Raw genomic sequence first — 57671 nt, 5'->3', positions numbered from 1 at the left:
GCGCAGTTTGGAGCGCTGTAAGGCGTACATGAGAGAGAGCTTGCCTGCGGGCAGGCTCTTTATTTTTAATTTTTAGCTGAGTCGGATTGGGGTTAAGGCGAGATAAGACCCTCGCAGGGTCTTATTAGTAAATAGAGTGGCCATGTCCCAATCAATAAGACCCTGGTGGTGTCTTATTGGATGGGAGAGAAGTGAAATCTGACCACTTAAGAGTCAGAACAAATTCAACTACTCGTTTAGCCTTTGGAATATAGAGGCCTTGCATCCACAACTCGTGCATTGACGATCGGAGCATTGCATAGTACATTGGACTGAAACTAACCATTAGATAGTGCGAGAGATAGAGAGGAGAGGGCCATATTGTCGGCAACGGCTGTAAAAGAAATATCCCCGCTTGTAGCGGCGCTTGAACTGAAGCCTCATGTGGAGGGCGGCTGGTACAAGGAGATTTGGAAGGCGAATTTTGAAATTCCGCAGGCGGTACTCGGCGAGCCGTATTCCGGACCGCGCTTTGCGGCATCTTCGATTTATTTCCTGCTTCATCCGGAAGAGTTCTCGGACTGGCATACGGTTCATTCGGATGAGCTGTGGCTGTGGCATTCCGGCAGTCCGCTATTGCTGACTTTAGGCGGCACGGGTGAAAACCCAGAGGTGCGCAAAGAGATTATCGTTGGAGGCGACGTTGCGAATGGCCAGCATCCGCAGGCGCTTGTTCCCGCAACCGAATGGCAAATGGCGCGTCCGCTTGGCGACGAGCCGGTTCTTGTGTCCTGCATCGTAGCTCCGGGCTTCCATTACGATGACTTCAAGCTGATCGAACGTAAATTTTAATGCGACCGGCAGAAAAACTCTGGACGAAAAATTTCATTCTGCTGGCGTTCTCCAACTTATTCTTATTCTTCGGTCTTGAAATGCTGCTTCCTACCCTTCCGCTCTTCGCGGACGAGAAAGGGGGCAGCGGATCGCAGATCGGCATGATGCTGGGCATCTTCACGTTCTCGGCGGTTGTCTCGCGCCTGCTCATTGGCATCGGGCTGAAGCATTTCGGCAAGCGAAAATTGCTCCTGATCGGCGTAACGATCTGCCTTATAGGCATGGCGTGTTATTATGCGGCCAACTCGATCTCGGCTTTGCTTGCGCTTCGCGTCGTTCATGGCTTTGGCTTCGGTATTGCTACGGCCCTGTACGGTACGCTTGTATCCGATGCGATTCCTCCCGCTCGGCGGGGCGAGGGGATGGGCTACTTTGCGATGGGCAATGCCGTATCGTTCTCGATCGGGCCTATGCTTGGCTTATGGCTTCTGGATCAATACGATTACGCAGGCTTGTTCGGAGCCGGAGTGATCTTCCTCGCGATAACATTGGTGCTGACCTTGCTAGTCCGGCAAAATCGCGCACAATCGGCGGAGATTGCCGCGGCCGAAGCGGCTGCAGCCGCGGAGTTGCATGCGGCAGGGATGAAGCCTTCGCCATGGGCGGAGATTATCGAGCCTAAGGTGCTCGTGCCTTCCATCCTTGGTTCGCTTGTTGGCTTCGCCTTTGGCGGCATGCTCAGCTTCGTAACGCTGTTCAGCAAGGACATCGGCATTACGCAGACCGGCTACTTCTTCCTGGTTGTAGCGATCAGCGAGGTGCTGATCCGGTTCATAAGCGGTCCGTTGTTCGACCGGAAAGGACCGTTCTGGGTATTGTTCCCCACGGCGATCCTTTGTATGATCGGCTGCGTATTGCTCTATTACACCGATTCCATGGCGATGCTGCTGCTCGCCGGCGTATTCTACGGCGCGGGCTTTGGCGCGATGTTCCCCGCTTTGCAGGCATGGGTCATCAACCTGGTGCAGCCGGAGCGCCGCGGTGTCGCAACCGCAACGTATTACAACTTCTTCGATATCGGCATCGGGCTAGGCTCGATTCTGCTCGGCGTTGTTGTAACCGCAACAAGCTACACGACCATGTTCCTGCTGTCGGGTATCCTGTACGTTATTTATCTAGCTGTGTACTTCATCTATCTGAGCCGCCAGCGCGCGCGGGCTCAAGCTTAAGGAAAGAGCGGTGCCTTGTGGCATCGCTCTTTTGTTTGTGGTCTCACCTAGCCCACGACTTCGACCAACGCTGACTTACGTTGCACGAAATGCAGGCTATTGGCCGAGAATGGTGCGTGTTCGTCAGATATGCTGCACAAAATGCAGTATCTCGCGAAATCAGCCCGTAGTGGCTGCTTTTGCTCGAATATCCTGCATTCCGTGCAGGATATAACCCACGACTGACCTCAAATGTTCCATTATGCTGCATTTCGTGCAACGTAGGAGGACGGAGGGAGCTCGAGCTAGAGTGTGCAACGTAGGAGGGCGGCGGGAGTTCGAGCTAGAGTGTGCAACGTAGGAGGGTGGCGGTACTAGGAACTAGATCGTGGAACGTAGGCGGACGGCAAAACTTGAAGTAATACGTTCAACGTAGTGGGACGGCAATTCTAAAACTAACTAGTCAGTTGTCCTGTACGTTGGATTCTGTCCAACGAAAAAGTCCTAAAACATCCATTACAGCATGCTACGTTGGAGTTCCTCCATTATATTGCGGCGATATGAGCTCGTTTCAACCCAAATGAGCTGATTCCGTTGGATGGAATCCAATGTAGCTTTAGTTACTTGGCTGATGCGCACCATTTTACTGCATGAAATCCAACGTAGCAGAGGGAGTGAATGCGGGGCTAGCTCTCCGAGCTAGATACAAGACAAGGGCTGTTCCCGCGGGAACAGCCCTTGTGCTTCTGCCGCTTAAGCAGCAGGGAGTTTGATTTTTTGCCCAGGATAGATAAGGTTCGGGTTCTTGATGTGGTTCAGGTCCCGAAGCTTCTGCCAGGTAGTGTTATGCTTCTTGGCGATCGCCCAGAGCGTATCGCCTTGCTTCACAACGTAGATAGCTGGCTTTGCAGGCTCCGGCTTCGGTTCCGGCTTTGGTTCTGGCTTCGGCTCTGGTTTAGGCTCTGGTTTCGGTTCCGGTTTAGGCTGCGTAACAACCGGAGTTGCCGCCGCGGTAATGCGGCCTTCCACCTTCGGATTTGCGGTGCCAAGCTTGGTGATGTAAGCGATCAGCGCTTCATCCAGCGAACCGTACATGCCCGCTTGCGGGTACTTGCTGAACATCGTGTACTCATCGCCGCCAGCCGCCATAAAGTCGTTGGTTGCGAGCAGATAGTCTGCCTTTTCATTCAGCGCTTTGCCGCCGACGGTAACGGAGTGGACGCGTTGCCCTTTTGGCTTGGCGACATCGATCTTGAAGGTGATGCCCGATACTTGAGGGAAGCCGCCTTTGGAGTTCGGATAGTCGGATACGCCGTTCTCGAGAGCCGCTTTAATGTCGGCGCCTTTGACCTTCAGCGATACGATCTGATTGCCGAACGGTAGGACGGTAATGATCTCGCCTTTTGTAATGGTGCCTTCATCGATAGAGGCGCGGATGCCGCCGCCGTTGGTGATGGCAATATCGGCTCCGGCCGCGTTGCGAATGGCGTCGGCAATCAGGTTGCCGAGATTCGTCTCGCTCGTGCGGACCTGCTCGCGTTCGCCGTTCAGCTTCACGCTGGCCGTACCCACTTCTTCGGCAAGAATGGTTTCTTGGCTCTTCTGAATAGATGCAACCATATCCGCGATCTCGGCATTAGGCGCGATGCTCGCGGCCGTATCTTTATTCTCCAGCTTCGCTTCCTTCTTCACGACTTTGCCGCCGTCTACCCATAGATCCACGACGCCAAGGTACTTCGTGTACTCGCCGGCGCTTGCGATCAGCGTGTTATGACCGGCTGTCAGACCATGCTCCAGCACGGTGTGGCTATGCCCGTCGATAAAGACGTCGATGCCGTCTACGGCTTTGACGATCTTCAGGCTTGTATCGACGCTGGAAGCGTCTTGGCCGATGTGGCCTACCGCAACGATGACGTCGGTCTTATCTTTGAGTTCATCCACAACAGCCTGAGCTTCTTTGGTTGGATCGGCGAAGGTCAAGCCCTCTACATTTTTCGGATGCGTCTTATAGGCGGTCTCCGGCGTTGTCAGGCCAAAAATCCCAACCTTCACGCCATCCACTTCCTTAATAATATAAGGCTTGAATAAGGACGAATGATCTTTAGCGACCTTAACGTTAGCGCTGAGAACCGGGAACTTCATCATCTGCTCGAGCTCAAGCAGTCGTTCGTAGCCATAGTTGAAGTCATGGTTGCCGGGAACAAACGCGTCATAACCCATCTTGTTCATCACCTGCACGACACTCTCGCCGTTCACCAGCGTGGCGAAGGTAGTCCCATGCGTAGCGTCGCCCGCATCAAGCAGCAGGCTGTTCGGATTGGACTTTCGGTAGCTGTCGACAATGCCGGCAAGCTTGGCAAAGCCCATTTCTCCCGAGGTTCCCTCCACGGCGCGCGCGTGCATATCGTTCGTGTGCAGAAGCGTGATGTGCTTGGCGGTAGCGGGAACTGCCGTTTCGTCTGCTGCTGCCACGGTACCGACAGAAGCGGCAAAAAGCGATGCGGCGAGCAGCGCAGACGCTGCCCATTTCATTTTTCTAAGCCTGGGTAACATCGTATCCCTCCACTATTTTATTTTTCTTTTATCGACAGTACGTATTCGGTATGGGGGTTGGATTTCCTTTCAATTTCTTGTAAATTATCTGAAAATTTAGCAAATTGGTCCTGAAGTCCTTTTTTATTCGTCCATCTTTCCTAGCTTTCGACAGCGGCATTTCGCCTTTTGTGCACAATGGTTACACTAGTTCCTTGAACATATGTAAAAACCTGGCGTTAAATAGAGCCGACTGTTGCTCTGGCAGGTGGGGGCACGTATAATAGTCCTGAAATATTGTCATATTAATTCGAACATATTCTCATAACTTTTAGGCAACTCTGCGAGAGGGGAAGACGGATGGAGGAGCTAAGCGATAAGCGGCTAAAAATGATTGAAGCGGCCCGTATGTATTACGAGCTGGACTACAATCAACAGGAGATCGCGAAAAAGCTGGGTGTATCGCGCCCGACGGTCTCGCGTTTTCTGCAGCAGGCGAAGGAAGACGGCATCGTGCAGATTCGCATTATGGACCCGGCTTCCGATAACCAGGAACGCGCCCGCATGCTCAAGGAACGCTTTGGCTTGAAGGAAGCGATCGTAGCTTCCGTTCCGAAATACGAGGACGGCATGGTCAAAAAGGTCATTGGCGAGGCCGCGGCAACTTTTCTGAACGATACGGTACAAGATGGCGATACGATTGCCGTCACTTGGGGAACGACATTATATGAAGTGGCTACCCGTCTGCCGAACAAGCATACGAAGAAGGTAAAGGTTGTGCAGCTGAACGGCGGCGTAAGCCATTCCGAGACGAATACGTACGCGTACGAGATTGCGCAGCTGTTCGCGAAGGCGTATCAGACATCGCCATACTTGATTCCGCTGCCGGCGATTGTGGACCATGCGGTAGTAAAGCATGCGATCGAAGCGGACAGGCATATCCGCAAAATCCTCGATATGGGCAAGCAGGCCAATATCGCGGTTGTTACGGTAGGGGCGCCGACGGAAGATTCGGTTCTGATCCGCGCGAATTATTTCTCCGACGAGGATCTGGGCATTATTTTATCGCGCGGCGTTGGCGATATCTGTTCCCGGATTATCGATATTAACGGGCAGCTGTGCAGCGAGGAGCTGGACCACCGTACAATCGGAATTGACTTGAACGAGCTGAAAAAGAAAGAATGGTCCGTTCTTGTTGCCGGAGGTCCCAGCAAGGTCGAGGCGATATACGGCGCATTAAACGGCCAGTATACGAATACGCTAATAACCGACCAGATTACGGCGCAGCATTTGCTGGAGTTCAAAGGCTAATAGAGCAGATAAATATTGGAGGATGGGTATGAGTAATCTAAACAATCTGTCGGCAGGGGAAGTAGCTGCTTACATTGATCATACTGCACTAAAAGCGGAGACTACAAAACAAGAGATTATCAAGCTTTGCGAAGAAGCGAAGCAGTATCATTTTGCCACGGTATGCGTTAATCCGGGTTACGTCGCGCTTGCGGCGAAGGAGCTTGCGGGTTCCGGCGTTGGCATCACGACTGTTGTAGGCTTCCCTCTTGGAGCGACGACAACCTTTGCGAAGGCTGAAGAAGCGAAGGACGCGATTGCAAACGGCGCTACGGAAGTCGATATGGTGATCAACGTTGGCCTTGTCAAGTCCGGCGACTTCGAAGGCGTGAAGCTTGATGTGGAAGGCGTAGTTCAGGCATGCAAAGGAAAAGCCGTTCTTAAGGTTATCCTGGAGACGGGTCTGCTCACCGACGAAGAGAAGGTACGCGCCTGCGAGATCTGCAAGGAAGCGGGAGCGGATTTCGTGAAGACGTCGACGGGCTTTGGCAAAGGCGGAGCTACGGCGGAAGATATCGCGCTGATGCGCCGCATCGTTGGTCCGGATATGGGCGTAAAAGCTTCCGGCGGCGTTCGCGATCTAGAGACTGCGCTCAAGATGATTGAGGCGGGTGCAAGCCGGATCGGCGCAAGCTCGAGCGTAGCGATCGTAACCGGCGGAAAAGGCGAAGGATACTAAAAGACTTTTGCAGAAGGGGCGGCCGCTTGCGGTCGTCCCTTCATTTGGGATTGACCCTCTGCGGAAGAGCGGGGTATCATGAAGATAGTCGAAGGCCGGCTCGGTGAGCCGGTTTTTTGTTTGTTGCGAAGATGAGGTGCCGGACCGGGATGCCCGGTCGGACGTTATCATAGATTAGTTGAGGTGAACCATGAGTTTGAAGACTTCATGGCGGGAGCAGTGGACGAGTAACGCGAGAGTGAACATACTGGCCGGCATTACGGCAACGCTGGCGCTTGTGCCGGATTCTCTTGCTTTCTCGTTTATGGCTGGCGTCCCGCCGGTCGTAGGCATTTATGCTTCGATTTGTATTTTGCTTGTTATTACGTTTCTGGGCGGCAGACCGGGCATGATCTCGGCTGCAGCCGGCTCGATGGCCGTTCTTATGCTGACGCTGGTGAAAGATCATGGCATCGAGTATTTGTTCGCGGCAACCGTGCTGACGGGTGTCATTCAGTTCCTGATGGGCGTGTTTAAGCTTGGCAAGCTGATGCGGTTTGTCCCTTCGGGCGTGCTGACGGGGTTTATTAACGCGTTAGCAATTATGATTTTCCTGTCGCAGCTGCGGTATTTCAAAGGCGAGTCCTGGGCCATGTACGCGCTTGTTGCCGTAACGCTTGGCATTATCTATCTTGTTCCGCGGTTTTTTAAAGCTATTCCATCGCCGCTGATTGCGGTTGTGGTGCTGACGCTGGCCGTATGGGCGCTTGGCATGGGGGATGTTACGCGAATCGGCGATATCGCCGAGATTGACGCCTCGCTGCCGTCGTTCTTGCTGCCGGATATACCGCTGCGCCTGGATACGCTTTGGATTATTCTCCCGTACTCCTTGTCGCTTGCGGTGGTTGGTTATACGGAGACGATGCTTACGCATAACCTGCTGGATGAGATGACCGGGGAGAAGACGGATAAGAACCGGGAGATGAAAGGGCAGGGCCTTGCCAATATCGTTGCCGGATTTTTCGGCGGGATGGCGGGCTGCGCTTTGGTCGCGGAATCAGTGCTTAACGTGAAAATGGGCGGGAAAAACCGCCTGTCGACCCTCGTCGCGGCGTTGTTCCTTCTGCTGCTCGTCGTGCTGCTTGGCGACCTGCTGTCGCTTGTGCCGATGGCCGCGCTGGTGGGCATTATGCTGATGGTATGCATCGCGATCTTCGATTGGAGCTCCGTATTCCGCATGAACCGTCTGCCGCTTGGCGAGACTGTCGTTATGCTGGTGACGGTTGGCGCCGTACTGCTCACGCATGACTTGGCGATTGGCGTTGTCGCGGGCGTGTTCGTAAGCTTTATCGGGTTCGCGGTAAAAGCCTCCAAAGTCCACATTCACGACGAATGGAACGGAACAACCCGGACGTACCGCGTGCACGGTCAGCTGTTCTTCGCCTCTGCCTCCGAGCTGGAGGAGCGGATCGAGCATGACTGCGAAGCGGAGGAGGTCCATATCGACCTCTCCGGCACAAAGGTATGGGATCACACGGCGAATCTCGCCGTCCGCAAAACGGTTGACCGCTTGCAAAAGAACGGCAAGCAAGTAACGGTTGTTGGCGTTTAAAGCTTGTTGGAGGGCCGCCCATTGGGGCGGCTCTTTTTGTTGGGCTTTTGTTGTCCGTTCGTAGATCCTTTTCTCGCAGATCGCTCGTTATGCCTTCCTCGTTGAGCCTCCGTTGAACCTCCGTTGAACCTCCGTTGAGCCTTCGTTGAACCTCCGTTGAGCCTTCGTTGTACCTCCGTTGAACCTTCGTTGCACCTTCGTAGTACGTTGGATTTCCTCCAGTAAAATCAGGCATATAGCAGGTGCCCGGAAGCTACGTTGGATTCAATCCACTATAACGGCCAAGAATGGGGCCGCTATTGTCTAAATTGAGCTGATTATACTGGAGCCAGTCCAATGTAGCTCGAACAATTGCCCAATCTCATCCCATTTTGCTGTACCAAATCCAATGTAGCTCTACCATCCAAGCTCTACATCAACCTGCAGAGCTCCATCGTCCTCAATGGCGGTTAAGTGAACGCTCAAACGCTCAAACGAGCAAAGCTCTGGCACAGGGACGAAGCATTCCACTCTGTTGTCTGTTTAGTTGCCCGGCAGCAGAATATCGAGCGGTTGATAGTTAGGCAGCCATTTTGGCGGCACATGCTCCGGGTTCGGCGCGTAAACGGACTTTAGCAGCCGGGTAATGGAGCCTGCCTTCTCTTCCAGGAGGATCTCCTTGATCTCCGAAGGCTTGACGGGGACAGCGGGATCCGTTCTGCGGCCGAAGTCCGCAAGCGATACGAACATGGCCGGACTCTTCCGGTAGTAGCAGCTTTTCGGAAAACGGGGCGAGCTGCCCGAGTCGTATTTGGACAATCGGACAGATTCTTCGTGCGCGAGCAGCAGCGCAAAGGCATCCAGCTCCAACACGGCAAACGGCACGTCAGGTTCTCGCCGCATGTATGTGGTCAGCATCTTGAGGCAGTCCCTTCTGGTCGGCCAGAAGAAGACATGCTTGTCTATAAAAGCCCGGAACTCTTCAACCGAGCAGCCCGACTCCATCATGGCTTCGGGAATACGTAGATGCGAATTAACCGTAACCGAGGTCCCCTCGTACGATATTTCCTCTCTTGAAGTTCGTCGCTGGCCGGTTGATTCCGGGAGCAAATGCTGGCTGGACCAGATGGCGTCGAAATGTGCGATAGCCTGAAGATTGCTTGCTCTTGTAAAGTGGTAAGCCGATTTTCTGCCTGTTGATTTCGTGATGAGGGCAATGATGGGTTCGTTATTCGGCATAAAAAGCCCCTTGTCGTAAAGGATGGGACACTTACTTGTTAATAAACAGGGAACCGTCTTTTTTAATCTCGGCGTAAAAAACCTCGTGTACGTTTTCGATGCCGTGTTTCTTGAGTTCGTCCTGCAGCCATTGCTCGGTTAAGTTCAGCTCTTGCAAGTTTCTTTTGACGATCTTGCCGTCTGAAATGATTTCGGTTGGAAGGTATACAAAATCCGGAGTAGGTATATCCAGGTCTGCTCTCGTGACGGTTTGCTCGTATTCCTTTTTTAGCACGCTTATTTGTCCGTTGGGCTCTAGGATGGCATAATGAACCTCCTGAAAACTAAATACATTCTTCTCTCTCAGCAGCATGCTCAGATCATCGATATTCACGCGGGTTTTCCGAAGGGCGGATTTCAGAATTTGTCCTTCCTTCACCAGGATAGTGGGCTGTCCATCCAGAACAACTCTGGCCTTGCCCGATTTCAGGCTTATATATTCAATAACAATCGTTAGTACGGACCACCAGATTAAGCTGACGAGGCCGTTTAAGAAAAGGGTTCGGCTTTCACCGGCAATATTCGCTGCAAAGGAGCCGATCGTTATTCCCGTAATATAATTAAAAAAGGTAAGATGGCCGAGCTGCTTTTTTCCCAGTACCCGCGCCAATACCAATAAGATAAAGAAGGTAAGCGATGCTCTCAGCATCATTTTCCCGAATTCGACATGCATCAAGTCTTCCATCGCGTACACCCTGTCCGTAAGTTCTGTTCGTTTTCCAGTATGGGCATAACCCATATCACGGATACATGAAGCATCATTAAGGCGGGGGAGGACAGCAGCCGGTTCGCCTATAAAAAAAGAGGCCTTCCCGCATCGGCAGGAAAGCCTCCAAAAGTTTATCGCTCGCAGCTAATCGTCAGGTTCGCGTTCAGCGTCTCGCCGGATTCGAGCATCACGAGCTCCTCCTGGCGGTTCAGCTCGCCGGTCATCGCCATCCATGGCTCGACGCAGACGAACGGCTTGTCCTGCACGGACCAGACTTGGACGTATTTGAAAATATCGTCATACGTCATGCGCACCCGGGCGCCGCCGCTAACCGGGAATGCGATCTCGCGCTTCTTGGCGCCAAGCAGGGTAACGGATTCCACCATGCCATCCAGATCAAGCTCGCCGGTGTATGGCTTCTCCACCATATCGTTGTAGTCGAGGTAGGTGGTCGCATCGGTCTCGTACGGAAGCTTTTTCGAATCGGCATTGAAGTAAGGGTGGAAGCCGGCGTAGAACGGCATGGCTTCGCCTTCCGTCAGGTTGCGGTATTGCTGGCGGATATGAAGCTCCCCATTCAACAGCGCGTATGTGAAGCTTACCTCGAAATCAAACGGGTAGCTTTGCTTGGTCTCTTCGTTGCTCCGCAGCACAATGGTAATCGAAGCTTCGCCATCGGTATTCGTGCCGGCAACCTCCCAGGCGGAGGTGCGGGCTACGCCGTGGTTAGCCATCTCGTACGATTTGCCGTTCCACGTATAGGTCTTGTTCTCGAGCTGACCGCAGATCGGGAACAGGATCGGATTGCCGCCGCGGATATTCGCGGTCGGATGCTCGAACGTTGCTTTGTCCAGGTAGAATACTTCGAGTCCGTTCAGCTGGCAGCCAATAACGATGCCGCCGCGCTCCGGACATACCCGAATGCGGGACGATGTGCTCTCCTCGATTAGTTCGTAAATCTTAAATGTGTCGGTATAGCTGTTCACTTGAAACTGGCTCATATGGCCCTCCTAAGGATCTATTTTTCTAATCACATCATACCATAAATAAGCAAAAAGGCTGTCCTCAAGGGGACAGCCTTTCGAATTATTTCGTTGTGTTTGTAGAAGCGTTGCCAGCGCCTGCGCTTGCTTCAGGGCTTGCCGCCGCGCTTGCCGCAGGGGACTCTTTAGCCGCGGCAGGATCAAGCGTATTTGTAATTTTTGCTTTAGCTTTCAGGTCCGCCATCCAGTTCGAGGACAGCTCGCTTACTTTTTGCGTAACCAGCTGGTACTTGATATCTTCTTTCTTCTCTTCCAGCGTAGGAGTTACAGCCGGCTTCTCATCGGTTTTCTTGATGATGTGGTAGCCGTAGCTGGTTTGTACAACGCCGCTCAGCTCGCCTTTTTTCAGGGCGAACGCCGCGTCTTCGAATGCCGGCTCCATGGTGCCTTTAGCGAAGAAGTTCAGGTCGCCGCCGTTGTCTTTCGTGCCTGTGTCCGTCGATTTCTCTTTCGCCAGAGTAGCGAAGTCCGCTCCGCCTTTCAGCTGCTTCAAGATATCTTCCGCTTCTGCCTTCGTAGCTACGAGGATATGCGAAGCGCGAATTTGCTCAGGCGTCGACATGGACGCTTTGTTCTGGTCGTAGTAAGCTTTAATGTCTTCGTCCGTTACTTTAACTTGAGGCTCAAGAATTTTGCGGATTTTCACTTGAACTTCGGCATCTTGACGCAGGCTGTCAACGGTCATGCCGTATTGAGCAAGCGTTTGGTTGAACTCGTCTTCGGAACCGAACGATTTCTTCAGGTTCTCGATTTCTTTGTCTACGTCCGCTTCGGTAACCGTTACTTTCGCGTCATCCGCTGCTTGGTCGATCAGCTCTTGCGTGATCATGTTGTCCAGCGTTGATTTGCCGCCTTGCTCCACGAGGGAGTCATACAGCTTGTCCTTCGAAATTTTAACACCGTTAACCGTTGCAACCGCTTTGTCGCCTGCGCCAAACGGTGGTTTAATCAGAACGATAATAAGCACGATGGCCAAAATCGCGGAAACGGCAATCCAAGCTTTACCGCCGCTGCGGCCGCCTGCTGCTTGTGCAGGGGGTTCGGAAGCAGGAGCTTGCTTGCGCTCTTCTTCGTCAACCTCTTCTTCGTCTTTCTCCTCTTGAAGGGCATCTACGGCTTGATCGTCTTTGTTGTCATCCTCATAGACGTATTGTTGATTCTCTTGCTCCGCAGCCGTGTCGAGTTCTTCATTTTCTCTTTTGTGCTGCGAGTCTTTGTTTTCCATTGTCAATAAACTCCCTTCAACAAAAAGGCACTATTTTTTACAATCTTCACCTACTATAACAAAACAATCGTCAAAAAACCTTAATTCTAAATAAAAATATGTTGCATTCCGCCGCTTTTCGTATAATGGTATATGTATACATAAATATTGGACTTTAGTCACATCAGGCATGTCCGGAGAACTAGTGGCGGAAGGTGGGGGACGGTTGGTCACATTACACGGAGAGTATAACGGCTGGGTTATTCTTCTCTCATTCATCATCGCGTTATTCGTTTCGTACTCTGCCTTGAATCTGGTGTACAAAATCTCGCAGACCAAAGGAAAGGTGCAGCTGAGCTGGATGCTCGCAGGCGCCTTTGTTATGGGCAGCGGGGTGTGGACCATGCATTTTATCGGGATGATGGCGTTTCATATCGGTATTCCGATTGCCTATAACGTCCCCATTACCCTTTTGTCGATTATCGCAAGCATATGTGCTTCTTACGTCGCCTTCTATTTAACGCTGGCAAAAGAAATCAACCGCCTCAAACTCCTCGGGGGCGGCTTTATCATGGGTGCGGGAATCGTCGCCATGCATTATACCGGAATGGCTTCGATGCACTCTCCCACAATGTCTATACAATATAACCCAATTATAGTCATATTATCCGCTTTGATCGCAATCGCGGCATCATGCGCGGCGTTGTATTTCTTTATCAATTTCCGGGACGGCAGCAAGGCGGCTTGGTCCAAATGGGCTGCCGCTTCGCTGATGGGGCTGGCCGTCTGCGGGATGCACTATACCGGAATGGGGGCCGCATCCTTCTGGTGCGGCGAAGCAGCCGCTGCCTCATTAACGGAAGATATCCCGATTAATCTGTTTCTTCTAATAAGCGTCACTTTGGTTACTCTCCTGATTATGCTCGTTACCTGGATTGCCATTTATTTGGACCGTACCGTGCTTGAACGTATGGCCTACAGCGATCCGCTGACAGGCCTTGCGAACCGCCATGCGATGAACCGTTATTTCAATCAAAAGCTGGATAATGCCCGTTCGTACGGCTTGCTCTTCCTTGATCTCGATCAATTCAAAATCATTAATGACACGCTTGGCCATGACATCGGCGATTTGCTTGTGCAAGCCGTCGCGAAGCGGCTTCGTTCCCATGTGAGCGAAGGGGCGCAGACCTTCCGCCTTGGCGGGGATGAATTTCTGCTGGTGACGAGAGGGATGGAGCCGGATGAAGTGGAGCAGCTCGCCAACAGGATCTTGGAGGACATCCGCAAGCCTTATTTGCTGGAGGGCAATGAACTGTATATCACGGGGAGTATCGGCATCAGCTTGTCGCCGCAGCACGGGAACAAAAGATCGTCGCTCCTTATTGCGGCGGATACCGCGATGTACCAGGCGAAGCGCAGGGGCAAGAACCAATACTGCCTCTACGACGAGCAGATGGAGCGGGAGCTGCTGCGACGGATGCAGCTGGAGAAGGATCTTCGGCTTGCGCTGCCAGGAGAGCAGTTCGTTGTTCACTATCAGCCCAAATGGGATGCTTCCGTTAACCGGGCAATCGGCATAGAAGCGCTCCTGCGCTGGAATCATCCTACTCTGGGGCGCATTCCGCCGGAAGAATTTATTCCAATTGCGGAGGAGACGGGGCTTATCGTTCCGATCACCCGTTGGGTGCTTGGACAAGCCTGCCGGGACTGCTTTGAATGGAATGAAGGCAGAGCGGTGCCTCTAAGCGTCTCGGTTAACATGTCCGTCAGCGTGTTCGACAGCAAAAATCTCGAGGATATGGTCATCTCGGCGCTTCTGCATTCCAGTCTGGATGCCAAGCTTCTGGAGTTGGAGATTACCGAGACGATCGTGATGCATAACGTTGCGGATGTCATCGAGCAATTGAAGACCATCCGGGAGATGGGCGTCCAGATTTCGATGGATGACTTTGGGGCAGGTTATTCCGCGCTTGGCTCCATTGATCTGATCCCTTTCCAGACGTTAAAGATAGATAAGCTATATATGCAGCAGAGCGATTCTCCCTCTAAGCGTGCCATTATCCAGACGATTATTGTACTGGCCAAGCAGCTTAATCTAGAGGTTATCGCCGAAGGGGTCGAAACCGAGCAGCAAATCGCGTTTCTGCAATCCGCGGGCTGCAGCATGATGCAGGGCTATTATTTCAGCAAGCCGATGTCGCGCGCTGATCTTGATCTTTGGTTACAACAGTCGATGGTTATGGATAGAAATCAAACGTCGCAGAGCTTGATCGGATAACGTATGCCAAGGAGGGCGTCAGATTTGTTGAACAGTCAGGCAAAAATCTATCTGTATCTTCTTTTATCGCTCGCAGTCCCGCTCATTGCATTTACGGTCCTTCGTATGAATCCCGCTTGGGATTATCATCTGCATTCTCCTAACGGACATTTCTACGTGGTTACCATCGTGTCCGGCGCGGCCTTTGCGCTTGCCATAGCGGTCGGTGTAGCGGCGATCCGGCTCCGCAACCTGAAAATCACCTTTTTATCGTTGTCCTTCGTATCGTTAGCGGCGTTATTCCTTGTCCACGGATTATCAACTCCAAGGGAGGCCTATCACACTACTGCCTTGCCAAGCAACGCAGCTCAAATGAGCATATTGCTCGCGGTGATGTGGCTGTGGCTGTCATCGATGTCCTCGGACCGACGCATTATCAGCTGGCTGTCGGCACATCAACGTTGGCTCCTGCCGATCTGGACGGCGTCGATTGCGGTCATTTGCGCGCTGCTGTGGCTCTTCTCCGACCAGATGTCCTGGCTTCAAATGAAGCAGGGGCCCATCAAATGGACGGCAACCTTGCTTATTGTCGGATTAAACGGCTGGACGATGTACCGGTACCTGGAGACATATCTGTCTACAAGATTTCCGCTGCAGCTGGCGATTGTGTACAGCTCGGGGTGGATGATTGCCGCACAGATCATTAACGTAACGGGTACGATGTGGATGTTGAGCTGGTGGATCTACCACTTGCTGCTGCTGGCTTCCATCAGCGCCATGATTGTCGGCATTTATTATCAATATCGCAGCTCCGGCTCCTACACGAAGTCGCTGAAGCAGCTGTTCCAGAATGATCCCAAGGAATGGATTCACGCCTATATGTCCCCGGCGGTTCGTCAGCTTATTCGTACGACGGAAACGCGCGACGCTTATACGGCGGGCCATAATTACCGCGTTGCGTTGTACGCGATACAGCTCGGAGAAGAGCTGGGACTGAACCCCGACCAGCTTCGGGCTATCGCGCAAGGCGGCATCGTGCATGATATCGGGAAGCTGATTGTTCCTGACAACATTCTGAACAAGCCGGGAAAGCTGACGCCGGAAGAGCGGGAGGTTATCGAAAAGCATCCGGTTACCGGGTTTAATCTGTGCAGGCGGTTAGGCTTCATGCAGGAGGAGCTGGCGGTTATCCGCTCCCATCATGAGCGCTGGGACGGAAGCGGCTATCCGGATTCCCTGAGCGGAGAGAATATTCCGCTGCTTGCCCGCGTGACCGCGGTTGCGGATGTGTACGATGCTTTGACGTCATCCCGTTCTTACCGGGCAGCGTTGTCGCATGAGAAAGCGATGGCGATTATCCTGAAGGAGCGGGGGAAGCATTTTGACCCGTTATGCGTAGATGCGCTGGTGCGGATCGCGGGCGAGAAGGGCTGGGCCTTCAAGGCGTCGGCAAGCTGATTGTTTTTGCGGAAGGCTTAGGCTCATAGCCCGGGTTTATTTCCATAAGCCGCGGGTGTATGATAGAGGGGCATTACAGCATTACATAGAGAATTTTTTTAGGGATTTACTCACAGAAGGGATGGAAAAGAAGAAATGACATACGTGGCTGACAAATCTCGTTATGAAGACATGAAATACTTCCGCGTCGGCAAAAGCGGCCTTAGGCTGCCGGCCGTATCGCTTGGCTTATGGCATAACTTTGGCGGAAATGACCGTCTGGAGAACGGACGTGCCATGATCCACCGCGCCTTCGATCTGGGAATTACCCATTTCGACCTGGCGAACAACTACGGCCCGCCTCCGGGCTCCGCGGAAGAGACTTTCGGTAAAGTGCTGAAGCAGGACATGGCGGCTTACCGCGACCAAATGATCATCTCCACGAAAGCAGGCTATTATATGTGGGAAGGCCCTTACGGGGACTGGGGCTCCCGCAAATATCTGGTGTCGAGCCTGGACCAAAGCTTGAAACGGATGGACCTGGAGTATGTCGATATTTTCTACCATCACCGTCCGGATCCGGAGACTCCGCTTGAAGAGACTATGGCTGCGCTCGACCATATCGTACGTTCGGGTAAAGCGCTGTATGTCGGCCTGTCCAACTACAGTGCGGAGCAGACGGCTCAAGCTTCGGCCATCCTGAAGCAGCTGGGCACGCCATGCCTCATCCATCAGCCATCGTATTCGATGTTCAACCGCTGGATCGAGGACGGCTTGCAAGACGTGCTTGATCAAGAAGGCATCGGTTCGATCGTATTCTCGCCGCTTGCCGGCGGCTTGCTGACGAACCGTTACCTCGACGGTATTCCTTCCGATTCCCGCGCGGGCGGACCAAGCGTCTTCCTGAACTCGAACAGCATCACCGAAGAGAAGCTGGCTAAAGTTCGCGCCCTGAACGAAATCGCTCAAAGCCGCGGCCAATCGCTTGCGCAAATGGCTCTTGCTTGGGTGCTTCGCGGCGGCCGCGTAACTTCGGCCCTGATCGGGGCAAGCCGCGTCGAGCAAATCGACGACAACGTTGCCGCACTCAGCCGCCTCGATTTCTCCGAGGATGAGCTGCAGGCGATCGAGAGCATTTTGGCGTAATCGATGAATCGCCCTCTCGCTCTCATCGATATACTTTTGAACAGCAGAAGGCTGCCGATTAATCTCGGCAGCCTTTTTCTGAAGCGGGAAGTACTCGCTTGCGTAACGAATGCTGCTGCTCCTAAGGACGGCGTTTCGCTAACGAAACTGGGTATTCTTATTTCCCTCAAAATCGCATGTTTCAGAATCTAACGAAACCTGGTAACGTTATTTGGCCGATTCTGGGTTAAAAGAGGCGTTTAGATAGTAAATAACGATATGTAGTTTCGTTAGAATTTCTAAGAGTACAATTTTGGGCCAATAGCGTTACGTAGTTTCGTTAGCCCTGGTTTTAAATAGGAGGGGATAGGATGGAAGTAAGATTAAGTGATTACAAGAATGAATGGGTGCAGATGTTTCTGGAGGAAGCGGAGTATCTACGAGCTATATTTGAGGGAGTTGAGGTTCAATTCGAGCATTTCGGGAGCACGGCTGTTCCGGGGATGAAAGCAAAGCCCGTTATCGACATGATGGGGATCGTTGACGATATTAACAAGGTTGATTTGTTCAATGGCACATTGGCTTCCCTTGGTTATGATGTAGCAGGCGATTGGGGCATCCCCGGCAGAAGGCTGTTCCGTAAAGGCGGAGAACAGCGCACCCACCATATTCACTTCTACCAATCGGATAGCCTCCAAATCGGGCGGCACCTCATCTTCCGCGACTATTTGCGATCGCATCCGGAGGAAGCGGCCAGATACAGCCGCTTCAAAGAGCAGCTAGCCCAGCGATACGAACGAACCAACGAATACAGCCCCGCCAAAAAGGCATTCGTAAGCGAGATGGAACAACTCGCCCTCACCTGGCACTCACAAACAAGCGAATAGCCTTCTCCCTACCCTGCACTTGTACCTTGTAGGTTTTACGCTATATTTCCGCGTCAACGTACCTTCTCCCGGAATACGCTGCATGAAATACACGATATATGCCCCAAACTCCTTATTTCCCCCTAAATAATTAGAATATCCTGCATTCCATACACTCTCTCTGCTCCTCTCAAATCCTCAACAATCCTGCATAACGTACAACGTGCCGGGGAGGGGGAGGACAGGAGGGCGAGTGCGAACCGTGCTATGTATGCTGCACCCCAGAGACTAACTAGTATGCCCCCGAAACGCTGAGCTATGGAGGGCGAGCGCGATTCTGCCATGGATGCTGCACCCAGAGACTAACTAGTATGACCCCGAACCACTGCGCTATGGAGTGTGAGTGCGAACGGTGCTTTGTATGCTGAACACCGCTCAAAACGTTATGCCGCGGAGGCCCCGCGGGCTTTTTCTTTTTATTGTTTATGCTGCGTCGGGCAAGCAATATGCCCGACGCTAATGAAGCTCTTTCTTCGCCCTAGAGGCGAAGAAAAGAAATCGGGCCTGCCTCAGGCAGGCCAACCGCCAAGGAACGGAGGCGGTTGGCTTGCGCCCTCCCAAACGAATCGAAGACGAGTGGAGGGAGATGTTTCTCCTGGAGAGAGCGAAGCGCCTGCCTTTGTGTACACTTTGCGACCTCGACCAATTGTTCAGGCAAAGTGTGCACAACAGCAGCGTAAGGAGAAACATCTCCCGGAGTGAGCTCACGGTTCCCACGGTTCTCACGGTTCTCCCATCTCCATCACACTCCGTCCATCCGACAAATCGTCTATCGATTCCACCCCCTCCTGACGATATAATACATGTAGATTTACTTGGGAAGGGGACCGCGTGTCTTGAACAACCTATCATTGCGGACAAAAGGCCTGCTTATCATCGTCTTGATCACCTTCATCCCACTTGGCTTCGCGGGAGTGTTTAATTACTTGTCCGTTAAGCAGGAAATGATTAGTACCGCTTCTGAAAGGGTGGCTAGCCGGCTGAGCGTAAGCGCTAATTACCTGGCTTCCTGGCTGCAGATCAGGAAGGCCGAGGTGGTCGTGATGAGCCGCACGGATATTGTCCGTTACGGTACCGATGCGGAGAGGCTGAATTATTTCAGGCAGGAGCTGTACCGCTCGGATTATACCTATTATGCGATTGGGTATATTGATGCGAGCGGCCGGGCGATCCGTACGAACGGGGATCCGGTCAATATGAGCGGGCAAGCGTTTTTTCGAGAGGCGATGCAGGGCAAATCGGAAATCACGGATCTGTTCCTGCCTTCCTTCGATAAGCTTAGCCTGAAGCAATCCCTTATTGTAATTCCGGTCTATGATCAGAGGAACAAGATTAACGGTGTTTTGTACGCATCGATGCCGATGTCATCGATTTCGCCCTATTTCCTTGTGGATAAGGATCCAAGCTCGGAGTATTGGCTCTACAACGAGCGGGGAGTAGTCTTGTTCCATTCGTACTCTACCTCTGCAGGCGTGAAGCCGATTCAGGGACTGCTTAACGGGCAGCCGGGTCTAACTCTCGACAAGCTGCTTCATCCTTCCGGGCAAATCCATATCCAGCGCGGAAATATAGAACATATTCTTATTTATATGGACATAGACAGTACCGCACCTTGGCATGCCGCGCTCGAGATTCCGAAGGCAAGCCTCACTACAGGCATATCCAAAGTATTATGGTGGACCTTTGCCACAATCGCTTTGTCGGAAGTCGTGATCGTCATTCTCTTCTCGCTCTATTTCAATACGATCATTAACCGGCTGAAAGGCATTCTTTCCGTTACAAAGCAAGCTGCCGATGGCAAATTCGAAGTGGAGCATTTGTCACAGGAGCCGGGAGACGAGGTCGGCAAGCTGGCCGAATCGGTTAACGGGATGATGGAGCATCTGAAGGACATGTTTGGACGCCTCGAGGCGATAATCAATCAGAACGAATACTCCTTTATTTTGCTGGATGAGAATTACCGCGTCAGTTACATGAATCAGGCGGCGGAGAAGTTGATCGGCTATACGACGGACGAACTGAAGGGGCATGCGACGCCGCTTCTGTTCATGGATCCGGACGAAATTGAGCGGGAGGCGGAGATCCTGTCTCAGAAGCTTGGCGTACACGTCGAGCCGGGGCTCGAAGTATTCCGGATGCTGCGCCAGGTTGATTTCTCTTACGAGCGGCAATGGACCTATATCCATAAGGACGGGACCAAAATTCCGGTGCGCCACTTCTCGAACGGACTTCACGATCAACAGGGACGCCTGACCGGGGTTCTTGGTATGGCTTACGACATTTCCGAGCATGTAAGAGTGGAGAAATCCCGCAACCTTCTGCTCGATATTATCGGCTCGGCCAAAGACCTTATCGCATCCATCGATCATAACGGGAAGGTTGCCTACATTAACAAAGCGGGCAAACGGATGCTGGGCCTGCCGCTGGATTATAAGCCGAAGGACTATAAGAGCTACGTCGAACCGTCCATGTACCTGTATCTCATAAAAGGCTCCCGCATCGCCGAGAAACTTGGCTATTGGGAAGGGGAAGCCGAGCTTCTGACGCAAGCCGGAGACAAAGTGAATGTCTCCCTTGTTATCGTAGCCCATGCTTACAGAAATACCGGCGAGCTGTACTTCTCCTGTATCGCGCGCGATATTACCGAGCAGAAGCATATTCAGGAGGAACTGATTCAAGCGACGCAGGAAGCCGAACAAGCGAATGCGGCCAAAAGCCGCTTCCTGGCGATGGTCAGCCATGAGATCCGTACGCCTCTTAACGGGATTATCGGTCTGTCGCAGCTGATGCAACGCACCGGATTGTCCCCTTCTCAGAAGGATTATATGGACAAGCTTGGCAACTCCTCGGAATCTCTGCTGCGCATCATTAACGACCTGCTCGATTTCTCGAAGATCGAGGCCGGCAAGGTCGAGGTAGAGCGGGTTGCGTTCCACCCTCAGGAGATGCTCAGCCGGTTGACGGATCAGCTTAGCGTCTTTATGGGCGGCAAGGAGCAGTTCGAATTTATTTTGGAGGTTCCCGAGCAGCTGCCGACCACTCTTCTGGGCGATCAGATGCGCGTTGAGCAAATTTTGCTGAACCTGTGCATGAACGCCGTGAAGTTTACGGAACGGGGGCATGTGAAGCTGGCTCTTGAGGTGCTGGAGCAGTACTCTGACGGATTAAAGCTGCAATTCACCGTGGAAGATACCGGTATCGGCATGACGAAAAAACAAATCGACAGGCTGTTTACCCCGTTCACGCAAGCCGACGGCTCAACCACCCGCAAATATGGGGGCACCGGCTTAGGACTTGTTATTGCCAATGCTCTCGTCAAAATGATGGGCGGGAAAATCCAGGTGGACAGCGAGCCAGGCTTAGGCAGCCGGTTCAGCTTTGTCTTATCCTTCCCTGTCCTGTCTTCCGTGACGGAAGAGAGGCTGATTGTCGGCAAGGAGCTGGAGGATCAATGCATCTGGGTCGTGGAAGACAGCGACGAGATGCGTCGGCATTGGTGCGAGCTCGCCGAATCGTTCCGCCTGACTCCCGTGGCGTTCTCCTCCTGGGGAAGCGCAAGGGAGAAGCTGCGCCGGATGGGTGCGGGGGCGATGCCCAAGCTGATTATGCTGGACATGGAAATGCCGGATATGTACGGGGCGGAGACTTGGCTGGAGTTCCACAAGCAAGCTGCCGCGGCAGGGGTGAAGACGATCGCGCTAACGACCTCCTTCGGCAGGGATGAACTGATGCAGATGCCCGATTCCGGGCGGCCTGATACGATTCTGACCAAACCGGTAACCCGTCTGGCATTGTTCCATGCCTTGACGGGAACGCTGGAGCAAAGGCCGGTAGAGGTGAAGGAATGGACGATGGCTGCACAAGAAGCAGCCACTTCCGCGGAGCCTCAGGAAAAAATACGGGTTCTGCTTGCCGAAGACAATCATATTAACCAGCTGGTAGCGATCGAGCTGCTCAAGGAGCGGGGCTTCGAGGTTGGTCTTGCGGAGAACGGACGGGAGGTTCTGGAGAAGCTGGAACAGGGGAACTGGCATCTGGTCCTGATGGATATTCATATGCCAGAGATGGATGGAATGGAAGCAACAACGATGATCCGCAAAGATTCCCGTTACGAGCAGCTGCCGATTATTGCGGTAACGGCCAATTCCCTGCGCACGGATCATGAGCATTACCTGCAGCTTGGCATGAACGGAGTGGTGACGAAGCCTTTGGATCCGGATCGGCTCTACATGGTCATTATGAATCTGCTGAACAACAAGAAGTTTCCGGTGCTTGAGCAGCAATCATGGAGCGTTTCGGACCAGTCGGTGCCCAAGCTTGACGGCATTCAGGTTGAGACCGCACTAGCCAGGGTAAGCGGCAAAGTATCGATTTTGCGCCAGATGCTGGTTCATTTCCTGAAGGATTACGAGGGCTTCCCGGACAAGCTGATCGAGGAGCTGGCGAATGGCCGGATCGCCACCGCGAGACGGATGATCCATACGCTGATGGGGGCTGCGAGCCACTTGTCGGCGAATGACGTGGTGCAGGCGGCTGCAAGGCTGAACGAGATTTTGAAGAAAGAGGAGGGGGAAGAGGATTGGAAGGCGCCGGCCGAACAGCTGAAAAAAGAGCTTGATCGTGTCATAACCGGTCTGCAGCATAAATCGATTTCAACTTTCGACAGTTTCTCCTAACAATCTTCTAACATTTTATTGTTAACCCTTACATTCGTATTGTATATTAGAGATAGATTTATATTATTTGACAGAAATCTTCTTTCCCTAAGGGGTGGCGCCGGTGTATAAAGTTTTAGTAGTTGAAGATGACGTCATGATGAGGGATATGCTGTCGATGTACTTGTCGGAAGAAGGGTATTCGGTAAGACAGGCAGGAACGGGCGAAGATGGCCTGCGGGTCGTTCAGGAGTTTGAGCCTGATGTCGTCTTGCTTGACCTGATGCTGCCTGATATGGATGGTATGGGGGTTTGCGCCTCTATTCGCGAACGATCGCATGTTCCTATTATGATTTTGTCGATGAAAAGCGAAGTTTCCGAACGCGTCCAGGCCTTAAAGGCCGGGGCCGATGATTATATGTGCAAGCCATTCAGCATGCATGAAATGACGGCGAGGGTGGAGGCCCTAATTCGTCGTTCCCAATTCAGCGCTTCCGAAGCGGAGGCGGCAAGTGCCGCGGAAGCGGAAGAAGCCGATCTCGCGCCGATTCAGCTGGACTCCGAGCGCAGAATGCTCCTTGTCAGAGGCAAGCTGATTGAGACGACCTTTTCTGAATTCGAGATGATGAAACTGTTCTTATCCCACCCGGGCAAGGTATTCAGCAGGGAAGAACTGATCAATACGATTAGAGGATTTGATTCTTTTGTAACGGATAGGGCCATTGATGTACATATCGTTAATCTGCGCAAAAAAATCGAGCAAAACCCGAAAGAGCCCCGTTTAATTCGTACGGTATGGGGCTTTGGTTACAAATATACGACCGACCACAGTCAGGAACATGATTAAGGTAAGCGACCCAAAGATCACCTCCGCTGCAGGGTGATCTTTTTTATACCCCCTTGTCCTACAGCTGGCAAATGCCTAACATACTTCTAAAGAACAATCCGCAATTTTTCTAATACTTATATGGGACTATAGGATTAACAGTAATGACAAAAGGATGGTGTAGCAATCGTGCATGGGTTAGCCAGTTTACCTGAACGGCAGGAGGCTTATGCTCAGCTGGAGGTGGCTTTGAGCCGCGCGCGGGCATCGGGACAGCGGCTCGTTGTGGCGTTGATTCAGATCGATCGTTTCTATGGTGTGAATGAGGCCAAGGGCTTAGAGGCATGCAACCAGGTACTTGAAAGTATCGGAGGACGATTAAGTCAAGGGGCGGATACGGCCTTTGTTACCTTAATCAGCGGCGATACTTTTTTAATGGCTAGAGAAATCGGATACTCGCAGGCGGAATGTGCCAATGCGGTGGAAGAGATGAAATATGCAGCGCAATACCCGGTTTCCTATGAGGGAGCGGAATTGAATTTGACGGCAAGCATCGGCACCTGCCTGTTCCCGCAGAACGGACGGACAAGCGAGAGACTGCTCGGGCATGCCGAGACGGCTCTCTTCAAATCGCGGGAGCAGGGCGGCAACCGGATTACGTTTTACAACGAGGAAGAGACGGCCCAAATGAACCGCTGGCTGGAGGTTGGAGCGTTGCTGCGTCCGGCCCTTTATTTGCGTCAGTTCCATCTGAGCTATCAGCCGATCTTTCGCACGGATAACGGGCGTCTCCGCGGCTTTGAAGCGCTTCTGAGATGGAACCAGCCGGAGCTTGGGGCGATCTGGCCGGCGGAATTTATCCCGATAGCCGAGCAGAACGGCTTAATCGTACCTATCGGCGAATGGGCGCTGCGCGAGGCCTGCGGGATGCTGGCGGGCATGCAGGAATATGGCCTGAAGGAGCTTGTTATTGCGGTTAATATATCGCATGTACAACTGATGGATAACAGCTTCTGCAGCATGGTTGCCCATGTGCTGGGGGAGGCGGGAATCGAGCCTTCTTGTCTGGAGCTTGAGGTAAAGGAGGACGTTATTCTTCATTTCACCGACAAAACATTAGCCGTACTGAGTCAGCTGCGCGCATTAGGCGTCAGAATTACGCTGGATAACTTCGGAGAAGGTTATGCCTCGCTTGCGAACCTCAAGCAGCTGCCGGTCAACAGCGTAAAGATCAGTAAATCGTTCATCCGCCAGATCGATGTGCAGAGCGTAGAGCGTCATATCGTTGAAGCGATGATCGGGCTGCTGCACAAGCTGGAGATTGAGGTTATTGCGGGCGGCGTCGAATACGAGGAGCAATATAAATTGCTGAAGGAATGGAGCTGCGACTTTGTGCAGGGCTTCCTTCTGGGATCTCCGATGCAGCCGGATTTGCTCGACATGTCGATCATCCGAAAGTCGCCGCAAACGGCGTAAATAGTAAACAAGGTAAAATCTAAAAGCCCTGAAGGATTCGCGCTTGGCGGATCTTTCAGGGCTTTCGTATTTTGCGGGTCATTTGGTCTAGTTGTTATCCGTTAGCTTACTTCAAGATACAGTTTCGTCCCGTCGTTATATTGGAAAATGGCAACATCGCGGACAACCTCGACCTTCGAAATGCGTTTCCACTTTTTGCGGAAATCGAAGTTGTATTCCATCTCAAGCAATTTATGATGAAGTTGTTCAACGGAAGCCGCCTGCTCGTTAACGTAATAAACGGGAACCGAACGGTCTTTGAAGGTAATGATTTTCATCATACCATTCGCACCTCCACTCGTTTTTTTCCAGTTTACTAGAAACGTTTTAGCCGCTTATAAAAAGGTCATAAGGTTATTGTTTAGTTTGCTAACATTCTCCTAACAATTTCCTTAGCTGCTGTAGCTGCCGTATTTTTTCTTATAATGGCTATGACCGTATGGGGGTTGCTGCGGCGGATAATAGTTTCCTTTTTTGTAATCGCTGCTGCTGTGACTGTAATGACCGTAATGGCCGTGGTGTCCATGTTTGTTATAGTGTTTGCCGGTAACCGAGCCGAGGAGTCTTTGTAACATGTGTCTGATCATGAATTGACCTCCTAAAAAGAATTATCACCCAAACAGCCGGGAAAGGCTGTTCGTGATGATTCTTGCTTCGAAAGCATGGGCTTAAAGAATGATCACCCAAACAGCCCTGAAAGGCTGTTTGTGATGATTCTTGCTTCGTAAGCATGGGCTTACCTATAATTAAGTCTTTGTTAAGGAATTGAAACACCTTAGACTTACGAAATATTACGCAAGCCGCTTAACGCTGGTTTCATGGAAAACGCCTACTCCGCTCTGTACGAGGAAACCAAACTTGTTTCTATCCCGTATGCGTAGGGCAAGGAGGGATTCCTATCTGGTGGAAGCAATGGATCCATAATTGGGTGGACTACCCGCTGCGGCAGGGAATCGTATGGGCGGGAACCTACCGTATCGAGGAGTTTCTGGGGATGGGCAGTTACGGCCAAGCCTATCGCTGTACGGATCTGCGAAGCGGATCAACCGTTCTTCTGAAGCGCGCAAAGCCAAGCAAGCGGGATACCGGCCGGAGACTGCTGAAACGCGAAAACGATATCCTTCGGCAGCTCAGCCATCCGCAGCTGCCCAAGTGGCTGGACTGGACTGTTCACCGCCGTGAAGGCGCACTTGTGATGGAATATATAGAAGGCATAAACGTTGAGCAGGCGATTTTGCTGCAGGGAAGGACCTATACGCAGCTGGAGGCGCTACGTATGTTGTTGATGCTGTTCTCTCCGCTGGAGCACCTGCATCAGGCGGGTTATGTGCATCGCGATATACGGATTCCGAATGTGATACTGAGCGAAGATGAGGTTCATGTAATCGATCTGGGACTGGCCTGCCGGGTTGGAGAAAAGGATGCGGATGGACCGGAAGAAAGGCCTAGCGGATTTGCCGACAGCTGGGGACCGGTAAAGTACCGCATGCGCCAGCCGGAGCAGGCGAGCGACTTGTATGGGTTAGGTCATTTCTTCTTATTCCTGATGTATGCGGGCTATACGCCGGAGGAAGGACAGGAGGAGCAAAGCTGGGAGGAGGAGCTTGCGATTGATCTCGAGGTTAAGAGCTTTATCAAAGGGCTGCTGGAGAGCAGATGGGATACGGCATCGGAAGCCAGGAAAGTGCTGGAAGGAATCGTTAGACATTATTCCTCGGGAAATAACGAATAAAACGTTAAAATGTCGAATCCCATTTTAAAAAGGGCTGCAGCTGTTGTCGGGGAAAGCGGGAAATAGTTGACTTTTACGTTGAAAATCCGTATCCTAAATATTGTCTCGCTGATGTAGCTCAGGGGTAGAGCAACGCACTCGTAATGCGTAGGCCGGGGGTTCAATTCCCTTCATCAGCACCATTTTACGAAAAAGCCCGTTAAATCAACGTCTTGTCGACGTTGAATGTTACGGATGGACATACGAAAGGGCTGCGTTTTCCGAATGAAAAAGCGGATGAACGTAAGACCTAAATGAAGCCTTCTACGTCATAACGTAGGAGGTTTTTTTATGCCCATTGATCAAAATTTTCATTTTACAAAGAAAAATCCCCTTTCACTGCATGTAAAGAGGATTTTCGCTATCTATGCGATTTAGAGGGAGATTGAAACTATGAAATCCATCCTATCCTCTCATCTGAAACGTCTTCCATTAGATAATGATGCAATACCAATCTAACAGTACATTTTTAACCTTGGCTTTAATCTCTCTTTTGGTGAAACCTCCTGAGTATATACGGGTCGAAACCGAATCATACACAGCATCGATGTTGATACTGTCCATACTGGTTGCCGACACCCATAGACCAAATATCCTTGAGTTTGCATACGAGATATAAATAGCTCTGGATGTATTCGATTGCATCTCCAAAGTACGATCAGAATCAACGAATGCTGTAATAATGGGCATCATTTCAGACTTCACGCGCTCTATCACATCGTTTACATCATCTTGGTCCCTGTGGCTTTTGTTCTTTTTCTCATTCTTCAATTTCTTCATCTGGTCTCGGAAGTCTGCGAAATCATCTTCTTTACTCATTTCGTTGCACTCTCCTTTCGTAAATTCTCAATAAAAAGGGTACGGAATATTCCGTACCCTTTAAATAGGCACCCATAGAAAGGATTTAACTTAACAATTTCGATTTGCATGCAACGAGATTGCTTGAATGCTGCGAGGATTAATGAACAAGACTTCATTATCGACCAAGAACAGTACAGAATTCCCTTCGAATCCAAGGAATGTAGCATTGATCCCACGTGGACCTGTGTGGTCAAATACAACGTCTACACGTACCCCCGGGGAGAGACGGAACAGAATGCTTGGAGCTCCGCCAAAACCTCCATTAGCACCAACACCAAAACCGCAACTCATATTTTTATCCTCCTTCAATGATCCGCAGCCTCTATTTAGGCAATCGCAGAAAGGTACTTATTTTTTTCTTTAGCCATGCAACGAGATGGCTTGAATGCTGCGAGGATTAATATACAAGACTTCATTATTGACCAGGAACAGCGCAGAATTCCCTTCAAATCCAAGGAATGTAGCATTGATCCCACGTGGACCAGTGTGGTCGAATACAACGTCTACGCGTACACCTGGAGAGAGACGGAAGAGAATGCTTGGTGCTCCACCAAACCCTCCAGTAAAACCAGAACCGCAACTCATGTGTTTTTCCTCCCTTCAATGATTCTCATACAAAATATGAGAGTTTGTTAGCAAACGACAAGGCTAATCTACTAAGGAATTCATGGATTTTGTGAGATTAAAAGGTTACGGATTGTATTCCGCAGCCTCTATTTAGGCAATTGCATAAATTTAAGTTCTTCTCTGTGAGTACGAGGTGCATGCAAAGAGATGGCTTGGATGCTGCGAGGATTAATGAACAAGACTTCACCGTCGACCAAGAACAGTGCGGAATTTCTTTCAAATCCAAGGAATGTGGCTTGGAGCCCTCGCGGACCAGTGTGGTCAAACACAACGTCTACTTGCACCCCTGGAGAGAGACGGAAGAGTATGCTTGGAGCTCCATCAAATCCTCTATTAATCCCTCCATTAAAACCACCACAACCACAACTCATATAATTATCCTCCCTTCAATGACTCTCATACAAAATATGAGAATCTGCTTTTATACTATTCAGATTTGAAAGAGAGGTATGGACGGCTGACTGAGTCGAAACGCATATTTAATTGCCATATAGATTTATAGAGCAAAATATTTAGGAAACGAATGAATATTTATCCTTAACCTGGTAAAAGCTAACTTGGAAATTACGCTCCAAGGAGGATAACATGAACAAATCAATGATGCTGTGCTCGCTTGGCTTCCTCGTCGCAAGCTGCGGGTTTTCCAGTGCAGCAATGGCAAGCCAAGGAAATGGCCACCACACGCGCAGTCATGTGATGGAAGCAAAGGCCGCTTTTATCGATACGAAAGGCAATCAGATTGGGACTGTCGTATTGACGGAGGAAAAAGACGGCGTGCATCTGAAGCTGGAGGCCAAAGGCCTTCCGCCGGGCGTTCACGGCATTCACTTCCATAATGTCGGCAAATGCGAGGCTCCGTCCTTCGAATCAGCCGGCTCGCACCTGAATCCGAAGAACAAACAGCATGGCTTCGATAATCCGCAAGGCTTCCATGACGGCGATCTGCCGAATATTACGGTCGGCAATGACGGCACGGTAAAGGCGGAGATTATTTCGAAAAATGTAACGCTCGACACGGAAGCGCCAAACTCGCTGCTTCCAGCCGCCGGTACAGCGCTTGTTATTCATGAAAAAGCGGATGACTACAAGACGGATCCATCTGGCAATTCCGGCAGCCGCATTGCCTGCGGCGTTATTCAGCACTAACATACAAAAGGCACAGCCGTCCTCTTCGGACAGCTGTGCCTTTTTCTCATTTTCCTCTTTTTATAAACGTCTGCTTCACCAGCTGGCTCCCGTACACGGAAAAGGCTCCGCATAAAACACCCTGCAGTACGCTTTCCACATGAAAGCCTAAGATGAGACAGGCGCAGAGGACGGCTACCGCCGTAACCGCATACACAATGGTCCAATCCGGCACAATCGGCGTTTGTTTCAGCATATAGCCGATTACCCAGCAGGCTGCCACAACAATCATTAACCGGGGATCGATGAGATTCGAAATATTCTCCCACGACATACCGCCACTTCCTTCGTTCCACGCTTTATCATCGTACTTTATTTTATGAATCGATGGAGCCTCATGAAAGGGCCTTTCGCACATGGACAATAAATAAAGCGCGAAGCTCCGATAACCCGGAACCAGCGCCGTTGCTGGTTTTATAAGAATGTACACTTATTTATTCGCCTACGCATACGATATGTAAGATATCGCTCGATACAGGAGGCGAATGACAATGCCGATTATCCCTAACTTCCCGTTGGAATGGATGGAGGAGCATACGATCTGGCATCACCAGCATCATGTGACGCCGGGAACAATGCCGCCACCGGGGTTCGGTGAGGAGTTTTTACGGTTTCACCGATATTTTATCAATAAGGTGTATAACTGGTTCGACCGTATGGGCTACGACAAAAGGGTCATTGCCGGCTGGTCGGAAATGCCGGCTGGAATATTACAGTCGCCATGCATGAATCAGCAGGCTTTATACCGGATTCTTTACAATCCGCAATCGTTTCATTCGCTTGATGAGTTTGGCCGGTTTATAGAGTACACCGGTGTTCACGGTTGTATCCATGCCACCGCTGCACGTTTGTATAACAACCCGGAGATCGATAACTTTGACCTCTGCACAAGGCAGACCGAGTTCTACAACATTCACGGCATGGTCGATCAATGGTACCGGAACTGGGAAGCGGCCTGGGGAGCCCGGTCGGACAGCGGCGGCAAGCCGCAGCTTCCGAGCGGAGTGTCGATTACGTACAATCGCGCAAAGCCCTCATTATCGACGCGTAGTAGCTCGGCTCCCGAGGTACGAATTCAGCAGCTCGGACGGCTCGCGTCGCCTTGGATAGGCCACCATCGGCCGTCGACGCAACGCCCTCGCAAACCAGCTCCTGCAGTTCCCCGTCGAACAGCCGGATCATCAACTCGACGTCGGCCTCGAATACAGCCGCCACTTCTTCAGCTTGCAGCTTTAAATCGCCTAACGGAAATGGGCATACAAGCGCGAAAACGTCGCTGACTTCGCGATCGATAAAAGGCACGCCGTTTACTTCTCCGAACATTTCCTTGCGTGCCTCGCCAAGAGGAATCAGCTCTTCGAAGCGGGCAGCAACGCCAAGCTCCTCTTCGATCTCGCGGACCGCATCCTTCACGGTCTCGCCGGCCGAGAGGTGGCCAGCCGCGGTAATATCGTAACAGCCGGGATAGGTATCCTTCCCGGCTTGGCGCAGCTGGAACCGCACGAAGCGACGGTTCTCCTCGCGGCGCGTCAGCCAGCAATGGAAGGATCTGTGCCAATAGCCCAGCGCATGGGTCTCGGTGCGGCTTGCGGTGCCAAGCGGGTTAAGCTGTTCGTCGTAAATATCGAAGCGTTCTTCTGCCATCGGAACCTCCACCTTTTTATCCGGTTTCTTCTAGCCGCTGGCTGCCGTTCCTTCTTCAAGCACGGAGGTACAATGCTTGCAGCGCGTAGCCTTAACCGGAATTTGGGACAAGCAGTACGGACATTCTTTTTCCGTCGGCTCCGCCGGTGCGGCGGCTTCCTCCGGTTTAATGCGGCGCAGAATGTTGATCCCTTTCACCAGCAGGAAAATACATACGGCAACGATGAAGAAGTCGAGCAATACGTTAATAAATTGGCCGTACGCGATAACGGCTACCCCGTATTTGGTCGCATCGGCAAGGCTATGGATGTCGTGCATCGAAACGCCTGCCGGCAGCGGCTTGTCCGAGCCCAAGTTAATGAATAAGTCCTTGAAATCCGCGCCGCCGAGCATGCGCCCGATGGGAGGCATAATAATATCGTTGACGAGAGAGGTAACGATTTTGCCGAAGGCACCGCCGATAATAACACCGACTGCAAGGTCGATTACATTCCCTTTAATGGCGAATTCCTTGAACTCCTGAATGATTTTTTTCATCTTCAATTCCTCCTACATGGATCTACTCTACTATATTAGTCGATCTTCCTTCCGATAGAAAGTGCCATGGTCTTTGAAGGGCCATATTGGCGCCTAGAAAAATGCAACTTCCTCCGCCAATGAGCCGTAATAGGCTTAGGCAATCATTTAATTCGATGATAAGAGCGAAGGGATGGATGACATGTTTAATCGTTTATTGGCCAGTATTGGCATTGGTTCAGCCAAAATCGATACGCTTCTTGAAAAGTCGCAATACGTGCCTGGCGAAGAAGTCCGGGGCGTAGTCAATATTCGAGGGGGAAATGCTCCGCAAAACATAGATACCATTCAAATCTCAGTCATGACCGAATACATTCGCGAGAGCAACGACAATAAATTCAGGCAGCACGGGGAAATCGGGCGTTACCATGTGAGTGCGCCGTTTACCTTGGAAGCTGGCGAGACCAAGGAAGTGCCCTTTAGCTTCCGCTTGCCTTATCAAACGCCGCTTACGCTCGGCAGAGCGCCGGTATGGGTGAAGACCGAGTTGGAGGTACGCGGAGGCGTGGACCCGGGGGACAACGACCGGATCGATGTTCTGCCTACCGGCGCGATTAACACGGTGTTCCATGCTCTGGATCTTCTTGGCTTTCGGCTGCGCCAGGCGGAATGCGAATATTCTCCGCGGCATGGCGGCGGAATGCCTTTCGTTCAGGAGTTTGAATTTGTGCCGACCGGCCAGTTCCGGGGTCAGCTCGATGAGCTGGAGGTTATGTTCTATTCGTCCGACCGGGAACTGGAGCTGCTGCTTCAAGTGGATCGCCGTGCGCGGGGGTTAGGCGGCTTGTTTGCGGAGGCGCTTGACCTGGACGAGACGTTCGTGCGCTGCACATTTACCGAGGAACAGCTGCAGGCAGGACCGGCAGCTATTGCCCGTCAGCTGTCCGAGCTGATCGCCAGAACGATATAGCCGTTTGGGGGGCCGGGCGAGCGGTCAGTCGGGACGGGTCCGGGATGCTTTCATAAGGCGTCCCGGGCTTTTTTGTGTGAAACGGAAGAAGCCGCGCTGGCTGTCAATGGACAGCAAAGCCTTTTCGCCTTGGTTCAGCCTCCAATCCTTTGGTTAATAAGGGGGAAAACCTTGGTTATTTTAGCGTTTGTGGCATAATAAAGGGAAGACAAGGAAGGGCGAGTCTCGCTCATGAAGGAGAAATTGGTATGACGATTGGAGCGCGGGTGCTCAAGACAGGCATGGCAGTCGCACTTGCCATATACCTGAGCGGATTGTTTGGTTTTGCATCTCCGCTGATTACAACCGTCGCAGCGATTCTGACCATCCAGCCGTCTATTTACCGCTCTTGGCAGCAGGTGCTGGATCAGTTCCAGACGAATCTGCTCGGGGCGGCGATGGCGCTGGCTGCTATGAAGCTGTTTGGGCAAACGCCGATTGCGGTAGGACTTGTATGCATATTAGTTATTTTGGTTAGTATCCGTTTGAAAATGGAGACAACCATCGGCGTTACGCTGGTGACGGTTGTCGCGATTATGGAGGCGCATGGCCAGGAAATCACGGTGGCGCTTGAACGCTTTCTGATGGTATTGACAGGGATGGGAGCGGCGTTTACCGTTAATGTACTCGTATTCCCGCCGCGCCCGAGAAGGCAGTTCACCGAGCAGGTGCATCATGCTTTCTCCCAGATGTCGCTGCTCCTGCGGACCGCGATTTCGAATGAGATGAGGGAGCAGGTGTACCGCAAGGAGAAAGCGAAGCTGCACAAGACGCTGCGCAAGCTTGAGGACAGCTACAACCTGTTCGAGGAAGAGCGGAAGATACTGGCCCGCACAAAAATTAGCCACGCTCGTCAGCTGCTCGTATCCAAGCAGATGATCCGGGCGCTGCAGAAGGGATCGGATTTGCTCGAGGTTGTAGAGGAGCATTACTTCTCTGCGCCGAAGGCCGGCGACTGGGCCGCGCGCTTCGACCGTCAAATCGAGGATTTGACGAAGTACCATGAATCGATCGTGCTGAAGATCGAGAACAAAATGAAGCCCAACATGTCCATGGAGCCGGGCGAGGAGCGGGAGGCACGCCTCGTTGCCGAGCTCACCGACTACGTCCGAGAGGATCCGGACGAACATAAGCGATTGATCTTCGTCGCATCCGCGTTGTTCGAGTACGCCTACCATCTGCGCCGCCTGGAGAAGCTGGTCGACCACACCCAGCGCCCCCACGGCGAACCCGAAGAGCGCCGCGGCGCCGAAAAAGCCGACGCAGCGGCAGTTCGGGAGTAGCTCGTTCGCTAGCTGTCTTGGCCACGCCCGATACATACTTACGGAAAAACCGTGCTACAGCCGGTGAACGGATGAATCCGACTGGTGCGAGGGGCGGAATAACAGGAAAAAACCATGTTACAGAGGTGCGGACGCTCGAGTGCGGGGTTAAAGTAGCCCAATAAGACGGAAAAACCGTGCTACAGCCGGTGAACGGATGGTCTAACTGGTGCGAGGAGCCGAATAAGAGGAAAAAACCGTGTTACAGAGGTGTGGACGCTCGAGTGCGGGATTAAAGTAGCCCAATAAGATGGAAAAACCGTGCTACAGCCGGTGAACCGTATGGTCCGACTGGTGCGAGGAACCGAATAAGAGGAAAAACCATGTTACAGAGGTTCGGACGCTCGAGTGCGGGGTTAAAGTAGCTCAATAAGACTGAAAAACCGTGCTACAGCCGGTGAACCGATGATCTAACTGGTGCGAGGAGCCGAATAAGAGGAAAAAACCGTGTTACAGAGGTGCGGACGCTCGAGTGCGGGATTAAAGTAGCTCAATAAGACGGAAAAACCGTGCTACAGCCGGTGAACCGATGGTCTAACTGGTGCGAGGAGCCGAATAAGAGGAAAAAACCGTGTTACAGAGGTGCGGACGCTCGAGTGCGGGATTAAAGTAGCCCAATAAGACGGAAAAACCGTGCTACAGCCGGTATAAGAACGGTCGAATTGTTAGGTTGTGGCAGATAGTAACACGCATTCCTAGGCTTAACGATGTACGACATCGCCAAGCCTTTAAAAAGGCAGCTTAGCTGCCTCCTTAACGATGCACGACATCGTTAAGGATTGCAAAAATGGCCCGCGGAGGGCCAAAAGTGGAGTTTCGAGCTAGCTTAACGATGTGCGACATCGCCAAGCCTTTAAAAAGGCAGCTTAGCTGCCTCCTTAACGATGCACGACATCGTTAAGGATTGCAAAAATGGCCCGCGGAGGGCCAAAAGTGGAGTTTCGAGCTAGCTTAACGATGTGCCACATCGTCAAGCCTTCAAAAAAGCAGCTTAGCTGCCACCTTAACGATGCGCGACATCGTTAAGCGTTATCGCCGGCACTGGCCCGTGGCCTGTGGTCGGCGAATTGTGCAGCCGACCGAAAAGACCCCCTCATCCAATTGAGGGGGTCTTTTTTTGCTGTTTGCCCAGCTGCAGCGCAAGGCAAAGGGGAGAGGGAATGTGTCTCCTGAGGAGCGCAGTCGAAGGAGATGCATTCCCTCTCCCCCGATAACAAGCTACTCCCACCGCCCCTGCAACCTGCAAAAGCAACCTAAGAATCCGTCTTATTGCTCCCTTTGTGGCGCCGCGGATGCTGCATATGAGCTTCCGGATCATCATCGTCGTCTTTTGCAAGGAGACGCGGATCGGTACGGCCCTCGTGGTGATTATCGAAGTCGAGCTCGACAAGCTCCCATTCGGTATTGCCGTTCTGCGGATCGGCAGGGAATACATCGCCGCGTTCAAGCTTTTCTACGCGGCCGATTTCGTTTTTATAAACACCCGATACCTCGACATGCTCGCCTGACATCGGATCCATTTGATTATGCTGCTCGCTCATGGCCCACTCGTCCTTCCTTAGCTTATAATCCGTGCTTCGGTACCGCTGCCGCATCGGCTTCGGATTGCATCTTGCTAGCCTTTTGCTTGCCTTTGCCGGTACGGTCGGCTTCTGATTGCGCTTTGCTGGCTTCGACTTGTTTATGGGACGGCCATTCACCTGACATGCTGCCATCCTCCTTTCGGCAGATAATTCTTTAGAAGTGTGCCACTAAAGGAGGCTATGTATGAGCGGTCAGGGCCAAGAGGAACAAATTGCTGGTTAATTCACATGATAGCGGGACTCGATTTTTTTGCCGCCGAACCACATGACGATAATGACGGCACAGGTAACGAAGATGCGCCACGGCTCCTCGCGGAAGCTGCCGATGTTGAAGCTGATCAGCGAGATGCTTAGAATCATGACCCCTTTGCCGAGCACGGTTGCAAGAACAAAGGTGCGCAACGAGATTTTGCTGAAGCCCGATACAATATTAATGATTGACGACGGGGAGAACGGGAAGCAGGCCAGCAGAAAAAGCGGCGTAAAGCCTTTTTGGTCCACCCATTTGAAGAACCTTTCGGTTTTGGGGAACCGGCGTTCAATTTTGGACTTTACATTCTTCCCCAGCTTGCGGCTGATCAGAAATACGCAAATCGCTCCGATGGACACCCCGATCCAGGAGAGCAGAAAGCCCAGCCACAGGCCGAAAATATTCGCGTTAGCCGCTACAATCACGATCAAAGGAAGGAAAGGCAGGAACGATTCGAGAAGCGGCAGCAAAATGCCGGGCAAAATGCCAAACTGCGAGTAGCTCTCCAGCGTTCGCTGCAAATGCTCAAGGTCCAGATTTTTCATTTGGACGTACAAATTATTCACGCTCTCCATCACATGCATGGTTGTTACCTACCCCACTTAACCCCCAACCGGGAAAATATTTCGTTCTTCCTCATTTGCCGTTCATCTTAGTTGCCGGAATCAGCACATACAACAGGGCAATGAGTCCAAACAGCACGGCGCTTACCCAAATAACCGTGCGAGTTCCAAAGCTTGCGGCGAGAATTCCTCCGGCAAGAGGGCCGATCATGCCGCCCAGGCCTTCGACGGTCGACAGCATTCCCCAGCCCAGTCCTTCCTGCTTAGGAGGAACGTAAGCAGCAAGCAAAGCATTCCAGGCCGGCAGAATAGCTGCATAAGACAAACCTAGAATTACGACAATAACTAAACAATACCAAAACGGAAGCCGCCATGCCAACATATAGAGCCCGAAGGCGAAAACGGCAAAGCCAATAATTAAAAACCACTTCTTGCCGCCAAGCTTGTCCGATAAACGGCCCATCGGAATAAGACCGGCTGCAGCGCATACGCCTCCGGCAGACAGCAGAAGGGAATATTGCGCGCCTGCAAAGCCAAGCTCTTTTTCCGCGAAGTTTGGCAGCACGGGAACAAGCATGCTGGCGCCTGCCGTCTGCAGAATCATGCCCGGCAGAAGCATTCGCATAGCTTTTATACGTTCCATTAGGGCAACAAGTTGCCGTTTCAACGGAATGGCCTCGATCTGCTGTCCGCTGACCTTTGCGTTGTTCATGAAAAAAGCCAGAAAAGCTGCAATAATCGACAGAATCAGCAGCAAAAAATACGTGCCGTATACATAATAGTCGAGCAGAATATTGCACAAAATTGGACCGGCGCCTAGTCCCGTAAGCCAGACGGTGTACAGAAAGCCCATTTGGCTGGCCCGTTTATCGTCGGAGACCTTTGTCAGACAGACAATCCAGATGGGCGACATACCGATGCCGTACAGAGCAGCCGCCAGGATAAACAGCCAGGCTACATTGGCGAATTGAATCAGAAACACGCCCGCTAGCGAGATCAGCAGGCCTGTCCGCACGACAAACCGGATCGAGAACCGGTCGAGCAGATAGCCGATGACCATCTTAAGCAGCGTGTCGGTCAAATAATGCGCCGTAATCGCGATGCCGATAACATCCAGAGATAAACCCAGAACCTTCGTTCCATAAATGGGGAACAGGCTGATCAGCACCGCACCCCTTACAAATTCCACCAAAAACAAGATAACGGAGATGAGCCGCATCTCCGTTCCGAATCTCATCCCCGCATTTTTCACCGGCGGTCAGGCTCCTTTACGATTTCACCTTTAACTATAGCGTTGACCAAATTTTACATTCCAACCGCATTCCCGCAAAATATGATGAGCAATGCTGTCCGCTGCGGCATCCTCCGTCTGGAGGCGCTGTACCGCCATCCTGCTGCGCTGCAGCTGCTCGGGATTTCGGATCAGCTCCATAATATGGGCTGCCATTTCCTCGGGATCATGGCTGATCATGGCGGCCCCTTTGGATTGCAGGTAACGCGCGTTTTTTTTCTCTTGGCCGGGAACCGGCCTATAGAGGAAAAGCGGCAGTCCGGCCCATATCGCTTCGGCCAGCGTGACGCCGCCCGGTTTGGACACGAGGCAGGTTGCAAGAGACATCAGTTCATGAACCTGATCCACGAACCCAAATAGATGAAGGCGGTCCGCCGACGGGTGATATCTAAATTGGTCTGCCACAGAGGCTTTCAATACACTATTGCGTCCGCACACAAGCGCAATCTGCGCGTGCGGATGTCTTTCAAGCAAAAGGCGGCAAAGCTCATCGCAGTCCGGCATGACGCCTTGCGCGCCAGGCATAAGAAGGATGACGGGCTGCCCGGGGTGAAGGCCATATTTTTCGAATAGCTCAAAGGAAGGAGTGAGGCTGCTCCGAAAGCCGCGTCCAAGCGGTATGCCGGTAACGGATACGCGTCCGGGATGTATGCCAAGCGAGCCCAGCTCCTGCTTCAAATCGTCGGTAGCGACAAAATAACGGCCGATGCCGGGATGTACCCAGCGGCGGTGCAAATCAAAATCGGTAACAACCGTGTAGGTTGGAATGGAGGCTCCGGGGTGAATATTCTTGCTGAGCCGGCGGCGGTGAAGGGCAGGCAGCGCGAAGAAAGGAAAAGTATGTATCACCGCATCGGGTTGTTCTTTTTGCAGCAGCTTCTTAATCTTGTCGCGGCCAAAGGAGTGAAGGAATCCGCCGAACAGGGAGTTATGCTTCATGGGACGGGTAACATCGTAGACCCAGCCGTACAAATGGGGAATATGCGTATAGCTTTTCAAATACACGCGTCTTGTCATCTCGTTCAGCCAAGGGTGAGACTCGGCCATCAGGTCGACCATGACGGTACGGTTGTTGCCCGCCTCCTCCAGCGCGTCGCGAATCGCTTTGGCGGCTTGCAAGTGGCCGTCTCCATACGAAGCATATAAAATCAGCACCTTGGGCTGATAGCCGTTATTAGCGCGAACCATTTGATGCCACCTCCTGCCGCTAAGTATAGCGGAACAATGTCAACGCATTGTGATCATGTTGGTTCCCTCTTGTTAATTTTGTATAATGGGACATGTATCCAAAATTTATTCTGAGATTTTCCTTGGTTGCCGCATGCGCAGCAGGGAAAACTCACAAAGTGGGAGTGAATCGGGAGATGAAGTACACTTATTTGGGCCAGTCCGGCCTTCGTGTAAGCCGGCTTTGCTTGGGAACGATGAATTTTGGCGTTGATACGGACGAGAAGGAAGCTTTCCGCATTATGGATGCGGCGCTTGACGCAGGCATTAATTTTTTTGATACCGCAAATATTTACGGCTGGGGCGAGAATTCCGGCCGCACCGAAGAAATTATGGGACGCTGGTTCGCAAAAGGCGGCGGTCGCCGCGAGAAAACAGTGCTCGCTACCAAAGTATACGGCGACATGCATGATCCTTATGACGGTCCAAACCGTGAAGCAGGTCTTTCCGCCTATAAAATTCGCCGCCATCTGGAGGGCTCGCTGCGCCGTCTCCAGACGGATCATATCGAGCTGTACCAGATGCACCACGTCGACCGCAACGTGAACTGGAACGAGCTGTGGGGAGCTTTCGAAACGGCTGTTCACCAGGGCAAAATCGGCTACGTAGGGTCAAGTAACTTTGCGGGCTGGGATATCGCGGTGGCGCAAGGGGAAGCGAAGGCAAGAGGTGCGCTTGGTCTTGTCTCCGAACAGCATAAGTATAATTTGCTTTGCCGTCTGCCCGAGCTGGAAGTGCTTCCGGCTTCGAAGGCGCTTGGTCTTGGCGTTATTCCGTGGAGCCCGCTTGACGGAGGCCTGCTCTCCGGCAGTCACCGCCACGGCGGCGCGGGAAGAAGAAGCGGCGAGAGAAACGAGCGCTTTGCGCAAGTGAAGCCGCAGCTGGACGCGTACGGGGCGTTATGCGATGAGCTGGGAGCGCCGGAGGATCTGGTATCGCTGGCATGGCTGCTTGCGAACCCTGCCGTTACCGCACCGATTATCGGGGTGCGTACGCTGGAGCAATTCGAGCGCTCGCTGCGCGCGGTCGAGCTGACGCTTGACGAGTCGACGCTGAAGCGCATTGACGAGATTTTCCCTGGCCCAGGCGGAGACGCGCCGAAAGCCTACGCTTGGTAATTTCTACAAAAGCGGTAAGCTGTCGGCGCGCCGTATAAAGCCTATGATTAGATCAGGATATTAAAGAGGACAGGATCTTTGTTCAGTTCGACGAACTGGAAGCCTTTCTTCTGCATCCGCCCGATAAGCGCCGCGTAGTCCTCGCGCTGCTTGAGCTCAATGCCGACAAGGGCCGGTCCGTTGTCTTTATTATGCTTCTTCGTATATTCGAAGCGGGTAATGTCGTCATTCGGGCCTAGGACATCATCGAGAAATTCTCGGAGCGCTCCTGCTCGCTGTGGAAAGCTAAGCATGAAATAATGCTTCAGTCCTTCATAGATGAGCGAGCGCTCTTTGATTTCCTGCATCCGGTCGACATCGTTGTTGCCGCCGCTGATGACGCAGACTACCGTTTTGCCCGCGATTTCGTCGCGCAGCATGTCGAGTGCGGCAATTGGCAAAGCGCCCGCAGGCTCCGCGACAATCGCGTTCTCGTTGTACAGATCAAGCAGGGTGGTGCAGATCTTGCCTTCCGGTATGGTCCGCACATCGTCAAGCAGCTCGCGGCAGATCGAGAAGGTTAGATCGCCAATCCGTTTGACGGCGGCACCGTCCACGAATTTGTCGATATGCTCAAGCGGCGTCACTTCTCCGGCATCCAGAGAGACGCGAAGCGAAGGTGCGCCTTCCGGCTCGACGCCGATCACCTTCGTCTGCGGGGACACAGTCTTCACATAAGAAGCGATGCCTGCTACCAGGCCGCCTCCGCCAACGGATGCAAGCACATAGTCCGGCACCGTCTCCGCGGCTTCCATGAGCTCCTGGCCAACGGTTCCGTTGCCCGCGATGATCTTTGGATCGTCAAACGGATGGATGAAAGCCATTCCGCTGCGATCGGATTCGGCTACGGCTTCGGCATACGCATCGTCAAACGTATCGCCGGTCAAGATAACCTCGACAAACGCGCCGCCGAAGAAATTAACCTGATTCACCTTTTGACGCGGCGTCGTGCTTGGCATATAGATTTTGCCTTGTACGCCAAGCGCCTGACAGGAGTACGCTACCCCTTGGGCATGGTTGCCCGCGCTTGCGCAGACTACGCCCGCGGCAAGACGCTCAGGCGGCAGGGAACGCATGAGATGGTAAGCGCCGCGGATTTTGAACGAACGAACGATCTGAAGATCCTCGCGCTTCAAGTATACGTTGCAGCCGTAACGCTCGGAGAGAACGCGGTTGTACTGCAATGGCGTTCGGGTGATAACATCCTTAAGATGCATTTGAGCATGAACGATATCTTCAAGTCCGATCTTGGAGGAATAGGATGATTGAAATTCCATAATATAAAAGTCACCTCGTTAATAGTCGCGATTCGACAAACACTGATGATTCATTATAGCATTATCTTTGTTGTTATGTAGGCGAAAAGGAGGTAGACAAAATGTTCCGCTGGCTGAAATGGTTAACAATTATCGTGGTGCTGCTTGCTGCCATTGCCGCAGGCGGGGGATTATGGCTCAAATCCTATGTTGCTCCCGAGGAAAAGCTTGATTTAGCTTATGATCCGGTCTCCATTAAGGATAAAGCGGTTGAGATGGTTGCAAAGCTGAAGCCTGAGATCGTGTTGTCGGAAGCGGATGTGAACAATCTGATCAAAAGCCAGCTGCAAAGCAATCCCGCGTCGCTGCCCCCGGATATGACCCTGGACGGTGCGCGCTTTGAGGTGAACGGCGACAGGCTCATTGCCCATCTGAATATGACTTATCGCGATTTTTTGCCGGTAGGCATGCTTGCCACTTACAAGATGACCTGGCAGGCGCCGAATCTGACTTTCGAGCCCTTGTCTTTAACCGTGAAAAATTATGACCTGGGGAAGGACCGGCTTGACCGGATCGTTGTCCCGATTGAGCTCCCAAGCCTGATTTCGATCGGCAATATGGAGTTCCAGCAGGATCAGATTGTGATTAAGCTGCGGCTTCAGTTGTAAGATTGGCCTCTGTCCGTATGACAGAGGTCTTTCATTTTTCGTTAACCCGCGCTCAAAAGGCGTACGGCTATATTGAACTTGGTAGAATTTACTCATATAATGAGAAAAAACGTTACGGTAAGGGATCATATCGTGGACAAAAAAATAGTGGATGTTGCGAAGCGGGCAGGCGTATCCGCCGCTACGGTTTCGCGGGTGCTTAACGAGAGCAGTCTTGTGTCGGAGAAAACGAAAATAAAGGTGCTCAAAGCAATCGAAGAGATGGATTACCATCCGAATGCGGCAGCCAAGCATCTGCGTTCCCAGCGGACGATGACGCTTGGCATTATCGTACCGGATATCAACGTCTCTTATTTCTCCGAGATTATTAAAGGGATTGAGAATAAGGCGTACGCCCATAAATATAAAGTTCTCATTTGCGACTCGGATAACCAAATCGAGAAGGAAATGGAGTACCTGGGACTTTTGCCGGACAAGACGGTTGACGGCATGATTCTCGTTACGCCGCGCGTCAGCGACGACACCATTAACGAGTATGTGCAGAAGGGCTATGTCATTGGCGTGGTTGGACGGGCCGTCGCGCACGAGAATATACTGAGCTGCAAGACGGATAACGTAAAGTTCTCGAATGAGGCGGTGCGTCATCTGGTTGAGCAGGGTCACCAGCAAATTGCCTACATTGGCGGTTATTCCGATTCCCTCGAGAACTATGAGCGGATGGAAGGCTACATGAAGGCTCTCAAGGAAGGGAAGATTCCGTTCCTGCCCACTTTGATTGACAATGGCGACTTTGAAGAGACAGGCGGCTATCAGGCGTTCAACCGTCTGCTCGAGCGCAATCAATCGTTTACGGCGGTTTATTGCGCCAATGACGAAATGGCGCTTGGGGTGTACAGAGCCTGCCGGGAGAGGGGAATCCGCATTCCGGAGGATATGGCGGTCGTTGGCGTCGATAATAACCGGATCACGGAATATTTGCTGCCTGCCCTCAGCACGGTGGAGCAGCCGAAATACGAGATGGGAGCTCATCTCACCGAAAAGCTGATCGCCCAGATGAACGGAAACGAACAAAGCATGCAGAAAAAGTATGTGATAGAGTCCAAGCTGATCAAAAGGGAATCTTCCAGCTTTAAGCGCTAATAGTGGAATAGAGAAAGAGTTTTTGGCTGGCTTATCCAGCCAAACTCTTTCCCATCGAAGCTGCCATTTGGCGGCTTTTTTTGTTGTCTGGTCAGAGCTGTAACCTTGCGGGGACGCAGACGCCCCGTTAATGGTGGAGCACATTAACTAACGAGTTACTTGGTTCGTACGCGCACGGCCAGCATGCGCTGGACCGTTTATACGCTGCCCAAAAGTGCAGTGTATATGCCCATTTCGGGCAGCATGGGTGGAATATGCTGCTCAGAATGCAGGATAATGCGTCTAAATGGGCTCGTTGGAGCTGCTTTTCTCTTATATCCTGCATTCCATGCAGGATATATCGAGTTACCTGATCTAATCGCACCAATATGGTGCATTTCATGCAACGTAAGCGTGCGGCGGCACTTCAACTAAACTCTAGTTACTTGGCTAAATGGGGCATTAAATGCTGCCGAGCAGGCTAATTATGCTGGGCGCATGCATTTCAGCGTACTGCGTGCTGTATCAGGAGTGACATGCGCTAGAATGCGTTACGAAATGTAATCGAAACGCAAAAACCAGCGAAACTTAGGCTTATTTTCAGAAAACGAGCGGATTTTCTCTCTACTTTGTTATCGATTTCACAAAGATTTGATTTACGTCATCATCCACGAAAACAAGAGAAAGCCCATAACTACGCGGTTTCTGTGGGTTTTCGAAAAAAATCCGGACAAACTTTGAAAAATGTTATTGAAATCGATTTCAGCACGTGCTAATATCGGTGTATAAAAGTCAGGCAAAAAGAAAGTGATGCAATGAACGAGAGTAAGATCATTGACGTAGCGAATCGCGCTAAAGTGTCCGTAGCAACGGTTTCAAGAGTGCTGAATCGAAGCGAGCTAGTAAGCGAGAAGACGAAGAAGCGTGTGCTAGAGGCCATTCAGGAGATGAATTACACGCCGAATGCCATGGCCAAGAACCTGCGGTCAAGAAAGACAATGAAGATTGGCGTCGTTGTCGGGGACATCGAAGTTTCTTATTTCGCGGAGATCATTAAAGGCATCGAGAATATGGCGAACTCTCTCGACTACAACGTCATTATCTGCGATGCGCAGAACAAGAAGCAGAAGGAGCTCGAATACGTCTCCCTCCTGCAGAACAGAACCGTAGACGGCATGATCTTCGTTACCCCCGAAATGACCAACAAGGAGCTCATCGCTCTGGTGGAGGATGGCTACAGCGTTGGCGTAATCGGGAGAAATATCGACCATGAGCTAATTCCTTGCGCCTTCACGGATAACGTGAAGATCGCCAGGGACGTTGTGAATCATCTGATCAAGCAGGGGCATGAGAAGATCGCGTTCCTGAGCGGATACGCGGATGCCATCGACAGCTACGAACGCCTTGAAGGTTATATGAAAGCGCTTCGAGACGCTGGGATGCCCTTCATTCCGGATCTCATCGACAACGGAGATTTCAATGAAGACGGCGGCTACCTCAGCTTCATGAGGCTTCGCGAGAAGAACGATGACTTTACGGCGATTTTTACGGCTAACGACGAGATGGCCTTAGGCGTGTACAAAGCCTGCAAGCAATTATCGATACAGGTGCCGCAGCAGCTTGCGATTGTAGGCGTCGATAATATCAGGCTTACGAAGTACATTGTGCCTCGTCTCAGCACGGTTGATCAGCCCAAGTACACGATGGGGGCGCTGCTCACGGAGAAGCTGATTGACCAGATGAACAACAATGAATTCAAGGACAAACGGACCTTCAAGGTCGAGTCCAAGCTGCTGATCCGGGAATCTTCCATGTTCGACAGAAATCCCGTGAAGAGCAGGGAAGCATCGCAGTAAAGCCTCTTTTTTTGCAGAGGAAAGAAATCGATTACATTTTCAGCTTATTTTGAAGTCACGGAGGAATGCCGGTATGAAAGGTTTTTTCCAGGAGCTCGTACGGAATAGGATATTGTTCCTCATGATTGCGCCTGCCTTGTTATTCTTTATTGTCTTCGCCTACGTTCCGATGGTGGGGGTCTACTACGCGTTCACCCGGTTCAGCTTTGACGGCGGGTTGTTCGGGGGAGAGTTCATCGGATTTAAGAACTTCGAATTCCTGTTTAACTCGGGGGTGTTGTGGAACCTGACGAAAAATACGGTGCTCTACAACATCGCCTTCATTATTATCAGCAACGTCCTTCAGCTGGCGTGCGCGATCTTCCTGAGCGAGCTGCCGGGCAAATGGTTCAAGAAATCGACGCAGTCCATTATGTTCCTGCCGTTCTTCGTTTCGTTCGTCCTTGTAGGCGCTTTCGTATTTAACCTCTTCTCGAATGCGGGCGTTGTGAACACGATGCTGACGTCGCTGGGCCTGCAGCCTTACGACTTCTACCTGCATACGGCACCTTGGAAATACATCATCGTCTTCTTCCATGTATGGAAAGGGCTTGGCTACGGTACGGTTATCTACCTGGCGGCGATTATGAGTATCAGCGACGAATACCATGAAGCAGCCAAGATTGACGGAGCGAATATATTCAAGCGGGTTAGACATATTACGCTTCCGCTGCTTGTACCAACGTTTATCCTGCTTATCCTGCTCAGCCTTGGCGGCATTCTGAAAGGCCAGTTTGACCTGTTCTACCAAATCATCGGCAACAACGGCATGCTTTACAACTCGACGGACATTATCGATACGTACGTATACCGCTCGCTTGCGGTTAACTTCGATATCGGCATGGGTACGGCAGCCGGTCTGTATCAATCGCTCTTTGGCTTCGTGTTAATTATTTTGGTTAACTATATCATTCGGAAAGTGCAGAAGGACTACGCACTGTTCTAAGGAGGGAATCGACATGAAAATTAAAATGGAAAGAGCAACAATCGTCTTTAACATCATTGGTTACGTGTTGATCTCCATCCTGACCGTACTGTGCCTGCTGCCGTTCCTGCTCATCGTCTCCGGCTCGTTTACGCCGGAGATCCAGATTATATCGAAAGGCTTCAGCCTTATTCCGGAAACCTTCTCCCTGGATGCCTACAAAGCCGCATTCAGTAATCCGAAGCAGATTCTGGACGGATATAAAGTAACAATCTTCATTACGGTTGTCGGTACGGCAGTCGGCTTGTTCCTGACTTCCATGGCGGGCTTCGTTCTGTCCCGCAAAGATTTCAAATACCGCGATCAGCTGTCCTTCTTCATCTATTTCACGACGCTGTTCAGCGGCGGTCTGATTCCTTGGTACATCCTGATTACGAAGCACCTTGATTTGAAAGATACCTATATGGCGCTTATCGTGCCGTCGCTTCTGAGCGCATGGAACATCATCCTCATGAAAAACTTCATGAAGTCGATTCCGGATTCCATCGTGGAATCGGCCAAGATTGACGGCGCAGGCGAGTTCACGATCTACCTGAAGCTTATCCTGCCGCTTTCCGGCCCCGGTCTTGCTACCATCGGCTTGTTTATGGCGCTTGGCTACTGGAACGACTGGTTCATGGCGAATCTGTTCATTACAAGCGAATCCCATTATCCGCTGCAGTTCCTGCTGTACAAGATTCTCGCAAGCGCAGCCGTCCTGAAGACAAACGTGGCAGGCAACCTGTCTCCTACGTTCCAGCCTCCGGCGGAAACGCTCAAGATGGCCGCAGCCGTTATCGCGACCGGTCCTATCGTATTCTTGTACCCGTTCGTTCAGCGCTTCTTCGTTAAAGGGCTGACGATCGGCGCCGTGAAAGGTTAGAACCGGCCTTAAGGCCGGCTAACATATAGGTTCACTAAATAAAAGGAGGAGTCAACAAGCATGAAAAGAAAGATAAAAACAATGGGCACTGTGCTCGTTTCGACGGCTATTATGGCAAGTATGCTTGCAGCCTGCGGTTCCGACAACAACAGCAATTCGAACAAATCCTCGAATGCAAGCGCGAATCCGGGTACGGAAGCAAGCTCGAACACAGGCAAGGATGCAAAAACTCCGGACACTTCGAAAAAGGTTCAATTGACTTGGTATCTGCTCGGCGATCCGGCTCCGGACCAGGAGAAGGTTGTTGCGGAATGGAACAAAATGCTCGAGCAAGACTTGAATACGACCGTTAAACTGAACTTCACGACGTGGACGGACTGGCAGACCAAATACAACCTGCTGCTTGCTTCCGGCGAGAAAGTGGATATGATCTTCGCCTCCTCATGGGCGGACTTTTATAAATTCGCAAACCAAGGCGCCTTTATGCCTCTGAACGACCTCTTGCCAACGTACGCTCCTACAACTTGGAGCAGCGTATCGGAGCAGGATTGGAAGGAAGCTACGGTTAACGACAAAATCTATGCGGTTCCCGCAACTTATCCGGAATACACGCCTGACGGCCTCGTATACCGCGACGACTGGAGACAAGAGCTTGGTCTTCCCGAGATCAAAGACGTTGACTCCATCGAGGCTTACCTTGAAGGCGTGAAAAAAGCCAAGGGCATCACGCCAATTAACGGCAAAGCTTACAACGAAGTATTCACGATGTTCAAAGCCTTCGAAGGCTACCAGCAAATCGGCGGCGACAGCGGCGTAATCGTAGCGAAATCCTACGACACCCCGCGTGATATCGTAGCCTATCCGTTCACTCCTGAGTTCGAGCAATGGGTGAAGAAGATGAAGACTTGGGCGGAGAAGGGCTTCTGGAAATCCGATACTCTGTCGGACCAAAAAGAAGCCGGCGACGCAATCAAAACCGGTCAAGGTGCTGTGTACTGGCGTAATGCCCCAGGTGCGGGCGGCTTCATCGTAGGTATGGGAAAATCCAATCCGGATATTAAGCTTGGCTACTTCCCGTTCAGCCGTTTCCACAACCTGACTATGCCTACGCTGTCGGTTAACAATGCAATGGCTATTCCGAAGAGCGCGCCTAACGCAGAGCGTTCCCTGATGGTTCTCGACAAGCTGCGTAACGATCCGAAGTACTATGATCTCATGAGCTACGGTCTTGAAGGCACGGACTACTCGATGGATGCGGACGGCAAGCATATCGTAACGCCTCCTGCAGGCGTAGATGCAAAAGACTTCAAAGGCTATGGTATCGCAAGCTGGGGCTACCGCGTGGAATCGATGGAGCGCGTGAAGCAAGCCGGCGGCTGGGAAGGCTTCGACGCTCTGCTTGAAGAGTTCAAATCGCAAAGCAAACCAAACATCTTCGCGCAAGTTATCATGGACTACGCTCCCGTGAAATCGCAGCAAGCAGCCGTTAACTCGGTTATTCAGCAATACGGTATGCCTTTGATGATGGGTCTTGTTCCTGACGTGGATAAGGCGCTCGCGACTTACCGTAAGCAGCTGGAAGCAGCCGGCGTGAACGATGTGCTGAAATACGTACAAGAGCAAGCGAACAAATCGTTTGATGCGCAAGGAATAAAATAATAGGTTTTGCATGACCAAGGGGGATGTGTGACCTGTGCGTAAGGGATCGGCGTACGCATTCGTCCTCATCCTCCTTTTTCATTTTCACTCAATGAAAGAGAGACAGGAGAGACAACATGCTGAAGACAACCTTAACGCTGGAAAAAGTGAATGGCGTAAATGTTCCGTTCCAGAACGGTATTCCGGTACCTTCCTTCGAGCCGCAGACAAGAGGGAAGATCGCGCTGAACGGCGAGTGGCACAAGCACCGCCTGTCGATGGACCACGATTTTTCAATGGCGTCACGCTCCGAACGCTGGCTCGCTGAGCTGGCGGAACGGGAGGGGGACTATGTAAGCGGCGAACTGACGGAGCAATGGCAGGCGCATGCGGTTCCATCGCCGGAAAACAAGCTGACCGGATTGCCGGAAGCGAATGCTGCGGAAACGTATGAAGACGGTGTCTGGTACCGCAGAGCATTCACGATTGCAAGCAAGAACGAAGGTTATGCTTATACGCTTAAATCGCTTGGCATCAGCTATGTCGCGGATATTTGGATTAACGGGAAGTGGATCGGCTGCCATGAAGGCGGGTTTACTCCGTTTGCTTTTGAACTAACGGACTATTTGTTCACGGGCAACAACGAGATTCGCATCCGCGTGGATAATCCGCCATGGGGAAGCCGGAAGGATACGATTCCGGCCGTTGCGGGAACGGATTTCTTCAATTATACGGGCATTATTCATGATCTCTACATTGAAATCACCCCTCAGGCCGCGATCGTCCGGGCGGATATCGTTCCGCTTGATACGAACGGCAGGCTGGACGTAAAAGTTGTGCTGCATAACCGCGGCAATGATGCGGTTAAAGTAGGGCTGGAAGGTAGTCTGCTGGAGGCAGACCCGGAAGCGCCTAACTTCCTGCAATCCCCGCTGGCTTCCTCGCTTATTGGCGTGCCGGCCGTTACGGATAAACCGATGCGCACGGAACTCGCCTTGCAGCCGGATGAAGTGAAGGTCGTACAATTCGAAATCACTGTACGGGATCCTAAGCTTTGGTCAGTCTGGCAGCCTAATCTGTATGTTGCGACCTTCCGGCTGACAGCGGCAGGATCAACGACTCTGGCGCAGGACTCGTTCAGCACGCAATTCGGCATTCGGACGGTACGGACGGATAAGACCCGAATTCTGCTCAATGAGCAATCCGTCTTTATGGCCGGTATCGCCCGTCATGAGGAATGGCCGGATACCGGACGCACGGCGGCTTGGGACCGGATTCGCGCGGACCTGGAGCAGATCCGCGCGCTGAACGTGAACATGGTTAGAACCGGACATTATCCGAACCATGTGTACACGTATCTGCTGCTTGATCGGATGGGCTTTATGGCGATGAGCGAAATTCCGCTCTGGCAGTTCGAGACCGAGCATTACGAAGCGCAAGAAGAGAAACGTCTTGCCGATCAGATGTGGCGCGAGATGGTGTTCTCGCAGTATAACCGTCCGTCCGTGCTTATGTGGAGTACGCAAAACGAATCCAAGGACGTATGGCTTCGCCTCGCTTATAACGAACGCCTTGTCCGTGACTTAAGAGAGAATTACAACGACGGCCGCCTGCTGACGCAAAGCTCGGCCGCCGACCAGCCGGGTCCGCATGACCCGTCGATGGCGCCGCTTGATGTGGCGGCTTGGACGATGTACTTTGGCATTTTCCATGGCGGGACGTATTACGAGGGGACGCGGCAGTTCCTGGAGGAAGCAAACCGCGTCTTCCCGGATAAGCCGATCCTGAATACCGAGTTCGGCCATTGGTCCTCAGGCGGCATGGAAGGAGAGCAGGTCCTTACTTATGAAGAGACGATGCGCGCCTTGATGGAGAAGGGGACCCTGAATGCGGAGGGGGAGGACAATCCGGACGGCTATGTAGCGGGCATCGACTTCTGGATTATGTACGACTGGTACGTGAACCACAACAACTGGATCGATACGTTTGGCATTATCCATATGGACCGCGGCACGGAGAAGCCGGTTGCACCGCTCATCCGCCGCGATTACGGCGCAATTACCCGTCATAAAGGCGGCATGGGCCAAAAGCTGGAGGGAGCGGCGAATGAGAAGGTTTAGCACCGTTATGCTTCCCGTCGTGCTGGTAGCATTGCTGGTCACGGCCTGCAGCGGTAGCCATTCAGGCAGCTCAAGCTCTGCTGGCGGGCAGGTTCAGGTGTGGCTGACGACTCCCGACAAGAGCAAGCTGCTGCAGCAGGAGGAAAGCTTGAAGCTGACGAAGGCCAAGGATTCCGAAGAGAATGTCATTATGATCGATGACAGCAAGGTCTATCAGCAAATGGATGGCTTTGGCGCTTCCTTGACGGATTCCTCGGCTTGGCTGATTGCCAATAAGCTGAACGATTCGCAGCGGGAAGAGCTGATGAACAAGCTGTTCGACCATGAGAAGGGAATTGGCATCAGCTATATGCGCGTGCCGCTTGGGGCATCGGATTTCGCCGTGAAGAACTATACCTTCGACGATATGCCTTCCGGTCAAAGCGATCCGGAGCTGAAGAATTTCTCGATCGATCACGATAAGGAGTACATCATTCCGACGCTCCGGCAGGCGCTTAAGATCAACCCGGATCTGAAGCTGATGGGCAGTCCTTGGAGCCCTCCGGGCTGGATGAAGACAACCGACTCGGTTATCGGCGGGAGCTTGAAGCCGGATGCTTATGAGCCGTTTGCGAATTATTTTGTCAAAATGATTCAGGGCTACGAAGCGGAAGGCGTACCGTTTGACGCGATTACGCTTCAGAATGAGCCGCATTATACCCCGGCGGATTATCCGGGAATGCGAATGGAGCCGGTCGAGCAGGCCGAGCTGATCAAGAGCTTTGTTGGCCCTGCTTTCGAGAAGAACAACATCAAATCCAAGATCGTCGTTTGGGATCACAACTGGGATGAGCCGTATTATCCGCTGACCATTCTGAACGATCCGGATGCCTCGAAATACGTAGACGGGACGGCTTTCCACGGCTATGCGGGCGAGGTTGGCAATCAGGCGCAGGTGCATGACGCGCATCCGGACAAAAATCTCTATTTCACCGAAAGCAGCGGTGGGGCTTGGTCAACAGACTTCGGCGGCAACCTGAAATGGGATATGGAGAACCTGATTATCGGCGCAACCCGCAACTGGTCGAAGGTGGTCTTGAAATGGAATCTTGCGCTCGACGAAAATTATGGGCCAACGATTGGCGGCTGCAAGGATTGCATGGGCGTTGTAACGATTAATCAGGGCTCCGGCGATGTGACGTTGAACTCGGAATACTATTCGTTTGGCCATGCGAGCAAATTCGTGAAATCCGGTGCATACCGCATTGAATCCGGCGAGTCGGTGAGCGGGGAAATCGAGCAGGTCGCCTTCAAAAATCCGGACGGCAGCATCGTACTGGTTGCGCTGAATGCGGCAAGCGAAGACAAAGAATTGAAAGTTAAGCTCGGCGGCAAATCGTTTGCTTACACGATGCCGGCAGGCGCGGTGGCTACGTTTGTATGGCCGGGAACGGCTAATAGCAAATAACAAAACAAAGAGGGATAGAGGAGGAGACGCAAGTGTCTGCAATTCTCAAAACGGCAGTATCGACAAAAGAAGTTGAGGTGTGGCTCAGCTCGGAATTGACCCCGGGGAATACCCGCTGGTTTGAAGGGCCAACGGACCCGGCCTATGCGTTAAGCGGGCAGCCGAAGCTGGCATTAACGGCTCCTTCCGTCTCGGATCAAACGACGATTCTAGTTACGCCTGCACATACGTACCAACAGATGCTGGGCATCGGGACTTCGGTGGAAGAGACAACGATCAACAATCTATTGAAGATGGACGCTGCTTCGCAGGCGAGCTTTATTCAGCATCTGGCGGACAAGGAGCAGGGTCTGGGCTTTAATCTGTTCCGGATTACGATCGGGACCTCGGATTTCACCGCGCAGCCGTTCTATACGTATAACGATCTTCCCGAGGGAGAGACCGATTTCGAGCTGAAGTATTTCAGCGTGCAGAAGGATATCGATTTATCGATCTTTGAGACGGTGCAGCGTCTTCTAAAGGCCGTACCGGATGCGAAAATTTTCGCTTCGCCTTGGAGCCCGCCGGCCTGGATGAAGACAAACGGAGATCTGAAGCGGGGAAGCTTGAAGGAAGGCGCCGAGTACACGGAAGCGCTGGCAAAATATTACCGCCTGGCTATTCAGGCGTACGAGGAGCATGGCATTCCGGTCTGCGCGATGACGCTGCAAAACGAGCCGCTGCTCGAAACCGATTATCCAAGCTGCTACATGTCGCCCGACCGTCAGCGCGAGCTGGCGATTGCCCTGAAGCGCGAGTTCGAGGAGCATGGTCTAGCAACGGAGCTATGGATCTTCGATCACAACTTTGCGGATGCGATGGGTTATGTCACGCCGATTCTCAACGATTCGGAAGGTTATGCGGCGGTTGACGGCATCGCGCTCCATGACTATGACGGCTCGCCGGAAGTGATGAGCGAGATCCATGCGGCATATCCGGAAAAGCCGATATATCTGACGGAGCGTTCCTTATGGGGAACGGCCGGCGCGGACCGGATGGCGCAATATTTCCGTAACTATGCCAGCAGCTATAACGCTTGGGTAACGATGCTCGACAGCCGAATCGGCACGCATCAATGGCTCGGGCAGCCCGGTCCAACGATGCTTGTGCAGGATGCGGATGAGCCTAGCCGATTCTGGCGCACGCCGGAATTTAATCTGCTTGCGCAATACTCCCGCTTTGTCGAGCGCGGCGCTTACCGGATCGGCAGTACCTATGGCTCGCCGGAGACGGTAACCAACGTAGCGTTCCGCAATCCGGACGGCAGTCTCGTTATGGTCGTTATCAACCAGACGGAGGAAGAGCAGCCGTTCCGAGTGCTTTGCGAAGGCAAGCAGTTCACGGCGGCGCTTCCGGCAGGAACGGTTGGCACGTACCGCTGGCAGTAATCATGTAAGCGAGCTTGAACCTTAGAGTTCAGGCTCGTTTTTTTGTGGGCTAGGGCCGCTTCAGCCCAAGCACATGAACAACGTCGTCTCGGGGCTCATGCCTAGCGCCGCCCGTACCGCATACTACTCTTCGGCTGTTTTACAGCATAATCGGCTCCAAACGCCTGTGTTGCCCGTTTACGTTGCACGCTCTGCAGGATATTTCGCTTAGATGGGCCCATCTAAAGGCCATATGGGGGGAAACACTGCATTCCGTGCAATGCAGGATGCCGATTTGGCTAAAAGCGTGAGATAAGCTGCATAAAGTACACTTTAATGACAAGCCGGTCTGACAAGTTGAACGGAAAATTTGTCAGCAAGACAAATATTTTGGCGGGAGCGGGCATAGATTGTAACATTGCGCACAACATTTGCGAGCGAGGGCAGTCATGCGGGTACGGCATGGCTGCTACTGGTGTCGAATTTAACGAAGCTGAAGGTCAATCGCACGACGTTGGCATTTTGGCGGCAGATATCATGCACAACCTGGTCATAAGCACGCTGCAGGAAGGTGGAATAGACCGCATAGACCGGCTTCATACCTCCAAAGCGAGAGCCGCCGAATGCTAAGGATGAAGGACTTGGGTACGGTTGACAGCCGCACTGAGAATAGTTATCATGTATTTAACGAAACTGATAATCATTATCAATATAATGATGGGCAACAGTTGTTGATGGTTAACCGAAAGTATTCACACCACCGGGCAAGAGGCCCGGGCTTCGCACAAGGGAGGTTCTAACGTTGGGTATATTGTATGAATTGGTTGTGAAGAAGATAAAGCAAATACATCCCGTCCGTCAGACGGAGCGCGAGGAACGGGAATCGAAGCCGTGGCAGGTCGAGTCCATCATTATTCATAAGGCAGATGAACGGAAAGAACAAAACAAGTAAGCCTGCGCGGGCAGGCTTTACATAGCATTGGAGCTGAAAAATGTGAAGGATAGTCGGTTTAATCAGAACGGTCAGAATACGGCGGATCAGATCCATCATGAAAGCAAGCCGTGGAACTGGATGTTGTTTCCTTTTTCTTCGGTGCGGGTTGGCCAGGATTCTATTATTGCCGCTTCGGTTGGTTACGGCGTATACGAGATTGACGAATTCGGAGAGTGGACGAAGCTGGCGGCTGGGCTGCCGCCTCACGCAAGCGTGAACCGGCTTCAGCTGCACAGCGGTATTTTGCATGCTTGCACGAGCGAAGGGCTATACCTGTACGAGGATGAGGAGTGGATAGAGACGGGACTTGCTATTCCGTGCTCCCAATACCGCATTCTGGGCGGAACCGGCTATGCGGCGACCGAATACGGGCTGTGGGCGGAAGTACGCGGCGAATGGCAAAAGTTTGCCTGCCCGGGCAAAAAGATATTCGACTTCATGAACCTGCCGCAATACCTCATTGTTGGGCATGAGAACGGAGTTTCGTTTTATGACCGGTTTATGGACGAATGGGCCGAGTTCGAGCTGAACCGGGCGGTGACCAGCCTGTCGGTATTCCGCGGGCATCTGATTGGAGCAAGCGATAAGGGAGAGCTGCTGGTCGGGGATAAAAGTGGCCGTTTCGAACGGATCCGCTTCAGCGGCAAGTTTATTTTCTCCGTAGTCTCGATTGGCATTGATACGTATGTGTGCACGGACCATGGTCTGTTCCGGCTCAGCATGATTCAGAACCGGTTTATGCTTCTGCCAGTAAAGCTTGGTTTTCCGGTAACGGACGTAGAGCTCCGTCATGGCAGATTGTACATGGCTACCTTATTTCAGGGCATTCAATATTTAGATATCTAACTGGAAAGCTCTATTCTTCTACTAGAGGAATAGGGCTTTTTTTTTATTCTAAGAGTTTATACGTTTTTTGCTTAAAAACATGGTTTGGAATTCTCCGGATTGAATCACGCTCTGCCGCCTAAAGACGGCGATAGCCGTTTCACCTTGCATTAAGTCGTTCTGCTCTTAGATTATAGACAAATAGCAATGATTTCGGTAACATGGCAATAGCTTTTATGAAGTTTTTGCATACATACACACCATTGAGACAACAAGGAGAGGTTATTGTGTCGGAGGAATTGCTGTTGACCTTTCGGTCGCCGCCGCTGCCATTTTTCATAGAATCGAATCGGAGAACCTATCAGGCCGGAGAAGAGCATCCGAACCGGACGAATCTGGGCGTTTTTGATCTGCTGTTCGTTCAGCAGGGGGCACTCTATATTGCGGAGGAGGGCAACCGTTGGACGCTTCAAGCCGGGGATGTGCTTATTCTGAGACCGGATCGGTGGCATTACTCTTTTAAGCCTTGCCAAGAGGAAACCGTATTTGACTGGGTGCATTTCCAGACGGTTGGGGCTTGGGAGGAAACGGAGGCAAGCCAGGGATCGCTGCGCGGGGATTACTACACGTATGCCATCCGCCTGCCGAAAAAAATGCATTTATCGTTCCCGGACGAAGCGAAGCTGCTGTTCTCCGAGCTGCATGATGCGGCGCAAAGCTCCTCGCATGGCGCCTTCTGGGAACGCCAGCAGCGTTTTCTCCATTTGCTGCAGATGCTTGACGAGGGCTGGCGCTCGGATGCGGCGAAGGCCGGGGTATCGGTTGCGGAACGCGCTGCCGCTTATCTAAAGATGAATTACCGCAGCGTAATTACGAATACGATGCTGAGCGAAGCGCTTCAGCTGCATACGAACTACATTACCCGCTGCATGACCGAGGTGTTCGGCTGCACGCCGCAGCAATATTTGCTGTATTACCGCCTCGACCAGGCGAAGCTGCTGCTGATCAAGACGGATTGGCCGATCGCAAGGGTGGCGGAGGAGACGGGATTCCGTCAGACGCCGCATTTCTCCAGGCTTTTTGCCGCGCAGACCGGCATGCCGCCGCTTAAATTCCGCAAACGATTCACGAATTAATGGAAATGAACGCATAATCATCCTGCGCTTAAGCGAATACTTTTTAAAAAGGCGCAGGGGGTTATCGCACATGATTGAACGTTATTCCATTACCGCGGATGTTGGAGATATGATTGAGGCTTTTAAGGTGGAGCAGTTGATTAACTGTTATACGAACCGGTTTAACGTATCGCCGACGCAGACGGTGTCGATCATTATGACGGACCGCTGGGGTCTCCGCACGATGCATGACGCCAGATGGGGGCTGTTTCCGTTCTGGGCGAAGGATTCCGTAAACGCGGACAGCTCCATGCTGTCCAATAAGCCATTTTTCGAGCGGATGCTGCGCAAGCAGCGCTGCGTTGTGCCTTGCAGCGGATTTTTCGGGTGGCAGAAGGGTCAAAAGGAGAAGGACTCGCGGGCGATGCATATCGTGGTGCCGAACCGCGGAGTGTTTGGGATCGCCGGCTTCTACGACGTATGGCGAAATTACAGCGGGCAAGAGGTGCGCGCCTTTACGATGATTACCGCGCCGGCAACCGGGACGATGTCCCAGTGGCAGCCTAACGTACCGGTTATTATGGACGAAGAGGGGATGGAGGATTGGCTGAATCCCCGCATCTCCGACTTCCGCTCGCTGCGCAAGCATCTGGAGCCGATGGACAGCTACCGCATGAGAGCTTATCCGGTCACCAACGCGGTGAACGACGAAGCTTACGAATCGCCGGACTGCGTCCGGGAGATCCGCCCCGATTTTGCATTGAAATAATCGTAAGGGACTATTCCCGCAAGCTCTGCTTGCGGGAATAGTCCCTTTTTTGTGGGGGTAGGGCCGGTGGTTAAAAGGCGGGTAACCGAGCAGTACCGGGCGAGCCCGCGGGGCTAGGCGGTAGCCCCGGGCAGCCCGGAAGCCTGGAAGCACGGAAACCCGGAAACCCGGAAACCCGGAACCCCGGAACCCCGGAAGCCCGGAAGCCCGGAAGCCCGAAAGCCTGGAAACCCGGAAACCCGGAAACCCGGAAGCCCGGAAACCCGGAAGCCCGGAAGCCCGGAAACCCGGAAACCCTGAAACCCGGAAACCCCGGAAACCCGGGAAGCCCGGAAACCCGGAAACCCGGAAACCCGGAAACCCGGAAACCCGGAAACCCGGAAACCCGGAAACCCGGAAACCCGGAAACCCGGAAACCCGGAAACCCGGAAACCCGGAA

Annotated in this window: 52 protein-coding genes and 1 tRNA gene (1 of these 53 running past the window's edge); 34 read left to right on the top strand and 19 right to left on the bottom strand. The window is 52.2% G+C overall.

Going from position 1 to position 57671, the window contains the following annotated elements; translation table 11 throughout:
- The 3 genes from WFK81_RS28410 to WFK81_RS28400 all read left to right on the top strand — a co-directional run.
- On the top strand, positions 1–21 hold the 3' end of the coding sequence (locus WFK81_RS28410) for an ABC transporter ATP-binding protein (RefSeq protein ID WP_336790571.1). It extends 1698 nt beyond the left edge of the window; the window shows 21 of its 1719 coding nt (coding positions 1699–1719); its start codon lies beyond the left edge, outside the window; its stop codon occupies positions 19–21.
- Between the two features lie 339 nt (positions 22–360).
- Positions 361–831 carry a cupin domain-containing protein gene (locus tag WFK81_RS28405; protein WP_336790569.1) on the top strand — a complete coding sequence of 157 codons (471 nt, stop codon included), beginning with the start codon at positions 361–363 and terminating at the stop codon, positions 829–831.
- The gene (locus WFK81_RS28400; RefSeq protein ID WP_336790567.1) at positions 831–2042 is read left to right on the top strand and encodes an MFS transporter; all 1212 of its coding nucleotides are present in this window, start codon (positions 831–833) and stop codon (positions 2040–2042) included. The genes WFK81_RS28405 and WFK81_RS28400 overlap by 1 nt, the downstream gene beginning before the upstream one ends.
- A 732-nt stretch (positions 2043–2774) precedes the next feature.
- Here the strand turns inward: WFK81_RS28400 and WFK81_RS28395 are convergent.
- The gene (locus tag WFK81_RS28395; protein ID WP_336790566.1) at positions 2775–4574 is read right to left on the bottom strand and encodes a 5'-nucleotidase C-terminal domain-containing protein; all 1800 of its coding nucleotides are present in this window, start codon (positions 4572–4574) and stop codon (positions 2775–2777) included.
- A 339-nt stretch (positions 4575–4913) separates the two neighbouring features.
- Here WFK81_RS28395 and WFK81_RS28390 point away from each other — a divergent pair, with 339 nt between their 5' ends.
- The 3 genes from WFK81_RS28390 to WFK81_RS28380 all read left to right on the top strand — a co-directional run bounded on the left by WFK81_RS28390 (position 4914) and on the right by WFK81_RS28380 (position 8173).
- The gene (locus tag WFK81_RS28390; protein ID WP_336790564.1) at positions 4914–5864 is read left to right on the top strand and encodes a sugar-binding transcriptional regulator; all 951 of its coding nucleotides are present in this window, start codon (positions 4914–4916) and stop codon (positions 5862–5864) included.
- A gap of 28 nt (positions 5865–5892) precedes the next feature.
- Positions 5893–6582 carry a deoxyribose-phosphate aldolase gene (gene deoC, locus WFK81_RS28385; RefSeq protein WP_336790562.1) on the top strand — a complete coding sequence of 230 codons (690 nt, stop codon included), beginning with the start codon at positions 5893–5895 and terminating at the stop codon, positions 6580–6582.
- Between the two features lie 190 nt (positions 6583–6772).
- Positions 6773–8173: a SulP family inorganic anion transporter gene (locus WFK81_RS28380; RefSeq protein ID WP_336790560.1), complete on the top strand. Its 1401-nt coding sequence runs from the start codon at positions 6773–6775 to the stop codon at positions 8171–8173.
- Positions 8174–8695: 522 nt separating this feature from the next.
- On the opposite strand, the gene WFK81_RS28375 is transcribed toward WFK81_RS28380, so the two are convergent.
- The 4 genes from WFK81_RS28375 to WFK81_RS28360 all read right to left on the bottom strand — a co-directional run bounded on the left by WFK81_RS28375 (position 8696) and on the right by WFK81_RS28360 (position 12407).
- Positions 8696–9391 (bottom strand): DUF7002 family protein, encoded by a 696-nt coding sequence (locus tag WFK81_RS28375; protein WP_336790558.1) that lies wholly within the window; start codon positions 9389–9391, stop codon positions 8696–8698.
- Positions 9392–9422: 31 nt separating this feature from the next.
- Positions 9423–10115 (bottom strand): DUF421 domain-containing protein, encoded by a 693-nt coding sequence (locus WFK81_RS28370; RefSeq protein ID WP_336790556.1) that lies wholly within the window; start codon positions 10113–10115, stop codon positions 9423–9425.
- 155 nt (positions 10116–10270) lie between these two features.
- Complete coding sequence (locus WFK81_RS28365) at positions 10271–11140, bottom strand: aldose epimerase family protein (protein ID WP_336790555.1); 870 nt, start codon at positions 11138–11140, stop codon at positions 10271–10273.
- Between the two features lie 85 nt (positions 11141–11225).
- A complete protein-coding gene (locus tag WFK81_RS28360) occupies positions 11226–12407 on the bottom strand; it encodes a peptidylprolyl isomerase (protein WP_336790554.1) in 1182 nt (393 codons plus the stop codon).
- Between the two features lie 205 nt (positions 12408–12612).
- Between WFK81_RS28360 and WFK81_RS28355 the strand changes: the two genes are divergently transcribed.
- From WFK81_RS28355 to WFK81_RS28320, 8 genes are all read left to right on the top strand, one after another.
- Complete coding sequence (locus WFK81_RS28355; RefSeq protein WP_336790552.1) at positions 12613–14664, top strand: bifunctional diguanylate cyclase/phosphodiesterase; 2052 nt, start codon at positions 12613–12615, stop codon at positions 14662–14664.
- 24 nt (positions 14665–14688) lie between these two features.
- Positions 14689–16101, top strand: coding sequence for an HD-GYP domain-containing protein (locus WFK81_RS28350; protein WP_336790549.1), 1413 nt, complete (start codon positions 14689–14691; stop codon positions 16099–16101).
- A gap of 135 nt (positions 16102–16236) precedes the next feature.
- Positions 16237–17226 (top strand): L-glyceraldehyde 3-phosphate reductase, encoded by a 990-nt coding sequence (mgrA, locus tag WFK81_RS28345; RefSeq protein ID WP_336790548.1) that lies wholly within the window; start codon positions 16237–16239, stop codon positions 17224–17226.
- Between the two features lie 3 nt (positions 17227–17229).
- The gene (locus tag WFK81_RS28340) at positions 17230–17418 is read left to right on the top strand and encodes a hypothetical protein (RefSeq protein ID WP_336790546.1); all 189 of its coding nucleotides are present in this window, start codon (positions 17230–17232) and stop codon (positions 17416–17418) included.
- Between the two features lie 158 nt (positions 17419–17576).
- Positions 17577–18092, top strand: coding sequence for a GrpB family protein (locus WFK81_RS28335; RefSeq protein ID WP_336790544.1), 516 nt, complete (start codon positions 17577–17579; stop codon positions 18090–18092).
- Between the two features lie 875 nt (positions 18093–18967).
- A complete protein-coding gene (locus tag WFK81_RS28330; protein WP_336790542.1) occupies positions 18968–22807 on the top strand; it encodes a response regulator in 3840 nt (1279 codons plus the stop codon).
- A 103-nt stretch (positions 22808–22910) separates the two neighbouring features.
- Positions 22911–23633 (top strand): response regulator transcription factor, encoded by a 723-nt coding sequence (locus WFK81_RS28325; protein WP_336790540.1) that lies wholly within the window; start codon positions 22911–22913, stop codon positions 23631–23633.
- Between the two features lie 168 nt (positions 23634–23801).
- Positions 23802–25088 (top strand): putative bifunctional diguanylate cyclase/phosphodiesterase, encoded by a 1287-nt coding sequence (locus WFK81_RS28320; RefSeq protein ID WP_336790538.1) that lies wholly within the window; start codon positions 23802–23804, stop codon positions 25086–25088.
- A gap of 101 nt (positions 25089–25189) precedes the next feature.
- Here the strand turns inward: WFK81_RS28320 and WFK81_RS28315 are convergent, their stop codons facing one another.
- Together WFK81_RS28315 and WFK81_RS28310 are read right to left on the bottom strand one after the other, a co-directional pair.
- Positions 25190–25408: a hypothetical protein gene (locus WFK81_RS28315; protein WP_132311235.1), complete on the bottom strand. Its 219-nt coding sequence runs from the start codon at positions 25406–25408 to the stop codon at positions 25190–25192.
- Positions 25409–25519: 111 nt separating this feature from the next.
- Positions 25520–25714, bottom strand: a complete 195-nt coding sequence (locus WFK81_RS28310; RefSeq protein WP_336790535.1) for a hypothetical protein — start codon at positions 25712–25714, stop codon at positions 25520–25522.
- A 341-nt stretch (positions 25715–26055) separates the two neighbouring features.
- Here WFK81_RS28310 and WFK81_RS28305 point away from each other — a divergent pair, with 341 nt between their 5' ends.
- Positions 26056–26859 (top strand): serine/threonine protein kinase, encoded by an 804-nt coding sequence (locus WFK81_RS28305; RefSeq protein ID WP_336790533.1) that lies wholly within the window; start codon positions 26056–26058, stop codon positions 26857–26859.
- Between the two features lie 107 nt (positions 26860–26966).
- Positions 26967–27041 (top strand) — tRNA-Thr (locus WFK81_RS28300).
- 289 nt (positions 27042–27330) lie between these two features.
- On the opposite strand, the gene WFK81_RS28295 is transcribed toward WFK81_RS28300, so the two are convergent.
- From WFK81_RS28295 to WFK81_RS28285, 3 genes are all read right to left on the bottom strand, one after another.
- A complete protein-coding gene (locus WFK81_RS28295; RefSeq protein ID WP_336790531.1) occupies positions 27331–27717 on the bottom strand; it encodes a hypothetical protein in 387 nt (128 codons plus the stop codon).
- A 90-nt stretch (positions 27718–27807) separates the two neighbouring features.
- On the bottom strand, positions 27808–28050 hold the full coding sequence (locus WFK81_RS28290) for a hypothetical protein (RefSeq protein ID WP_336790529.1): 243 nt from the start codon (positions 28048–28050) through the stop codon (positions 27808–27810).
- Between the two features lie 69 nt (positions 28051–28119).
- Complete coding sequence (locus WFK81_RS28285) at positions 28120–28344, bottom strand: hypothetical protein (RefSeq protein WP_336790527.1); 225 nt, start codon at positions 28342–28344, stop codon at positions 28120–28122.
- A 627-nt stretch (positions 28345–28971) separates the two neighbouring features.
- On the opposite strand from WFK81_RS28285, the gene WFK81_RS28280 reads away from it, so the two are divergent.
- The gene (locus tag WFK81_RS28280; protein WP_336790526.1) at positions 28972–29532 is read left to right on the top strand and encodes a superoxide dismutase family protein; all 561 of its coding nucleotides are present in this window, start codon (positions 28972–28974) and stop codon (positions 29530–29532) included.
- Positions 29533–29578: 46 nt separating this feature from the next.
- Here the strand turns inward: WFK81_RS28280 and WFK81_RS28275 are convergent, their stop codons facing one another.
- The 3 genes from WFK81_RS28275 to mscL form a co-directional block, all read right to left on the bottom strand.
- Positions 29579–29845, bottom strand: coding sequence for a phage holin family protein (locus tag WFK81_RS28275; RefSeq protein WP_336790642.1), 267 nt, complete (start codon positions 29843–29845; stop codon positions 29579–29581).
- A gap of 737 nt (positions 29846–30582) precedes the next feature.
- On the bottom strand, positions 30583–31215 hold the full coding sequence (locus WFK81_RS28270) for an NUDIX hydrolase (protein WP_336790525.1): 633 nt from the start codon (positions 31213–31215) through the stop codon (positions 30583–30585).
- A 30-nt stretch (positions 31216–31245) separates the two neighbouring features.
- Entirely contained in the window at positions 31246–31752 is a 507-nt protein-coding gene (mscL, locus tag WFK81_RS28265; RefSeq protein ID WP_336790524.1) for a large conductance mechanosensitive channel protein MscL, read from the bottom strand.
- A gap of 172 nt (positions 31753–31924) precedes the next feature.
- Between mscL and WFK81_RS28260 the strand changes: the two genes are divergently transcribed.
- Positions 31925–32701: a sporulation protein gene (locus WFK81_RS28260; protein ID WP_442956105.1), complete on the top strand. Its 777-nt coding sequence runs from the start codon at positions 31925–31927 to the stop codon at positions 32699–32701.
- Positions 32702–32949: 248 nt separating this feature from the next.
- Positions 32950–34023 carry an FUSC family protein gene (locus tag WFK81_RS28255; RefSeq protein WP_336790520.1) on the top strand — a complete coding sequence of 358 codons (1074 nt, stop codon included), beginning with the start codon at positions 32950–32952 and terminating at the stop codon, positions 34021–34023.
- A 1292-nt stretch (positions 34024–35315) separates the two neighbouring features.
- Here WFK81_RS28255 and WFK81_RS28250 read toward each other — a convergent pair.
- From WFK81_RS28250 to WFK81_RS28230, 5 genes are all read right to left on the bottom strand, one after another.
- Positions 35316–35603, bottom strand: coding sequence for a transposase (locus WFK81_RS28250; RefSeq protein ID WP_336790518.1), 288 nt, complete (start codon positions 35601–35603; stop codon positions 35316–35318).
- 22 nt (positions 35604–35625) lie between these two features.
- On the bottom strand, positions 35626–35769 hold the full coding sequence (locus WFK81_RS28245) for a hypothetical protein (RefSeq protein WP_251656604.1): 144 nt from the start codon (positions 35767–35769) through the stop codon (positions 35626–35628).
- A gap of 95 nt (positions 35770–35864) precedes the next feature.
- Positions 35865–36440 (bottom strand): TVP38/TMEM64 family protein, encoded by a 576-nt coding sequence (locus WFK81_RS28240; protein WP_336790515.1) that lies wholly within the window; start codon positions 36438–36440, stop codon positions 35865–35867.
- A 91-nt stretch (positions 36441–36531) separates the two neighbouring features.
- Positions 36532–37710, bottom strand: coding sequence for an MFS transporter (locus WFK81_RS28235; protein ID WP_336790513.1), 1179 nt, complete (start codon positions 37708–37710; stop codon positions 36532–36534).
- Positions 37711–37740: 30 nt separating this feature from the next.
- Positions 37741–38937, bottom strand: coding sequence for a diglucosyl diacylglycerol synthase (locus WFK81_RS28230; RefSeq protein WP_336790511.1), 1197 nt, complete (start codon positions 38935–38937; stop codon positions 37741–37743).
- 176 nt (positions 38938–39113) lie between these two features.
- Here WFK81_RS28230 and WFK81_RS28225 point away from each other — a divergent pair, with 176 nt between their 5' ends.
- Positions 39114–40094, top strand: coding sequence for an aldo/keto reductase (locus WFK81_RS28225; RefSeq protein WP_336776909.1), 981 nt, complete (start codon positions 39114–39116; stop codon positions 40092–40094).
- A 47-nt stretch (positions 40095–40141) separates the two neighbouring features.
- Here WFK81_RS28225 and ilvA read toward each other — a convergent pair whose 3' ends face one another.
- Positions 40142–41410 (bottom strand): threonine ammonia-lyase IlvA, encoded by a 1269-nt coding sequence (gene ilvA / locus WFK81_RS28220; RefSeq protein ID WP_336790509.1) that lies wholly within the window; start codon positions 41408–41410, stop codon positions 40142–40144.
- A 101-nt stretch (positions 41411–41511) separates the two neighbouring features.
- Here ilvA and WFK81_RS28215 point away from each other — a divergent pair, with 101 nt between their 5' ends.
- The 14 genes from WFK81_RS28215 (at position 41512) to WFK81_RS28150 (ending at position 57232) form a co-directional block, all read left to right on the top strand.
- A complete protein-coding gene (locus WFK81_RS28215) occupies positions 41512–42057 on the top strand; it encodes a hypothetical protein (RefSeq protein WP_336790507.1) in 546 nt (181 codons plus the stop codon).
- 132 nt (positions 42058–42189) lie between these two features.
- On the top strand, positions 42190–43197 hold the full coding sequence (locus WFK81_RS28210) for a LacI family DNA-binding transcriptional regulator (protein ID WP_336790640.1): 1008 nt from the start codon (positions 42190–42192) through the stop codon (positions 43195–43197).
- A 794-nt stretch (positions 43198–43991) separates the two neighbouring features.
- Positions 43992–45032, top strand: a complete 1041-nt coding sequence (locus WFK81_RS28205; RefSeq protein WP_336790505.1) for a LacI family DNA-binding transcriptional regulator — start codon at positions 43992–43994, stop codon at positions 45030–45032.
- A 73-nt stretch (positions 45033–45105) separates the two neighbouring features.
- Complete coding sequence (locus WFK81_RS28200; protein ID WP_336790503.1) at positions 45106–46017, top strand: ABC transporter permease; 912 nt, start codon at positions 45106–45108, stop codon at positions 46015–46017.
- A gap of 13 nt (positions 46018–46030) precedes the next feature.
- Entirely contained in the window at positions 46031–46918 is an 888-nt protein-coding gene (locus WFK81_RS28195) for a carbohydrate ABC transporter permease (RefSeq protein WP_336790501.1), read from the top strand.
- 60 nt (positions 46919–46978) lie between these two features.
- Complete coding sequence (locus WFK81_RS28190; RefSeq protein ID WP_336790499.1) at positions 46979–48577, top strand: extracellular solute-binding protein; 1599 nt, start codon at positions 46979–46981, stop codon at positions 48575–48577.
- Between the two features lie 116 nt (positions 48578–48693).
- Positions 48694–50676 (top strand): glycoside hydrolase family 2 TIM barrel-domain containing protein, encoded by a 1983-nt coding sequence (locus WFK81_RS28185; RefSeq protein WP_336790498.1) that lies wholly within the window; start codon positions 48694–48696, stop codon positions 50674–50676.
- The gene (locus WFK81_RS28180; protein WP_336790496.1) at positions 50663–52123 is read left to right on the top strand and encodes a glycoside hydrolase family 30 protein; all 1461 of its coding nucleotides are present in this window, start codon (positions 50663–50665) and stop codon (positions 52121–52123) included. Before WFK81_RS28185 ends, WFK81_RS28180 begins: the two co-directional genes overlap by 14 nt.
- Before the next feature lie 32 nt (positions 52124–52155).
- Positions 52156–53550 (top strand): glycoside hydrolase family 30 protein, encoded by a 1395-nt coding sequence (locus WFK81_RS28175; RefSeq protein WP_336790494.1) that lies wholly within the window; start codon positions 52156–52158, stop codon positions 53548–53550.
- A gap of 336 nt (positions 53551–53886) precedes the next feature.
- Positions 53887–54159 carry a hypothetical protein gene (locus tag WFK81_RS28170; protein ID WP_336790492.1) on the top strand — a complete coding sequence of 91 codons (273 nt, stop codon included), beginning with the start codon at positions 53887–53889 and terminating at the stop codon, positions 54157–54159.
- 172 nt (positions 54160–54331) lie between these two features.
- Positions 54332–54481 carry a hypothetical protein gene (locus WFK81_RS28165; protein ID WP_336790490.1) on the top strand — a complete coding sequence of 50 codons (150 nt, stop codon included), beginning with the start codon at positions 54332–54334 and terminating at the stop codon, positions 54479–54481.
- A gap of 27 nt (positions 54482–54508) precedes the next feature.
- Positions 54509–55369: a hypothetical protein gene (locus tag WFK81_RS28160; RefSeq protein ID WP_336790488.1), complete on the top strand. Its 861-nt coding sequence runs from the start codon at positions 54509–54511 to the stop codon at positions 55367–55369.
- A 266-nt stretch (positions 55370–55635) separates the two neighbouring features.
- Positions 55636–56484 carry an AraC family transcriptional regulator gene (locus tag WFK81_RS28155; RefSeq protein WP_336790486.1) on the top strand — a complete coding sequence of 283 codons (849 nt, stop codon included), beginning with the start codon at positions 55636–55638 and terminating at the stop codon, positions 56482–56484.
- A gap of 70 nt (positions 56485–56554) precedes the next feature.
- Complete coding sequence (locus WFK81_RS28150) at positions 56555–57232, top strand: SOS response-associated peptidase (RefSeq protein ID WP_336790484.1); 678 nt, start codon at positions 56555–56557, stop codon at positions 57230–57232.
- The last annotated feature ends 439 nt before the right edge of the window (positions 57233–57671 follow it).

The sequence above is a fragment of the Paenibacillus sp. MMO-177 genome, from assembly GCF_037147795.1.
Lineage (GTDB): Bacteria > Bacillota > Bacilli > Paenibacillales > Paenibacillaceae > Pristimantibacillus.
This window is presented reverse-complemented; position numbering and strand designations above follow the sequence as displayed.

Coding starts and splice junctions, on each gene's coding strand:
- WFK81_RS28260 (WP_442956105.1), top strand. CDS start 31,925: ATGGATGACATGTTTAATCGTTTATTGGCCAGTATTGGCATTGGTTCA.
- WFK81_RS28400 (WP_336790567.1), top strand. CDS start 831: ATGCGACCGGCAGAAAAACTCTGGACGAAAAATTTCATTCTGCTGGCG.
- WFK81_RS28280 (WP_336790526.1), top strand. CDS start 28,972: ATGAACAAATCAATGATGCTGTGCTCGCTTGGCTTCCTCGTCGCAAGC.
- WFK81_RS28185 (WP_336790498.1), top strand. CDS start 48,694: ATGCTGAAGACAACCTTAACGCTGGAAAAAGTGAATGGCGTAAATGTT.
- WFK81_RS28205 (WP_336790505.1), top strand. CDS start 43,992: ATGAACGAGAGTAAGATCATTGACGTAGCGAATCGCGCTAAAGTGTCC.
- WFK81_RS28380 (WP_336790560.1), top strand. CDS start 6,773: ATGAGTTTGAAGACTTCATGGCGGGAGCAGTGGACGAGTAACGCGAGA.
- WFK81_RS28240 (WP_336790515.1), bottom strand. CDS start 36,440: ATGAAAAATCTGGACCTTGAGCATTTGCAGCGAACGCTGGAGAGCTAC.
- WFK81_RS28245 (WP_251656604.1), bottom strand. CDS start 35,769: ATGTCAGGTGAATGGCCGTCCCATAAACAAGTCGAAGCCAGCAAAGCG.
- WFK81_RS28275 (WP_336790642.1), bottom strand. CDS start 29,845: ATGTCGTGGGAGAATATTTCGAATCTCATCGATCCCCGGTTAATGATT.
- WFK81_RS28150 (WP_336790484.1), top strand. CDS start 56,555: ATGATTGAACGTTATTCCATTACCGCGGATGTTGGAGATATGATTGAG.
- WFK81_RS28390 (WP_336790564.1), top strand. CDS start 4,914: ATGGAGGAGCTAAGCGATAAGCGGCTAAAAATGATTGAAGCGGCCCGT.
- mscL (WP_336790524.1), bottom strand. CDS start 31,752: ATGAAAAAAATCATTCAGGAGTTCAAGGAATTCGCCATTAAAGGGAAT.
- WFK81_RS28180 (WP_336790496.1), top strand. CDS start 50,663: ATGAGAAGGTTTAGCACCGTTATGCTTCCCGTCGTGCTGGTAGCATTG.
- WFK81_RS28360 (WP_336790554.1), bottom strand. CDS start 12,407: ATGGAAAACAAAGACTCGCAGCACAAAAGAGAAAATGAAGAACTCGAC.
- WFK81_RS28225 (WP_336776909.1), top strand. CDS start 39,114: ATGAAGTACACTTATTTGGGCCAGTCCGGCCTTCGTGTAAGCCGGCTT.
- WFK81_RS28335 (WP_336790544.1), top strand. CDS start 17,577: ATGGAAGTAAGATTAAGTGATTACAAGAATGAATGGGTGCAGATGTTT.
- WFK81_RS28375 (WP_336790558.1), bottom strand. CDS start 9,391: ATGCCGAATAACGAACCCATCATTGCCCTCATCACGAAATCAACAGGC.
- WFK81_RS28395 (WP_336790566.1), bottom strand. CDS start 4,574: ATGTTACCCAGGCTTAGAAAAATGAAATGGGCAGCGTCTGCGCTGCTC.
- WFK81_RS28285 (WP_336790527.1), bottom strand. CDS start 28,344: ATGAGTTGCGGTTCTGGTTTTACTGGAGGGTTTGGTGGAGCACCAAGC.
- WFK81_RS28230 (WP_336790511.1), bottom strand. CDS start 38,937: ATGGTTCGCGCTAATAACGGCTATCAGCCCAAGGTGCTGATTTTATAT.
- WFK81_RS28365 (WP_336790555.1), bottom strand. CDS start 11,140: ATGAGCCAGTTTCAAGTGAACAGCTATACCGACACATTTAAGATTTAC.
- WFK81_RS28340 (WP_336790546.1), top strand. CDS start 17,230: ATGAATCGCCCTCTCGCTCTCATCGATATACTTTTGAACAGCAGAAGG.
- WFK81_RS28310 (WP_336790535.1), bottom strand. CDS start 25,714: ATGATCAGACACATGTTACAAAGACTCCTCGGCTCGGTTACCGGCAAA.
- WFK81_RS28270 (WP_336790525.1), bottom strand. CDS start 31,215: ATGGCAGAAGAACGCTTCGATATTTACGACGAACAGCTTAACCCGCTT.
- WFK81_RS28290 (WP_336790529.1), bottom strand. CDS start 28,050: ATGAGTTGCGGTTTTGGTGTTGGTGCTAATGGAGGTTTTGGCGGAGCT.
- WFK81_RS28315 (WP_132311235.1), bottom strand. CDS start 25,408: ATGATGAAAATCATTACCTTCAAAGACCGTTCGGTTCCCGTTTATTAC.
- WFK81_RS28200 (WP_336790503.1), top strand. CDS start 45,106: ATGAAAGGTTTTTTCCAGGAGCTCGTACGGAATAGGATATTGTTCCTC.
- WFK81_RS28215 (WP_336790507.1), top strand. CDS start 41,512: ATGTTCCGCTGGCTGAAATGGTTAACAATTATCGTGGTGCTGCTTGCT.
- WFK81_RS28190 (WP_336790499.1), top strand. CDS start 46,979: ATGAAAAGAAAGATAAAAACAATGGGCACTGTGCTCGTTTCGACGGCT.
- WFK81_RS28255 (WP_336790520.1), top strand. CDS start 32,950: ATGACGATTGGAGCGCGGGTGCTCAAGACAGGCATGGCAGTCGCACTT.
- WFK81_RS28295 (WP_336790531.1), bottom strand. CDS start 27,717: ATGAGTAAAGAAGATGATTTCGCAGACTTCCGAGACCAGATGAAGAAA.
- mgrA (WP_336790548.1), top strand. CDS start 16,237: ATGACATACGTGGCTGACAAATCTCGTTATGAAGACATGAAATACTTC.
- deoC (WP_336790562.1), top strand. CDS start 5,893: ATGAGTAATCTAAACAATCTGTCGGCAGGGGAAGTAGCTGCTTACATT.
- ilvA (WP_336790509.1), bottom strand. CDS start 41,410: ATGGAATTTCAATCATCCTATTCCTCCAAGATCGGACTTGAAGATATC.
- WFK81_RS28370 (WP_336790556.1), bottom strand. CDS start 10,115: ATGGAAGACTTGATGCATGTCGAATTCGGGAAAATGATGCTGAGAGCA.
- WFK81_RS28195 (WP_336790501.1), top strand. CDS start 46,031: ATGAAAATTAAAATGGAAAGAGCAACAATCGTCTTTAACATCATTGGT.
- WFK81_RS28250 (WP_336790518.1), bottom strand. CDS start 35,603: ATGAGCGAGCAGCATAATCAAATGGATCCGATGTCAGGCGAGCATGTC.